Here is a 57,671-nt window from a genome sequence, read left to right as displayed (position 1 = left end):
GCTCCGCCAACCCCTCCTCGATGGTCTGCGCCAAGCCGACAGAGAAGGTTAGCATGCTTATAACAACTGCACTAAAAAGTTGCTTGAATTGCTTGTTCATCATAAATAAGGTTGAAAAAAAGAAAATTTAAAGTTCGATGGATTGACACCTTACAAAACAAATATATAAAAACTTTCGGAAACACGCCCGGTTTATTCTGTTTTCAAAATCATATCCCGATGATAAGGTACGCTGGGAACAAGGCCCATTTTCATGATGACAAGACCGCCGACGTCTCTTGCGATATAAGTCAGCAACCCGCCACCCAACCCCGGGTGCGCCTCGCGCGTAATAGCATACAATTCCCGTGCCAGGGGATAATTTCCATTTCCCAGATCTTCCTGAAACGGGTAATAATAGGTAGTCGCCGAATCCTTTCCGGCCTCTCTTCCCACCCCGATTACGTACAGCTTATCAGCCCGATCGCGGGCAGATTGCTCTTTTCCGTCGCTGATCCAGTTCATACCGATGAACCCGATAGCGCCGGGATTCTGCTTAACGTGCTCTATTACTTTTTGATGGGAACCCGCCACAGAAATCTTTAAAGTGTTGAAATCTGTGACTTTCAGAAGCCGGGAAAGATACAGCAGGTTGCTGGAGTTCGCATCGTCAAAAACAAGGCTGATCGGCCCGCTCCTTTTGGTAGCTCCGAGCTGCTCCCAGTTTTTAATCTCTCCTTTAAACACCCGGCCAAGCTCCTCCAGGGTCACCATTGTCCCTGCATTCTGATCGGAAGTAATCAAAGCGACCCCGTCAATAGCAATGTTATGGGTTTTAGGCGTGCTCGCCTGCTGCAGGAGCATTTCATTTTCGCGCTCGGTCAGCTTGCGGGTAACAAACACCATGCGCACACTATCCTGCAGGAGCGCCAGTATTGCTTTTTGCTCGGGCAGATACAGGTTCTCGAAATGGGTATTGGGGTAGATTCCTTCGTAGGCATGCGTAAGCGCATCTACGAGCGGCTGAAACGACTCGTCAGCGGCAATTCTGATACTACCCCTGGTGGGGTTGTCTTTTGTGTCGGTCGGTCCGCACCCTGCGAAAAGCAGAATACCAAGCAGCACAAACAGGGCTTTCAACTTGTTCATGATTCCGAAATATCTTTATAGATCTTCCAGGCACGCTGCGCTCTAAAACATCCGTAACCTACCAGGAGAACGCCCAATAGTATTCTTTCCCAGGTCCCTGCCTTTAAAAAGCCAAACGAAGAAGAGGAGGCCATCAAAAAGAGGCCTCCTCCTACATAAACGAGTGCCATAAAGCACGATACGATCATACTGACCTGCACGTGCAGCGGCGTCTTTCTTCTCATTATTCCAGCTGGAAGTTCACCGGAAGGGTGTATTTCACCCTAACAGCTCGCCCGGACTGTCTTCCCGGCTTCCATTTGGGCATGGTTTTTACAACCCGTTGTGCTTCTTCATCGCAACCGAAACCAACTCCTTTTACGACTTCCACGTCTGTAATACTACCGTCGGTATTTACTACAAACTGGAGAAACACCCTCCCCTGGATATTGGCACGTGAAGCGGCACCCGGGTACTTGATGTTCTTCTGAAGGAACTTGTACATCTCGGTTGTTCCACCCGGGAACTCCGGTTGCTGCTCAACCGCAGTAAACACCTTCTCCTCAACCGGCGCTGCTTCAATTACCTCTCCTTTACCGGGAGCGGCAATTGCCTCAGGAGCGATAATCAGCTCGGTCGCATTGGGGTCACCTTCCTGCGTTTGCGCCGCTGCTACCGCGACTTCCAGTTTTTCAACTGTCGGCGGGGGAGACTCCTGCGGAACTTCCTCATCTTTCTTCACCTCAGGTGGCAAGAACTTCACCGTCTCCACCTTAGGTTGCTCCACGGGCGGGGGCGGCGGGGGTGGCGGCTCATTCTCGTCAATGGGGGGCGGAGGTAAATCCATAAGATTCACATCGACCATCACTTCTTCCTTTTCTTCCTTACCAAGCCCCAATTTGTCGATCAATTTGGGAGCGAACATGGCCACAAGGAAAATCGATGCCCCAATGATAGTAGCCTTGGTCACTACGCCCCTATATCCCTTTCGGAGGGCATAGGCACCGTATGCCTTGTTGCGATTTGCAAACACTATATCATCTAGTGATGCACCGCGGCTTATTTCTGACATGATTTTTACGTGTTAAAATTTTATTATTTACACATCTCAAACGAAATACTAAGGTGTAATCTTGTCTCCGAGGAGCTTCTTCTCCGAGTCGGTCAGATTATCTACCATCGCATAACGTTTGGTTTTGGTAATAGCCATCTCATCTAAAACGTCAACAAGGTTTTTGTAGTTCGAAACCGGTGTAGGTTTTATAACCGCCACGAAAGGTTCCGATCCGTCTTCCTCCAACGGGAAGGCGGCATTAACTCTTTGTTTAGCTTTCAGAATCGCATCCCGAAGCTCCGAGCCATAGCCAACTTTAGCCAAAGCTTCCGGGGCTTTTTCATCATCGGCAGCTACACCATCAAGCACGTAAGCATCGTTGTTTTTTCCCATAAATATGGTCAATACCTTCGACGCTTTCAATGGCTCCGCCTGCTTTTGCTTCTCGTCTTTTTCCTTGTGGGGAACGTTTAGCGTCATTGAAGTGGGCTTGCTCATCGTGGTTGCCAACATAAAGAAGGTAATCAGGAGGAAACCCAAATCAACCATTGGAGTCATATCGACCCGGGTGGACATTTTCTTGCCGCGAACTTTGCCGCCTTTCCCATGTCCACCCCCACCGGAGGTGTCTATTTCTGCCATTTTCTCTTACTTATTTCAGATAAATAATTTCTAAATAACCTTCAATTATTTCTCCTCGGCAGGGGCAGCAGCATCTGCTTTAAATCCGGCAGGCGGCTCTTCAGACGAAGTGATCAAATTGAACTTGTTAATGTTCTGAGACTGAAGGTTCGCCAGTACGTCCTTGAAAACAGGGAACTTGGAAGCATTATCACCCTTCAGCGCAAGACGGAGTTCATGATCCGCCTTACGGGCAGCAAACACCCAGTCTGCGAGTTCACTCACACCAGTAGAGTCGACCGGGATACCGGGTTGCTCCACCTTATTCATTTGGTCTGCCTTCAGGGCAAGCCAACTCTTCAACTGCGCCACGGGGAAGCCAAAGCTAGGCTGAATGGAGAATTTGTACCTCTCCTCATCCGTAAATGACAATCCTTTGGCAGAAGCTATGTTATCGAGCATGGCCGCCCGGGTAGACATGGCATCTACTCCAAAAAATACCTTTCCGTTCGGGTCGATGCTGATGATCATTATCTTATCATCAGGAACCTTGATCTGGGAGACAGAAGAAGGCGTGGTGATTTCCGCAGCTTCGTTATTCTTGAATGTTGCCGTCATGATAAAGAACGTCAACAGCAAGAACGCCACGTCAGTCATCGCCGTCATATCGGTATGCGGGGCAGACTTCTTGGGCCTTACTTTTCCCATAGTCTAAAGATTTACGTTATAATGAAAACTCTTCCTTACTTGATTACGAATGGTAGGTAGCGAAGCTTTGTTGCAGGCTAAGACCGATTTCGTCAATAGTGTAAGTAAGGTCGTCCACACGGCTGTTCAGGTAAGCGTAGGAAACAGTAGCCAACGCAGCAGTACCGATACCGATAGCTGTGTTGATCAAAGCTTCAGAGATACCTGTTGCAAGTGCAGCAGAGTCAGGCTGTCCGGAAGTACCGAGGGCGGCGAAAGCGCGGATCATACCAAGTACCGTTCCAAGAAGGGCGAAAAGCGTCGAAGCAGAAGCCAGAGTCGCGATGATGGTCAGGTTTTTCTGAAGCATCGGCAGCTCGAGCGTAGTTGCTTCTTCGATCTCTTTCTGAAGCGCGGCCAGTTTCTGCTCTTTGTTCAGTGAAGAATCGTCAGCAAGTTGTCTGTATTTTACCAGACCTGTGCGGATTACGTTTCCAACAGAACCTTTTTGCTTGTCGCATTCTTTGATCGCTTCTTCGATCTGACCTTTGTCAAGCAAAGAACGGATTTTGCGAACAAAAGCATCAGAGTTACCTTTTCCGTTGGCTTTAGCCAATGTAAACAGACGCTCGATAGAGAAAACGATTACAGTCAGGAAACAGGTAATCAAAATTGGTACAACCGGCCCTCCGTGGTATACCATCCCATAATAGTTGCCCGGGAGAGGCTGTTTGGTGTTGTCTCCGCCTTCAAAGTTATCGGGAGCACCCAAAACAAACTGATAAAACAGGATTGCAATAATAAATAAAAGAGGTATTACCCAAGCTGGATTCAAACCACCTGAACCCTTACTTTCAGCAGGCTTTGCCTGCGCTGGAGAAGTCGCTTTTGTCGCCATTACTTAATAATTGATTAAATTTAATTAGAGTTTTTGTTGTAAAAAAATACAAAAGTTTGCGTTAGCTGAACAAGATAAAATTTTCTTTCGATTAGCGGGTTAACAGCCCCCAAAAGTATGGTTTTTAAGATTAAGAAAATGTAACATTTAGGTTATATTGTTGAAAATGCCAAAAAATCCAAATTTGTGAACGGAGCAACGCGGGAGAAAAGAAGAGTTCAATTTTTAAAAAAGTCAACAAAACCGTTTTTAATCAAATACTTAAAAAACTCTGGCGGCCACTCGAACTCCTTTTGAACATCCTGAAAAAATACAATCAAGGCCCATAAAAGTTACGAAAACCTGGTGAAAGATAGTGGGTTGAATCTGCAAAATCAAATTTTCCCGTTCAACATTCCTCCATCCTGCCCCTACTTTTCCAGCGCTCCCCTCTCGTTCGGTTAGGAAAAAGCCTTGTCCAAATCGAACTTACTCATCATTCTGACACTTATTATGTCTTTTGACTATTATTTCTACCCGCTCCGGTTAAAAAAATTCGATACAGCTCGGGCTGGCCACTCGCTCAGAGGTGGCTTTATAGGCCAACGCCCCGGTAACCGGGTCCACGGAATAGACGGTCAGATTGTGCTTTTCCTGGTTCCCGACAACGAGGAACCGCCCTGAGGGATCCAAATTAAAGTCTCTCGGAATAGCCACTCCTTCACGTACTTCCGCAACTTTCGTCAAACGACCGTCCGGGCCGATTTTAAACCCATGAATGGCATTGTAGCCCCGGTTGGAAACATACACAAACTTACCATTGGGATGAAGCCTGATCGCTGCGCTGGTGTTGCCCGGCGTACGGTAGTCTGCGGGCAATGTAGTATAGGTGTCAAGACCGGCCAGTACACCGTCTTTGCTGATAGACGCAGCGGTAAGCGTGGCGTCCAGTTCGTTGAGAATATACAGCCACTTGTTGTTCGGGTGCACTACCATATGACGCGGCCCGGCGCCGGCCTTCACAGAGAAATAGGGCTGTGCACTATTTGGCGCCACTTGACCGGCTTTAGCATCAATCGTGTAATTCATGATTTTATCGGTACCGAGATCGGAAACAAACACCGACCGGCCATCGCGGGAAACAACCGCGCAATGCGCATGGGGTTTCTCCTGCCGTTGACTGTTGGCGCCGCTTCCCTTGTACTGCTCGGTGTAAACCGCCGGCGACAAATTGAGTGACCTGTCGACCTGGTAAGCCGAAAAACTTCCGTCACTATAGTTGGCGAGGAAAGCCATTTTCCCGGAAGGCGTGACAGAGACATGACAAGGATTCTGACCGTTAGACGATTGTGAGCTGACGGGGGTCAAACTTCCGTTCGCAACCTTGTAGCTACTCACACGGTTATTGCCCGTTACCACAAAAACCCCCTTTTTGTCCGGAGAGAAAGCCAGGTAGCCCGGTACAGGGCCCGTTCTCGAAAACCCCCGGAACGTTACCTTCCCGGTGACAGGATCCAGAGCGGCAAAATGTATACCGGCAGTATCGGCGCGATCCGTACTCCCAACCAGGAATGTAATATCCTTTGGCTTTGAAGCAGATAACACTATGAAACCGCAAAGAACCAGAAGCAGCGCATTTTTCATCATATTTTATACCTGTTAGTTAGGGACCGGGATAGGAAGTATCCTGTCTTTCGACATATTATAAGGTAGCGTCTCTTTGAAATATACCCATTGTCCGCCTCTCCCCCCTGTCCCAGATTATACAAGGTAATACTTTCTTCTATCTTCCCCGCACACTTCCGAAATCGAGCCCTATGCAAAACGTAACCGTCGTCAGAGGCACGGCACGAAGTTTCGTCGCCAAATAAATTTTCGTTTCCCGGCAAGGACAATGGGTTGTCCTTGCCGCGGGCAGACAACTGGTATTGTGACACTTACAGAAAAAAAATCACCTGCATACCGCTGTCCGATTTCAACGGCAACCGACTCCATCGGTACGTTTATCCGCCGGACGAATTAAAAAAAATGGATCAAGGTTTGAATATCCGAAGACCGAATCGCATATTTGCACTCCAAACGGGGGATTAGCTCAGTTGGCTAGAGCGCTACAATGGCATTGTAGAGGCCATCGGTTCGAATCCGATATTCTCCACCAAACCGCTTCTACTGCATGTAGAGGCGGTTTTTGTTTTTTTGGGATTATGCGAAACTTCCCAGCCCGATTCAAGGTGAAACAGTATAAGTTACCGTGATACTGTAGGTATTGACCGGCAAAAGCACAGACAGTCCTTCCAATCTGTACTGGATCGGGATATCATTTACTGAGCCCAGGCTTAAACTGGCAGTCGCAAAAAAACCAAAGAAGTTCTGGTTGGCCGACGTGAGGGTAAGGTATTCATTTTTAGGTACTCCGTAATTGGTATAGTAGCCTAGTATATTCGGCAGGGGGACAAGGCCTATCAGGTATCCCAAGCCTTCTCCTGTCCTTCTCGCCCTTAGAATGAGCCCCGGAGGCAAAGCGGGGCCTGTAACCGTTTGCCGGACCTGTATATTAAAGCCTGTAAGTAATAACCCGAGAACTCCTCCCGTTCCGTTCACATTCAGCAGCGTTTGGTTAGAAGCACTTTCCACAAAAGAACTTACGTAATCTGATCCTGCCTCTACCGGCTTCTGGGAGTTAAAATTGGGAACAGACCAGTTTCCCGTTACCGTAATTTTCTGAGCGTAAATGACGGTGACAGGCAGTAAGAGACAGAGTAATAAAACACCTCTTCTCATTTCAGTTATCTGTTAAAGTGTACACCACCGTAAAAGTGCCGGACCCTGACCGCAGCTGGCTGTAATTCTGAAGGGTCGCCGAATAATTCAACTGAAAACCGTTATTTACACCATTGCCCGTATAAGCTCCGCCTATATTATTGATCACGGTTTGGGCCGAGCTATTTAAGGTAATCGCTGATACGGGAGTTCCCCTGGCGCTACCGCCGCCGCCGCTTCCGGATGGACCCGTCACCAGCAGATTAATGGAAATACCGGCCGGAATGCTTCCGGACACCTGCGCCGTAATCCGGCGGGTTTGGGAAGCCGCCACCGCAGAAGTCAGATTCAACCACAGAAAAGAATTGGTTGCCGGCAGGGCCACCGCATTCCCCGCTTCAGCGGGATTAGAGAACACCAAAGAAATATTTTTGGAAGAGGGGCTTTCCAGGTCTATTATCCCCACCAGGGGCAATGTAAAACCCACCGTAGCCGTACCCGTTGTCTGGGCCCGGACGCCATTCCATGCGATCATCCCGATAATTACCTGTATAAGAAACTTCATTCCTTGACCGAGATTTGAAAATTCTGGTTGGAAAAAAATATTTTCCTCTCCCTGGCTTTTATGACCAGGTTCACCTCCCTGATTTTATCAGGCTCAATGGTAATCACCTGATCCTCAGTTTCGGCCTCATAACCGGCATCCTGCGGTATTATCTTAAGATTCCAGTTTCCCGGAAGGATTTCCTTAAAGGAAAACACATTGCCGTCTTTCAGGTCCGTGAGGTAAGTGGCTCCTTCTCTATACAGTTTTATCAAAACCAGAGGTTTTCCGGGCTGCGCAGGATTTTCTTCCATAAACTTCACCTTGCCTTGCAGTCCGCCCGTTTTTGAAAACGGGATCTCAAGATAGGTTACCGAGTCTTTCCTGACCACTATTTCCATGGGAATCTTTACCGTGGGCACCACACCATCTACTACCTGCATACGCTGCAGCGTTAACAGGTACTTGTCTTCCGCCACGTTATTGAAGGAGAATTCGCCGGCCGGTCCCGTCAGATATTCTTTTCCCCCGAGTCGTATCAGCATCCCGTCTTTCCCGATGTCCGGATACAGCCCGGTCACTTTTCCTACCACCCGGCCCGTATTCTTTATCCTGGCTAGCGGAGCATTCAGCTTAAGGGTGTAGGTAAGTGAAAAGAACAGCGTATTCTGGTATCTCAGATCCGGGTTGGGGTGATAAATATTCCCTCCCTGGAGAGCAAGCTGGTGGTGCTTCAGGTTAAGTACCGAAGATATACTAAGGTAAGACCTGCTCTGATACAGTTCATCTGGAGCATAGCTGTTCCTGTACATCAAGCTGAGCTGAAAAATACGCTTTTGAACTATGCTGAGGTTTCCGCCCCAGAAAAAAAGATGCTCAAACCTGTCCTGGTTCGAAAAACGGCTGGTGTACTGGTATTCTGCGAACCCGCTCAGCCAGGCTTCACGCCAAAGCCGGAAAGACGGCTGCAAAATACCACTGGCATAGGTTCTTCGCCGCCGCAAGTCATTTCCCGCCAGGTTATTCCGGGTATATCCGTAACGCACCTGGTTCATTAACCGGAATTGCTGTCCCTCAAAATTATAGAAAAAGTTTCCCAGGTTCTCGTGGTAGTCATACGTAGGAGGCTTTTGCCTGTCTTTTCTGTCTCCTATGGTATAATTAAGAAAAAACCGGTTCCGGGAACCGGGCGAAAACGTAACGTAAGCTACATAAGTGTTGGTAAAGGGTGAAGTATTGTACACGCTAACATCAAGGCCGGGGTTGATCAGCGAGTAGTTATGCGTGACCCCGAGCCCCACCTTGGGATTAAAATAATACCCGACGTTGGTAACCAGCAGCCTGCTGTTCGTATAAAACCCGAAATAGTTCTCACCCGTATAAATCAGGTTATTGGAAACTGTAAGCTTCCGGTACCGGTAGTACAACCGGCTAAACACGCCCATATCGTATCGATTCAGCGTGTTGCCTACCGACCATTCTGCCTCCCAGCTGACCGTTTTGCTTTGAATCCTGGATGAAAGCCCGGCCATGCGGGTGGTCTGCCATTGATTTTTCACAAAAGCATTCTTGGAAAAGTAAGATGCTGCAATCTCTCCCTTTTTCAGAAACAGGCTCACTTCTCCCCCATAAGAGTCCTTCTGCATCGGAAAAAGCCGGGCCTTCTGGTAGAATACCCGGCCCCCGAAATTTTTCACCCTTCCCTGCAGGTATACTCCCCTGCCGTACCGGCCCAGCTCCATGAGATTATTGAATGAAAGATGGAAATCTCCCGCCGTAACAATGAAACGGTTTTTATAAGTGTAAGTCGCCGAATAGTGATCATAATTCCCTAGCACAGGAAAAGAGCGCTGATTGGGCCCCCGCAGGCTAAAATCGAGCATATGTTGTTTCTTGACATCCAGGCTCCCCTTTCCATTTACAAAATACTGGAATCCCGTATGGCTGATGTCTCCCATACGGTAATGAAGAAACGTTGCCCCGGCTTCTACCGGAAACCTCAGGTAACTGTCTGTCTTCTTCGGTTTCGTAGCATAAACAGGTATACTGATGTACTTCCGGTAGGGTTCGGCGTTTCCTGCCACGGTCACTGACAAACCCTGTGACAGCAGCCAATTGGTCTGATCGGTGTGAGGCACCTCCCGCTTCATTCTTACCACAGTGCTTTCGCCGGGCTGAAGGGAGGCGCTATCGGTTTCAACCTCGCCCCCGGTGCCTGAGAAATGCGGATTCTCCACCCGGTTACCCAGGTTATGCACAACAAATTCGCTAAAAAGGGTTTCACCTTCTTTTGCATACTCAGGTGGGGAAACCGTTAATATATCAATGCGGCTGATTGCCCGCACCGGTACATTCACCGTGCGGGAATCCTGTAGCTTCCCCCGCGTAAAAACCTCGAATTTCACCGGGTACAGGCCCGCCCGGCTATTACTTTTTGACGCGACAGAATAATAAAAATTCCTCCCGTCTCCGGAAGGAACCTGCATTTGAGAAAGCAAATGCCACTCTTCCGGTACCGTCAGACGGGCTGTAACTGAGTCTGCCGTCCGGCCGGTTTTAAAAACCATCGTCAGGTAGTCCCCGGGCATCAGGGTATCCGGAGCGGGCACATACGTAATCCCGACACTTTCCTGGGAAAACGAATGTACACCACAAAGTATTCCAAATATGGAAATCCATATTTTCAAGTGCCGCCGCAACTGATGATGATTTAAAAGCACAAGGTCTGAAAGAATACCTAAAGCTCAAGCGAAAGGTTAGAGCCGAACAGATCTGTTCCGTTGTCCGCGATGAGCACACCTGCAAATTTCCCGGCGGGTATCCCGTCCAGGTCAATTACAAAAGAGTTACAAAACGATGGATAGACTCTTCTACCGGTGCTCTCCAGCTTTTTCACTTTACCCCCCTGCTCGTCATAAAGCTCTAAAATTACTCTTACTACGGCCGTATATTTGCCGCTGTTTTTAAGGGTCACCGCTAATGATGGTTTATCTCCTTTTTTGACGTCTACGTTTTCAAAGGCTATGGCCGGGCTCTCAAAGCCGCCTACGTTGACTACCAGCTGAATAGCGTATCTCACTTTGGAATTCACGGAGACTCCCTGAATAGTTTCTTCTTTCACAGGCTCAGCTCCTTCCACCATCAGCACCTGCCAGTAGCTTCCGTTCGCAACTTCGTCCCGGGGTATTTTTACGGTATAGATCACCTCATACTCTTCCCCCGCTGACAGCGTCTTTTCGTCTACATTGGTGTTCAGCCAACGGCTTAAAGAATAGGCGCCCCCGCTGTCGTTCACATAGTCCAACGATTTGCCGCATTCGGCTACAAGGTCCTGCCGGTAGATCAATATCCGCGCAGGACCTTTCCCGTCGTTCTTCAGTCTTATCTTTCCCTGAAGTTCCGTTCCGCTGGCAGCATTATGAATATGGGTCAGCCCATTGAGTACCACGATGGCTGCCTGGGCAGAAAAGCCAGAGCAAATCAGCCAAGCCCACACCAATAGCAGACTTCTCATACCCTTAAGATTTTCGGGACTGCGCCAAATTAATTATCCGCCAGCGTATAAGCCACCGTAACTACATCAGGACTTCCGGCATTACTCCTTAGATTGGCGTAATTAGCATCAGCCGCCTCAAAAGCGTAGGTCAGCTGGTGGCCCTGCGACGCTCCGTCACCGGTATAGGCGCTACCTACCCCTGTAATAATAGACTGAGCCGAGCCGGTTAATGTTACCTGGGCCGTAGGAGTGCCCAAAGTACCTTGGCCCCCGGTAGCGGTCCCGGCTACAACCTTTATGGACACGCCAGGCGCGGTTCCCGAGGTGATGGATACCGTTACGGCCCGTGCTGTTGCCCCGCCGGCTTTCAAAATAGAAGAATAGTTCAGCCACAGGCTGGTATTGTTAGCCGGAGCCGCAAGCGGGTCCCCCGCCTCATCGCTGTGCGTAAAGGTGGCTGAAATGTTCTTTGAAGCATTGGGTTCAATGTCCAGCAAAGCCACCTCAGGAATGGTAATGGTGATCGTGTGGCTGTCTTCATTGGTATCGCTCTGAGCGTAGGCGACATTGCACAATAATAAAGACACTACAAATAGCTGTAGGAAGGAGGTAAAAATAGATTTCATGAGGGTTTTTGATAACGTTTTGAATTATTCGACAAAGTGCTACCTTTCCAGCAAAAAATCACCATATCAAAGCAAAATATTTTTTAAAAATTTATTCATCGTTCTGCTCCAAAATCGTTCCTTCCGGTCTCTCTACCCTATGCGGAAAAAATTGTGTAGTTGTCAGCTACCTATATTGTTGCCTCGAATTCCATTGAAGCACGTTTGGTGCTTTGATTTAAATAAACAACGCTTAGCTTTTGACCTGGTTGAGGATCAGACATCCGGCAGATTGTGTTAAAGGGGTTCGACGGGCTCACCCGCCGTCCGGATGGCAGCCTCCGGTAGGCAGCCTTCGACGAGCTCACCTGCCATCCGGTAGGCAGCCTTCGACGAGCTCAGGCGCCATCCGGACGGCACCATCCGGACGGCGCCACATCCGGACGGCGCCTGAGTCTGTCGAAGGCCGGTGCCTGAGCCTGTCGAAGGCCGGTGCCTGAGCCTGTCGAAGGCTGATCTTTGGACACCCATTCAATAGAAGCCATGCGTTCCATTATCAGCCATCTGTAACTTTGTTGTACAGAAGGGCACGAATGGGCTACTTTATTCGTGAACTCGTGGCAACAGACTGCCCTCCTCTCCGGGGGTAAGCTGATCATTAGCGGAAGCAGCGGCAAATAGTATCACAATTACGCAGGAAAATAGAAGGACCTACCCTTTATAAAATATAATTTTGCTTTACCGCTCATCTGCAAAATTTTCGCTCAAGAGGCCGGAAAACATCAGTAAAAACCCCAGCAGGAACCCCGCTAAAAGCCCATGAATCGATCTTTACCGACGTTTATAAGTTTGCCCGTACTGGTGATGGCCGCGGTTCTGGCATTTTCAAACCCGGTAAAGGCACAACTTTCTTACGGGATCCGCCGGGTAAAAAAACCGGTGACGATCGACGCCAACTGGGATAAAAAAGCATGGAAGAAGATACCGGAAGTAAAAATTGGCAACCCGATGGGAAAAGTACCTGCCTTCTCGCCGGTTACAACTGCCAAGGTAGCGTACGATGATCACCACCTTTACCTGATCTTTAAAGTCGAAGATAAATTTGTAAAGAGTACGGTTACCGAATACAACGGGAACGTTTCCGGCGACTCCTGCGTGGAGTTCTTTTTTGCCCCCGACGAAACGCAGCCCCTGCACTATTTCAACCTGGAGATAAATGCCGGCGGGACTCCGCTTATGTTTTTTGTAACCAAACCGTGGACCGAGTTTACCCCGCTCGACAATGAGAGTATCAGCCAGATACAGATCGCGCATTCCCAGCCTAAAGTGGTAGACCCCGAGGTAAAGGCTCCGACGACCTGGGTAATTGAATGCAAAATCCCGTATGAGATGCTGAAGAAGTTCTCGAATGTAACGATGCCCCGTAGCGGCGCCGAATGGCATGCCAACTTTTACAAAACCGGCAGCCGGACCAGCAACCCGCACTGGTTCACCTGGTCACCTGTTGACTTTCCTAAACCCAATTTTCATCTGCCCGAATTTTTCGGCACTTTAAAATTCAAATAACCATAAGGATGAGGCTCACGAAATTACGTACCCGAAAAGGTGTTGAGGCATCTGCCATTTTTGTAGGCGCTACCTTATTAATGATGAACAGCATATCCTGCTCGACAGGATCAGAAAAAAAAGCTATGTCAGAGGAAGCACTCTTTGTTGCAACGGTATTGACTGATACAAACAGTTTTACATCCGGCGCAGAAGGCCCCGCCGTAGATGACAAGGGGAATCTGTATGCCGTGAATTTCGCCACTTCCGGAACAATCGGAATGGTACAGGATTCCGGCAAAGCCGGCATATTTGTAACGCTTCCCGAAGGCAGCGTCGGCAACGGGATCAGGTTCAACAGCAAAAAGGAAATGCTGATCGCCGACTATCCCAAGCACAATATCCTGAAGGTAGACATGGGTACAAAGGAGATTTCGGTTTTTGCCCACGAACCGAAAATGAACCAACCCAACGACATTGCTATCGACGGCAAAGACCGTTTATACGCCAGCGACCCCAATTGGTCTGACAGCACCGGCAATATCTGGCGGATCGATCCCGACGGGAAGGTTACCTTGCTGGAGGCCGGCATGGGCACTACCAATGGAATCGAGGTAAGCCCGGGCAACGACCTGTTGTACGTCAACGAGTCGGTCCAGCGAAAAGTCTGGGTTTACGACCTTTCGCCCGAAGGCAACGTGAGCAATAAACGCCTTCTTATCGAATTTCCCGATTTCGGGATGGACGGCATGCGCTGCGACCAAAAAGGCAACCTGTATATTACCCGGCATGGAAAGGGTACCATTGCCATTGTGGCACCCGACGGCAAACTGATCAAAGAAGTGACGACCACCGGAAAAATGCCGAGCAACCTCGCTTTCGGCGGCCCGGACGGCAAAACCATTTATATAACGATACAGGACAGGGGAAATATTGAAAAGTTTCGCACAGACACCCCCGGCAGGGAGTGGAAGCAATTTCCCTGAGTCATCTCACCCCCATTCTGTTCCTAAATCTGTAACTATTTCTATTCCTAAATAACCCTTGAACTGGTCCCTGATATATCGCATTTTTTTGTATTTCGCGATCTGTCTGCTGTCTGTAACCGCTTACCTGGCGGTTACAGACGGGATCTCCTCCGCCGGCCCATTTTTTGTCAGCGGAATGATCTGCCTCTCCGTTTCCTTTCGGGGCATTCCTATTCTGAAAGGCCTGGCTTTCACCGTATTTATCCTGGGTATTACCATTACCGCGCTTTATTACCCGGGAGCGTTTCTCTCATGGAACGGGTTTGAGCTGGCGCAGCTGATCACGCCGCTTATCCAGCTGATTATGTTCGGCACAGGCTCTTCAATGGGCATAAAGGACTTTGTTGAGCTCTCCCGCTCTCCCAAATCGGTTGTAGTCGGGGTGGTTGCTCAGTACACCGTTATGCCGCTGCTCGGGTTTGCGCTTGCAAGGCTGATCGGGTTCGACGACGAAATTGCGGCCGGGCTGATCCTGCTCGGGTGTGCGCCCACGTCGGTCACCGCCAGCCTGTTCAGCTACCTGGCCAAAGCCAACGTGGCGCTTGCCATTACCGTTACTTCCATCACGACACTCCTCGCGCCGGTGCTTATTCCGCTGCTCATGAAATTGCTGGCAGGCGGGTATATCGAAATTGACGTACTGGGCATGATGTGGGGCATGATCAAAATCGTTCTTCTCCCCATCGCCGCCGGGCTGATCTTTAACAAGTTAACCAGCGGAAAGGCCAAATGGCTGCAGGAGGCGATGCCCTATGTATCCATGTTCGGAATCGCGCTGATCGTTGCTATTATCATAGCAGCCGGCCGCGAAAGTATTCTGAACATAGGCTTCCTGCTTTTACTGGGCGTATTTCTGCACAATGTGCTCGGCTATTTCTTTGGTTACTGGATGAGCCGCCTCTTCGGCCTGCAGGAACGTGATTGCCGGACAATCGCGATTGCTACCGGCATGCAAAATGCCGGAATGGTCTCGGGCATCGCCAAGGTCATGGGAAAAATTGCAACGGTCGGCCTGGCATCTGCCATTTGCGGACCGCTTATGGGCTTCACCGCCTCCGTTCTCGCCTCCTACTGGAGCAACCGCGGAGACGATATAAAAAGCCCGTAATTAGCCACTGCTTCGCAGCTATTTTATTGTGCCGCGTCAGGTTGCGAATTGCTTTCAGATTATGATCTTTGAAAACCGTCCGGTAGCACTTCCGTTGTTATACAAATATTATTTATATAAAATTGCCATGAGAGGCGGGTATCGGTTCGCTGTTGAAATGAAAGGCCGGTACCAGGCAGCTTATGGCTCAAATCTTGTTATTCTTATGAAATCATTTTTCAGGTATTTCTCTCTGTTTGTTTTTGCGGCTTTGCTGCTCCCCGCTTCTTCCTTTGCCCAAAAGGCAACCAATGCCGAGAAACGTATCCAGGAGCTGGGTATTCAGCTGAAACCCCCGGGAAAACCCATTGCCAACTTTGTAACGGCGGTTACGGTAGGAAAACTGGTCTATCTCTCCGGCCACGGGCCTGTGCAGGAAAACGGCGAGTACATGAAAGGAAAGGTAGGGTCGGATCTTAATACGGAGCAGGCGAAAGAAGCTGCCCGGCTAACCGGTATTTCACTATTGGGCGCACTGAAGTCTCATATCGGCGACCTTAACAAAGTTAAACGACTCGTAAAAGTTTTGGGTATGGTCAATGCAATTCCAACTTTTGATCAGCATCCGATGGTAATTAATGGTTTTTCCGATCTTATGGTAGATGTCTTCGGAGAAAACGGGAAACATGCACGCTCGGCAGTTGGCGTGGGCTCCCTGCCGATGAATATCCCGGTTGAGATTGAGATGATCGTGGAGCTGAAATAATTTTTACGACACAATAGTATGATTTGTTCCGTTGTTGATACGCTTGAGTGCTTAAGGCAGGGTTTTCTCCGGAGGGGGAAAACCTTCCTTTTTACCGGTTTGTACCTCGGTTTGGCAGGAAGTCTTTTCGGCCAGGCTGCAAAAACCAACCTCCGTCCGGCCGCGGCAGGCAGGAAAGGGATGGTTGCCACTGCCCATCCGCTTGCTTCGCTGGCCGGCCAGAAAATACTGGCGGAGGGAGGAAACGCCATCGACGCCATAGTGGCTGCCGCTGCGTCTCTCAACGCCGTTGAGCCCTTTATGTCGGGTACCGGCGGTGTGGGTTACATGCTCTACTACTCGGCGAAGGACAAAAAAACGCGTTCGCTCGTATTCGGCGGCTGGGCCCCAAAAAACTTCGATCCGGGCAAAGTTAAAGATATCGTCAAGTTTGATGACGGAGCAGGCCACGGCAGCAGAATGGAGGGGATAGGTCCCCGCACTGTTGCGGTACCGGGCAATCTTGCGGGGTGGGATCGGGCTATAAAGGATTTCGGTACCATGCCCCTTTCAAAAGTGCTGGAAAGCGCTATTCAATACCTGGAAGAGGGGGTACCGGTTACCGAATATGACCAGGCCATGTGGGCGGGAATCGTTCAGCGCGTTGCTCCGCACCCGCATGCAGCGGCTATTTTTCTGAAACCCGACAAGTCTCCCTATAAAATCGGTGATATTTTTACGAACAAACCGCTGGCCCAGACCATGCGGCGTATCGCGCAGGAAGGGGCGGATGTCTTTTATAAAGGCGCTATTGCGCGCGAAATAGCGGAGTCTTTCCAAAAAGACGGCGGCTTTATTACCCTGGAAGATCTCGCAGCGGTACCCGGAAGGCTGAAATGGGCCGAGCCCATTTCGATTGACTACCATGGCTACAAGGTATACAACAATCCTCCTCCCGGAATGGGCCTGCAGCAGATGCAAACCCTGAAAATCATGGAGGGCTTTGATGTACAAAAGATGGGACATAACAGTGTTGAATATCTCGCTCACCTTTTCGAAGCCGTTAATCTCAGCCGCATTGACAGCGACAAGTACATTGGCGACCCGGATTTTGTGGAGGTGCCGGTGAAAAGGCTCCTGTCCGAGGAACACATCAAAGGCCAGCGCCAGAAGGTAGCGGAGCGGGTAAAAGAACGCCTCGCCAACCGCAAAAAACATTCGTCTTTCATTCCCCTGGCCCCTTTGCAGGAAACCGGGGACCAGTACCGGTACGCCACAACAAGTTTGTCGGCTGTTGACCAGTGGGGAAATGCCGTAGTAATTACCCAAACGCTGGGTGGCGGGTTCGGCTCCGGCTACGTAGCCGGGAATACCGGTGTTGCATTTAACAATGCGCTTGAGTGGATGACCATCGACCCCAAGGCGGCCAACGGCTTCCGCCCGGGGAAAGGCGTCTCCTGGTGTATTGGTGGCATGATGCAGTTCCACAAGGACGGGAAACCCCACCTGGTAGTCGGCTCGCCCGGCAGTTTCGGTATATTGCAATCCGTGCCCCAGGTTGCCATGAACGTCATTGACTTCGGGATGAACATCCAGGATGCCATCAGCGCCCCGCGCTTCCGCTGGAAGGACGAAATGGGAAGCGTACCGGCAAAAGAAATAATTATTGAGACCCGGATTCCGAAAGAGACGCTGCAGTCGCTTCGCGAAATGGGGTACCAGCTTGACACGAGCCTCGGCGACTGGAGTATGACAGTCGGCGGCGCTCAAGGGGTCTGGATCGACTACAAAACGGGCTGGATTACCGGCGGCGCCGACCCAAGACGAAACGGGTACGCAATCGGATGGTAGGTTTGAGGTGTGAGGTGTGAGGTTTAAGCCCCTCACACCTCACACCTCAAACCCCACCCCTCAAAACCAACATCAAATACCTAACTCTTAACTAGCAATGCATTCAAAAAGTCCGCGGCGGGAATTCTTAAAGCAATCCGCCGGTATCACTGCCGGCATGGGCCTTTGGCCGCTGGCATCATTAGCCGGCACTCCAGGTACGGCGCCCCAGGAACCTTCGGCTCCTAAAAAAGCCGCCGGCAAGAAAAAAATTGCGTTTCTTGCCAACATTTACCGCAACAGCGCACATGCCGATGTGATTGGCACCAAGCTGTTTGCCGGCATCCCTACCGATACAGGCATGGTAGAACCCGAAGTAGAAATTGTCTCGGTCTGGATCGACCAGATCGGAGCAGATGACACTGGGGTTCGCATTGCAAAAATGAACAACGCACCGATTTACCCCACGATTGCAGAAGCCCTTACACTCGGCGGCGATAAGCTGGCGGTCGACGGCGTCATCTACATCGGGGAGCACGGGCAATATCCCAACAACCGGTTCGGGATGAAAATGTATCCCCGGATGAATTACCTGGAACAGATTTTCCGGGTGTTTGATGCCTCCAACCGCTCGGTCCCGGTTTTTTCCGACAAACATCTGTCGTATAGCTGGCTGGACAGCAAATGGATTTACGATCGCGCCAAGGAACTGAACGTGCCCATGATGGCGGGGTCATCACTCCCCTATTGCTGGCGCGACCCGCTGCTGGTTCACCCGATCGGTTCTAAAATAAAGGAAGCCGTGGCCATCGGGTACGCTTCACTGGACGCTTATGGCTTCCACGTTCTCGAAATACTGCAATGTATGGTGGAACGACGAAAAGGCGGTGAAACCGGCGTAGCGAGCGTTCAGGGAATAGCGGGCGCAGAAGTATGGAAAGCAATGGACAGCGGGAAAATATCAAAAACCCTCGTAGAAGCAGCCTGCAATAAGATCAAAGGGAAAGCCGGCGGCAACATGCGGGACCTGGTGAAGGACCCCAGGGCGCTGGTAATCCGCTACAACGACGGTACCAAGGGAGCCATCGTGATGCTGGACGAATATGTGAACGAAGGCTGGGCCTACGCCGCCAACGTCAACGGCAAGACGGAAGCCACTGAATTTGTGCTTGACCATAGCATGAGTTATTCACATTTTAGCTACCTTACGCTTAATATTCAGCGGTTTATGGTAACCGGTAAGCCGCAGGGACCGGTTGAGCGGACGCTCCTGACGAGCGGCATGATCGACATGGGCATCAGGTCTGTGCTGGACCATCATAAAGAGATTAAAACCCCCTTTATGAATGTCCGTTACAACGTAGAGGGGATCGAGCCTATTTTGCCCCCGAACCCGCGCCCTACCGGTCAGAGTACAGGTCCATGGCCGCCGGAGGGCTACGAGTTTATAATTCCGGAACGCTTCAAGAAAAAATAACCCAACCTTTGCCAAACACCTCAGTCCCATGAAAAGGAGAGATATTCTTAAAGGAGTAGTGGCCTTACCGGCCATAGGCGGAGTCAATATTGCCGGTACCGCTCCGGTTGTCCCGCCGAGGGATTATTTCCAGGAACTAGGTCTCCGGACCTTTATCAACGCGGCGGGGAACTACACGACCATGACCGCATCACTCATGCCGCCGGAAGTAATGTCGGCCATTCAAAGTGCTTCGCAGCGGTACGCCATGCTGGATGACGTGCAGGACAAAGTGGGCCAGAAAATCGCTGAACTGTGTAAGGCAGAAGCCGCAATGGTGACGGCCGGATGCTGGTCGGCCCTGGTTTTGGGTATGGCCGGTGTTCTCACCGGCACAGACGGCAAAAAAGTAGCTGCACTTCCCTTCCCCGAGCAAGCGGGCATGAAGTCGGAAGTAATCCTTCAGAAAACCCATGCAAACGGCTATCACCTTGCGCTTGCCAATGCCGGTATCAGGTTTGTATTTGTAGAAACTGTTGAGGAGGTAGAAAAAGCCATTTCCAATAAAACGGCAATGCTTTGGTTTCTCAACCGGGAAGGGCCTGCCGGGAAAATCGGCGATAAAGAATGGGTACAGCTGGGCAAGAAGCACGGGATTCCCACCATGATCGATATAGCCGCCGATGTTCCGCCCGTGGAGAACCTCTGGAAATTTAACGAAATGGGCTTCGACCTCGTCTGTATTTCAGGCGGGAAGGCGCTACTCGGCCCCCAGAGCACCGGCATTCTCATGGGAAAAAAAGACCTGATTGCCGCTGCAAGACTGAGCGCGCCGCCCCGTTCGGGTATCGGCCGGGGGCAGAAGGTCAACAAAGAAGAAATGATCGGTCTGTATGCCGCTGTAGAACGCTACGTCAAGCGGGATCATGCGAAAGACTGGAAGACCTGGGAGAACAGCATTGCCCACATCAAACGCACGCTCGCTCCTTTGAAAGGCGTTCAAATGGAAGATATTCTCCCGCCAATTGCCAATCACACCCCTTCGCTGAAAATCGGCTGGGACCCTGCCGTCGTTAAAATTACCCGCGAGGAAATGGGAGAAAAGCTTCGAAACGGATCACCTTCTATCGAAACGATTGCCTGGGAAGATCCTAACAGCATCCGGATCACCGTCTTTATGCTCCAGGCAGGCCAGGAACAAATTGTGGCGAAGCGCATCCGGGAAGAGCTTGTGAGAGCTTCCTCTTAAACCAGTACCGATTAACTTTTTCCCTAGCCATGCTGAAGTACGCTTGCTTCCTCTTACTCTTATTTTTTGTCCAGCCTTCCATTGCCCAGCAGTATGATCTGGTCCTAAAAAACGGCCATGTCATTGACCCTAAAAACAGGATCAATGAAAAAATGGATATTGCCATCGCAAAAGGGCGCATTGCCGCGGTCCGCAAGGGGATCCCCGCCTCGGAAAGCAAGGCGGTGGTAGACGTAACCGGGCTGCTGGTGACGCCGGGATTGATTGACATGCACGCGCACGTTTTCGCCGGAACGGTTTCGGACGGAGACCTCAGCTACGGCTTCGGGTCGCTTCCGGCAGACGGGTTCACTTTCCGTGTGGGGGTTACCACCGTGGTGGATGCCGGCAGTTCGGGCGCAAAGGATTTTCACGTCTTTAAAGCCAATATTGCCGATCGCTCAAGAACCCGCGTACTGGCCTTCCTGAATGTGGGCTACGAGGGCATGAAGGGCAGTGAATATTCTGAATATCAACAGGATGCCAAGTACATGGACCCGAAAATGGCGGCAGATACCGCCAAAAAATACAAGGACCACATTGTAGGGGTAAAAGTGGCCCATTACCACCAACCCACCTTCCTGGCCGTCGAACGCGCCGTGGAAGCCGGTGTCCTGAGCCGGCTCCCCGTTATGGTGGACTTCGGCGGGTGTAAGCCGCGATTGCCTCTCAAGACCCTCTTGTTGGATAAAATGCGCCCCGGTGATATTTTCACCCATGTCTATGGCGAATTACTTGATACAAAAGAGTCAATTGTGGACACCGCCAGAAAAGCGCTTAAACCCTTCGTTCTTGAAGGCCGCAAAAGAGGTATTATCTATGACGTAGGGCATGGCGGCGGAAGCTTCAGGTATTCTCAGGCCATCCCGGCTACCAAAGCCGGCCTGTTCCCGGATGTAATCAGTACCGATCTCCATACCGGCAGCATGAACGCGGGCATGAAGGACCAATTGAACGTGATGTCGAAGTTTATGGCGCTCGGGATGCCGCTGAAAGACGTTATTAAAGCCAGTACCTGGCGCCCGGCGGAAGTCATCAACCACCTGGAACTGGGGCACTTGTCTGAAGGAGCTGTTGCAGATATTGCAGTATTAAGAGTAGAAAAAGGAAAATTCGGTTTTTTTGATGTTGCGCGTGATAAACAAATCGGAAATCAGAAGCTAACCTGTGAGCTGACTTTGAAAGACGGTGCAGTGGTTTATGATCTCAACGCGATTTCAATTCCTTGAACATTAAAGTCAAAACCGACCTATTAGCCCCGCTTACCTTTCCATGCCCAGCTCCGCTACCCTTCTCCGCGCGATTACCGCAATTGCAGTTTCCATACTGCTTTACTCCTGCTTTTTTTCCAAAGATTCACTACCGAAAGGCGACCCTGACAATGGCGGGTTAGTACTGCCCGACGGCTTCGAGGCCGTGGTGGTGGTAGACAGCGTCGGGAAGGGGCGCCACCTGGCGGTCAATTCAAACGGCGACATTTACATGAGAATGCGAAATGTTTCCCCGGAGGGTGGCAACCTGGCTTTACGGGACACCAATCATGACGGAAAAGCAGATATCATTCAATTGTTCGGCCACTTCGACGACCGCATCAACTATGGTACGGCCATGCGTATCCACAATGGCTATATCTACTATTCAACGTCCTCTACCGTTTACCGGACCAGGCTGGAAGAAGGAAAGCTGGTCCCTTCGGGCGAGCCCGAGGTAATCGTATTTGACAGTATCGTAGGGAACGGCGGCCGCGTGGAGCACTGCGCCAAGCCCATTACCTTTGATGATGAAGGGCATATATACGTGCCCTTTGGTGCGCCGGGAGATGTATGCCAGGAGGAAAACCGGAAGCCCGGCGGAAAAGGCAAAATGCCTTGTGACGAGCTCGAATGGCATGGCGGCGTGTGGCGCTTTGACGCCAACAAACCCAATCAAACCCAGCGGGACGGCGAAAAATATGCGACCGGTATCAGGAGCATCGTAGCGATGGACTGGAACCATTCCGACAAGAACCTTTTTGCCCTGCAGCATGGCCGCGATAACCTTTCGCGGGTCTGGCCGGAGTTGTACTCCGCCTGGCAAAGCGCATTGCTCCCGTCGGAAGAGTTTTTTAAAGTCACCAAAGGTTTTGACGGTGGCTGGCCCTACTATTATTACGATCAGCTTCAAGGCAAAAAAGTTCAGAGCCCGGAATACGGCGGTGACGGAAAAAAAACAAATGGCGCCGAAAAAGTAGGGCAGCCTCTTATCGGTTTCCCCGGCCACGTGGCCCCTAATGATCTCCATTTCTATCTCGGCGATCAGTTCCCGGATCATTATAAAAACGGCGCTTTCATAGCCCTTCACGGCTCTACAATTCGCGCTCCGTATCCGCAAGCCGGCTACATGATTGCCTTTGTCCCCTTTAAAGACGGGCTTCCCAGCGGCCCCTGGGAGGTATTTGCCGATGGTTTTGCACAGGTCGATACCATTGTCAACACCAGCGACGCCCACGCCAGGCCAGTGGGTCTGGCAATGGGACCGGACGGCTCGCTGTATATCTCCGACAGTGTCCGCGGGAAAATATGGCGGATTATGTACAAAGGCAGCAAGAGCGGCTTCGGAGAAGCACAGCTTGCTAAAATGGAAGCGAGGAAACAAAGGACCAACATCAAAAATCCGGACGAAAAAGAAGATAACCTTCAGAAAGGCGCTATAGCCGCCGGTGAGCAACTGTACAATACCTATTGTTCCACCTGCCACCTCGCCGACGGCAATGGTGATGGCAACCGGTACCCACCGCTGACGGCTTCAGAGACCGTTGCCGGTCACCCCAAAAAATTGATTGAAGTCGTCTTAAAAGGTTTCTCAGGGCCAATTACGGTAAAAGGAAAACCGTTTAATGGTGTAATGCCACCCCATGACTTTCTCACGGACGACCAGCTGGCCCAGATTCTGACTTATATCCGCATGGGCTTCAAAAACAATTCGTCACCTATATCGGCAGAACATATTAAGAGGGTGAGGGGGGAGAAGTGAGGTGTGAGGTATGAGGGGTGAGGGGTGAGGGGTAGGAAATCAGAGATCGGATGTCGGAAATCGGCACAATTGCGCGGGGCGCTTTTCTTTGATGAAAAGGCAATGTGTGATTGTGCCGATTGTTTATGCGTTTTGATCACTAAATAATTTTGTTTTGAAGTCAAATAGTTATATTTGACTAGAATTTGGCGTTATCATAAGACCGTTTAACTGATCGCTGAAAAAATTGAAGACACCGACCTGCACAGAACTAAGAATTGAACTTCAACCAAACACGAACACATGAACCTTACAGACTACAAGACTAATATCCATCTTCAGAAAAAACCATGCTAATCTTTCCCGGGTTAGTGATCTTTATTTTTTACCCGGAATAAGCCGGCAAAAAAAGCGCTCACTGATTTACGGGTTTCAGCTGTCGGCTATTTGAGAAAGCAGCCAACGGCAGGGTGATTCTTTTCACCAACAACTCTAAGCGATACGATGAACCCGGAGTGAAGGGTCCATTCTTTCGATATTTCCCTATTCCCGAAACCTTCCTGAAAACGCTGCGGAAGCTGCGGTCCCATGGCAAACCCGTTTGAGGCTTGCCGAAGGGGTCATTGGCAGTCCGTGCCGGTTATTGACTAAGAAAATATATTAACCTAAATAAACTATCCATGAATGAACATCTACAGAGAGACTCCGCCGTGTGTTTCTCACAGCTGAAAAGGCTCGCGGTCGTCATTGGCTTGTCGGTCGTTGTTTTGCCGCATGTTTCCGTTGCGGCTTTCGGCAAGAAGGCAACGGAAATACAAAACAACCGTTTTACGGCAAAGACCATTACCGGAACGATCAAAAGTGAAACCGGCGAAAGCTTACCGGGAGCGAGTGTTCTTGTAAAAGGGACAACGACCGGTACCGCCGCCGATCCGGACGGCAAATTCACCGTCAGCGCCCAGGAGGGCGACATCCTGGTAATTTCGTTTATCGGCTTCATCACACAGGAGGTAAAAATAGGCGCGGCAAGCCAGATAGATGTGGTTTTGGTCGCCGACAACACCGCAATGGAAGAAATAGTGGTGATTGGTTACGGAACGGTCAGGAAGAAGGACCTGACCGGTTCCGTCGCGTCTTTACAGCCCAAGGACTTCAACAAGGGGGTGATTACCGCGCCCGATCAGTTGATACAGGGACGGACTCCCGGCGTAATGGTCATCAATAATACCGGGCAGCCGGGCGGTGCGACAACAGTCAGGATAAGGGGAAATTCATCCATCAGGGCCGGGAATAACCCCCTTTTTGTACTGGATGGAATTCCCCTTTCGGGTACATCGGCGCGGCCGGGCGGCAGCAGTGGTTTCGGCACAGACGCCGGCAACCCGCTGACCTACCTGAACCCGAATGATATTGCCAGTATGGACATACTCAAAGATGCTTCCGCAACCGCAATTTACGGTTCCAGAGGCGCCAATGGCGTAGTCATTATCACTACAAAACGGGGCTCTACCGGCGCGCCGACAATCAGTTTCAATGCTTCCACCGGGTTTTCAACCATTTTGAAGCGCCCCGAAGTGTTGTCTACGGGAGAATTCAGAGAAGCCCTCAATTTCTACACTCCGAATGATGCGGCGGCCTCCGATTTCAAAAGTGATGTGAATGCGTTGGACGAAATATTGCGCGCCGCCCCTGTCCAGAATTACTCAATGGCCGTAACCGGCGGCACAGACGTCGGTAAGTACCGGATTTCAGCCGGCTACATGGACCAGCAGGGTATTATCAAAACCACGGGACTTAGAAAGTACACCGCCAGTCTGAACAGTAATTTCTCGTTCCTGGAAAGCAAAAAGCTGGGCCTTGATTTCAACATCCTGTTCACCCAGACCGATGAAAAAATTGCTCCGGTCAACGTCTTCGCCGGTGCGGAAGGCAACGTGATTTCCCAGGCACTCGCCTGGAACCCGACACGGCCGCTAAAGGAAGCAGACGGCAGTTATACCTATATTAACCCAATTACCCGCAACCCGCTTGCCAGTCTGGATGCATTCAAAGACCGGGCCAACGTAAACACCCTGGTAGCGAGCATCGCCCCGTCGTTCAAAATCACGAAAGACCTGGAGTACAAGCTTACCTACTCCGTAACCCGGCAGATGGGGAACAGAAGAGGCCGCCTGATCGGTGGAATCCTCGATACCGGCACGTCTAAAAACGGCATGGCGTTCCAGGCGGACAACCAGGAAACCAACCAGCAATTAACGCACACGCTATCGTTCAATAAGGCCCTCAGCGACGAGCTTAGCCTGAATGCAGTGGCGGGATATGAATTCCTCAGCTATGACAGCTTTTGGAACGTTTCCTCCGGAAGCGGCTTCACCGATGTCGGCATCGATTTCTACGACTACCTGGGCTATTCCATCGCCAACAACCGGGGCGCCAACTCCTACCGGGCGCCAACCAATCAACTGCAGTCACTCTTTTTAAGGGCAGGGCTTAACTACAAAGACAAGTTCCTTTTCACCGGAACCATTCGCCGCGACGGCTCGACCAAATTTGGTATCAACAACAAGTACGCCAATTTCCCCTCTGTCGCACTGGCATGGAACGTGAGCAATGAAGAATTCCTTAAAAACAATTCGGTGCTGTCAAGCCTGAAAGCACGCGTCGGCTGGGGAAAAACGGGGAACCGAGAATTCCCTTCCGGAGCATCCAAAGACCGCTATATTTTCGGTACGCAAAGCATTACCCAGGCCAACTACGGGAACCCTGACTTGAAATGGGAAAGCTCGTCTACCCTCAACGCCGGTATTGATTTCGCACTTTTCAACTACAAAATAACCGGCTCACTGGAATACTTCAATAAGAAAACCACCGATGCCCTTTTTGAGCGGACCATTGCGCAACCGGCACCCAGCGGTAGAATCTGGGTCAACCTGGATGGTCAGATTGTCAACAAAGGCTGGGAGCTTTCGCTGTTCGGCGCGATTATTGAGAAGCAGAACTTCACATGGAATGTCGGTGTAAACGGAACCTACGTACAGAATAGTGTTTCGGGCTTACCCGGTTTTTATGAAACTGCCGCACTCAGAGGCCAGGGCTTTTCGGGCGTGTTAGGACAAAGAATGATCAGCGGGCAGCCCCTGAACGTATGGTACCTCGCCCGATTCGACGGTATTGACCCGTCTACAGGAACCAGCAGGTACGTAGGAGCCGACGGTACCAGCGCGACTACAGTAGACCCGGCCCAAAACAAGTTCTACGTGGGTAGTCCAAACCCGAAATACCTGCTGGGAATTTCAACCGACCTGACCTACAAAAAGCTGACCGCGAATATCAATATGAACGGAACCTTCGGCCATTACCTGTTCAACAATTCTTATGCCACCGTATTGGGGATCAACAATCTTCCCAGCAGGAACATGGCGAAAGTCTTCTTCAATAAAGAGACAAAAGAGTCACTGTCGAATTCGGCGGCTCCGTCCACCCGGTATCTTGAAAAAGGCGATTACCTGAAAATGGGCAATGCGACCGTCAGCTACAATTTCGGCGGGATTGGCAAGACACTGAAAGGCCTTAATGTGTCGCTCACCGCGCAGAACCTTTTTGTCATAACGAAGTACAATGGTTTTGATCCGGAAGTAAATACCGACGGCGGCGCTGACGGCATTCCCTCCCTCGGAATCGAGTACCTCCCCTACCCATCGGCACGCACCTTCCTGCTGGGTGTGAACTTTTCACTTTAGCATTCAAGCGACTATCATTATGAAATAGCCATGAGCTTTGAGGTATTAGCTACAAGCGGCGCACAAACGGCTGATGAATGGAATAGCTCCCCCCCTCACAGCTCACAGCTCAAACCTTTTTATACAGATGAAAACATATAAAAAAATCGGCCTGATCGCTCTGTGGAGCGGGCTTCTTTTCTCCTGCACCGACCTGACCGAAACGCTTAACAGCGAGTTGGAAGAGAGCGTGACCGGCAATATTGACCCCGGCCAGCTCCTGATAGGCGCCTACAATTCCCTGAACAACCCGTACCAGCAGGACAACCGCTGGTGCCTGCAGGAAATATCTACTGATTGCGCCATAGCGCCTACCCGCGGTGGTGACTGGGATGACAACGGAACGCACCGCGCCATTCACCTGCATACCTGGAATGCGGACAACAGTTACATGAGAAATACATTTGGCGGTCTGGCAACAGCTGTTTACCAGTCGTCGAACGTATTGCGTTACAGCCCGTCCAAACAGCAGGAAGCGGAGGCCCGTTTCATCCGGGCCTTGGCGATGTTCGACATGCTCGATCTCTGGGGCGTGGTGCCGTTCCGTGACAACCTTGACGATTTCCGCGAAACGCCCCGGACAATGAAGGCAGAGGAAGCTATCGGGTTCATCATCTCCGAGCTCAACGGGATTATGGCGGACCTGCCTGCCGGCGGCCCGGCTTATGTTGCCAACAAAAATGCTGCCCGGACGCTGCTCATGAAAGTCTATCTCAACAAGGGGGCATTTCTGCAGCGGGCCAACCCCACCTTCGATGCCGCAGACATGGCGCAGGTCATTACGCTGGCCGACCAGATAACCGGCTATACCCTGGCCGCTCCGGGAAAATACTTTGACAACTTTGCACCGGACAATGACGTGAAATCAACGGAGAACATTTTCACGCTGTACAACAAGGAAGGCGAACGGGGCGGCGGTGTGGACAGGGCATTTTTTACCATTGCACATTACAACATGACACCGGGCGGCTGGAATGGATGGGCAACGCTGGGGGATCTCTACGACCGTTTCGCCAAAGGCGACGAGCGGCTTGGGATCTATTACGAATACCCGGCCGACACGACCTCCAACCGGAAAAAAAGCTACAAAATTCAGAATGTCGGTTTTCTCGCAGGTCAACAGACCAGTTGGGTTACCAACAAACCCCTAATGGCAAGGAATCCGGCTACCCAACCGCTGAACTTCTCGAAAGAAATCACGATTCGGACCAGTGGAGCGACCCTTGAAACGGCCGGCATCCGCGTGTTGAAATACCCGTTCGATTATGCTTCTCTAGGCCAGAAAAACAATGACTGGGTGGTATTCCGCTATGCTGACGTGCTCCTCATGAAAGCGGAAGCACAAATGAGAAGTTCTGCCGGCGGCACCAGCGCGGCAGCGCTTGACATCGTAAACTCCATCCGGAAAAACAGGGGTGCAACATCGCTGTCGGCACTCACCCTGGACATTCTCCTGGACGAAAGAAGCCGGGAACTCTACTGGGAAGGCTGGAGAAGGCAGGACATGATCCGTTTTAACAAATTCCTGGCGCCGAGATTGCAGAAACCTTACCAGTCGGACCCCAAATATTTGCTCTACCCGATCCCGAGCCAGCAGCTTTCGGTGAATTCTAATTTGAATCAGAATGAGGGGTATTGAGGGAGGTGTGAGGTGTGAGGTATGAGGGGTGAGGGGGAGGGATTGGATGTGGCCACTGGATTCAGGCCTCACGGTCAACTTGTTCGGTTGTTTTACATGCCCCGGAGAGGGCCGCCGTATATACCAGATACGGCGGCTTTTTTTACGGGTATTCAAATTCAACTCAGAAACCTCGGCAACGTTCCCGAATAAAAATATCGCAACAGAGTAAAAAATCATAGGACAAATGCAAAACCGAACAATATATTTGCAGTAACCTGATTACAAAAACAACTTTCAACTAAAATGACAAAAACATGTCAAACATTCCCAAAAAACACAAAAATGCAAAATTCGAAAAAGAGCGGAAACCCGATCGGAATTGCAAAAATTCCGTTTTTCGGGGCGCGTCTCTTCTGAGTTTTGTCCTATTTTTTATGGTACATTCACTGTGGGCGCAAAGCCAGCAGGTTTCCGGCAAGGTAACCGACGGCAATGGCACACCGCTCCCAGGGGTAAACGTGATCGTGAAAGGAACCACCACGGGAACCTCCACGGACACCGACGGAGCGTATGAGGTAAACGCGCCGTCCGGGACCGCCACACTGACCTTTTCTTTTATCGGATTTTCTTCCCAGGATGTAGCGATAGGCGGAAGAAGTAAAATCGATGTGATTATGAAGGAAGACGTAACCGCACTTTCCGAGGTCATTGTAACCGCACTCGGGATAGAGCGGGAAGCAAAAACCCTTACGTATTCTGCACAACAACTATCCGGTAGTCAACTAAATGAAATCCGAGATGCCAACTTCGTCAATACACTTTCCGGAAAAGTGGCAGGTATGGTGGTCACTCAGGGCTCTTCCGGCCCCGGCTCACCCACGCGTGTTACTTTACGAGGAAACCGATCGATCGCAGGAAGCAATAATGCTCTTTTTGTGGTAGATGGTGTACCGATTGACAATACCGTAAGGGGACAGGTAGGGTCGGACTTCGGAGGATACAACCGGAGTGACGGCGCTGCCAACATTAACCCGGATGATATTGAGTCAATGACCGTGTTGAAAGGTGCGGCAGCAGCAGCACTTTATGGAAGCAGGGCCGCGAACGGGGTTATTATGATTACCACTAAAAAGGGGAGTTCCGGAAAAATATCGACCAGCATCAATTCAGGTGTAGTTATGGAGTCGCCATTCATTCTTCCTGCCTTTCAAAATGAGTACGGCCAGGGCTCAGGCGGTGTTTCGTCGGAAAACGGGCAGAGTAGCTGGGGCGGAAAGACGACTACCTTCCCGAATAATATCCGCGATTTCTACCGGAATGCCATCTCAACCAACAATTCGATCAACTTTTCCGGTGGTTCGGAAAACATAAGGGCATATCTTTCCTATACTCATAATAGTAACCAGGGGATCATTCCTAACAACAAGCTACAGCGCCATACCGTCAATCTGAGAATTAACGCAAATGTAACCAAGCGGCTTTCTGTAGATGGGAAGATAACTTACGTGAATCAGGACCTTAAGAACCGGCCGTACTCCGGGGAGAATAACGGGGTCGTTATGAATCTTCTGAAAACACCCCGAAATGTTGACCTCAATATGTACAAACGCTTCGAGGATAACGATGGATTTCCTACTTACTGGACCTCATCCGGTATTTACATGAATCCGTACTGGACCCTGAATCGTACTTTTGACTATGAAACCCGGAACCGCGCCACCATTCTGGGGTCCGCCAAATACAAGATAACTGACTGGCTTGATGTTCAAGGGCGAGTAAGTTTCGACACATTTGACGATCTCATGGAGCGCGGGTTTTCAAACCGGACCGTCGTTCACGTAACAGCTGCCGGTGGAACCTACCAGAATTATGTTGCTTCAACGCTCGAGAGAAACATGGACTTGATTATTTCAGGCAATAACAATCTCGGGAAAGACTTTGCTCTGACTTACAATTTGGGAGCCGGCCAGACGTATAACAAATACCAGGAAACCGGCGGCCTGGCCACGGGACTCTCGGTTACTAACAAATTCGACCTCAACTTTGCTTCGAACCTTACCCGTATCTCAGCCTTCTCGGAAAAGGAGTTGCAATATGTCTTCGGAACAGCTTCACTTTCATTCCGCGATTATCTTACAATTGACGGTTCTGTGCGAAACGACTGGTCGTCAACGCTACCTGCGCCGCACTCTTATCTTTACTCTTCCTTTGGCGCAAACTTAGTCCTCTCCGACGCGGTTCAGCTTCCTTCCTGGGTAAGCTTTGCCAAATTCCGCGGTTCCTTTGCGCAAGTAGGTAACGATACAAGCCCCTATTCACTGGTCCCTTATTACATATATAACCCGGGAGGTGTTGGCGGCTACATTACGAGAAATACACAATTACCCAACGCCAACCTGAAGCCGGAGATTTCGTCATCTACTGAATTCGGTGTTGATCTGAGGTTCTTCAAGGGACGCCTGGGAATTGACGCTACCTACTATAACAGCAATACTGTTAACCAAATCCTGCCGCTGGAACTTCCGACAGGCACCGGGTTTTCCAGCCAGCTAATCAACGCCGGCAAAATCCGCAACCGCGGTGTTGAAGTAATGCTGACCGCTGAACCATTAAAAAATCAGCCTTTTACCTGGACAACAAGCATCAATTTTGCACGCAACGTAAACAAAATTGTAGAATTGCATCCAAACATTAAGAAGGCCTGGATTGCAACCGTTGTACGCACGGCCGGAGTAGCTGCGCACGAAGGCGGCGCTTATGGTGACCTTTACGGCTACTCCTGGGAAAAAAATCAAAACGGACAATACATTGTAAACGACACTACCGGGCTTCCGATCCGCGGTCCCATTGAATATCTGGGCAATTTCAACCCAAAATTCACTCTGGGCTGGAACAACTCATTCGGCTATAAAAATTTCGTCTTGAGTTTCCTGATTGATGGACGTGTAGGAGGCACAATGGTATCCGGATCTGAGGCAAACCTAGCCTACGATGGAAACTCGGATTACACACTTAGCCATCGCGAAGGAGGATGGTTGCTCCCTGCCGTCGGCAAAGACGAAGGAAAGCCCAACGACGTTACTATAAACTCGCAGCAGTTCTGGCAAACTGTGTCACAGGGACGCTATTCATGGGGAGAATTTTTTACCTATAACACTACCAACTTCAGATTGCGTGAACTCTCAATAGGTTATAGCTTCCCCCTTAACGACCGGAAGTTTTTCACCCAGGCAAAACTCTCGTTCACTGCCCGAAATCTCTTCTTCCTGTACAGAGGATATGCAAAAATGGACATCCCGGGACTTAAAAAACGCAAAATGAATTTCGATCCCGATGTAAACTTGGGCGCCGGCAACTTCCAGGGAATTGATTATGGAAACCTGCCAACTACACGTACAGTAGGATTGAACCTTCAATTGAGCTTTTGATTAACCTGAATTTTAAATTCCAGAGAAATGACTATATTAGATAAGAACCCCTATAAAAAAGTGCTCGGAATTGCCTCCTTGTCGCTTTCTATATGGCTGGCCGCAGGTTGTACGGGAGATTTTGAGGAAATGAACACCAGCAAAACCCAGATTATCAACCTGGGCCCCGATGAATATCCCAATATGTTCGCGCAGGCGCTTTCTCAAGGCTCCTACCACCCGTCCTATCAGACAGCCACCAATCTGTTTGCTGATTTATGGTGTCAGTACTATGCTACTACGACTCCCAACTTTCAATCTGACCGCTATCATACGAACATGGGCTGGATTGGCTCACACTGGAATCCAATTTACACCCAGGTGGTCCCGCAGTTGAAGACTATTTTCGAAAATTTCGATGCCAATTCACCGGAATATGCGCTTGCAAGCATCTGGTGGGTATTCTCTTTCCACCGGGTCACGGATTACTACGGCCCTATTCCCTATTTTGATGCCGGGATTGTTGCTAATTCAGTTAAGTACGACTCGCAGGAGGCGGTGTATGATGACTTTTTTAAGCGACTTGATGCTGCCGTGGCTATTTTAAAAACAAAGGAAAGTGATGCAAGTGTTAAACCTTTCGGCGAATCGGATATTATCTATAAGGGAACCATCTCAAAATGGATAAAATTTGCCAATACCCTGAGACTCCGCCTGGCACTTCGAATATCCCACGTCGATAAGGCCAGGGCTAAAACCGAAGCGGAAGCTGCAGTTGCTTCTGGAGTTTTTCTAAGCTCGGCAGACGATGCTATGATGGTTCGGACAGCGGTGACCAGTGCCGACGGAAACGGAATTTCGCGGATTGCCGGGTGGCAGGAGTTTCGCATGAGCGCCACAATGGAGTCCATTTTGAAAGGCTACAACGACCCCAGAATGACAGTTTTCTTTCAACCTGCATTTGCTACAAAAACTTATGAAGGTCTTAGAAACGGGTTAGATCCGGACCAGTTGGTTGCCCAACTCAACACAAACGATTACAACTCGAACGTAGGCTCACGGTGGATCCGCAATACCGGAAGCGGAAGCGGCTGGGAAAACCTTCTCGCGGTTAATGCCGACATTATGCATGCAGCTGAAGCTTACTTTTTAAGAGCGGAAGGCGCCTTAAACGGCTGGAACATGGGGGGCAAAGCACAGGATCTGTATGAAGAAGGAATCCGGCAATCAATGGCAACCTGGGGCTTTTCAGGAGCAGCCGTCGAAACCTACATTGTCGGTACGACTCCGCCCGTGGCGCCGGGAGATTCGCAAAAATCCCCCGCAGTAAGCGACATCCCGGTTAAATGGGCCGCTACAGAAGCCAAACAAAGGGAACAAATCGGTACCCAAAAATGGCTGGCGGTGTTTCCGGATGGTGCTGAGGGCTGGGCAGAATTCCGGAGAACACGTTTCCCGAAATTATACCACGTAATCAATTCTGTGAACGTTGATATTCCGACTACCCAGTTTATACGGCGTTTCCCGTTCACAGATGCCGAGAAGGCGACTAACAAAGCTGCTGTTGACGCAGCAGTCCAACTCCTTGGTCCGGGGGGTGACAAAGCCAGTACCCCCCTCTGGTGGGATAAGAATTAAAAACCCATTTTAAAAATAGCTTATAGAAGGCCCCGTATAAAAGTACGGGGCTCTTTTTTTGCAACGCAAAGTAGCAATAAATTCAAAGCCGGCATCGTCGAGTATTGCATTCAGTCCCAGGTTCCAGGACCATTAGTTATAAGCCCTGGGACCGATTCAAACAAACCACAATAGTACTAACCACCCCTTTTAAACGGACCAAACTAGATTACAGGCTGGATCGCCACGGGCTGAAGGCAAAAGGACTGCCACTTCATATGTGACTAATAACACTATCCATCCCATAAGAAAGCAAGCAGATCACCGACAAGGCGGCAAGATCGAGCCGATAAGAGATTGATTTTCCCCCCGCATTTCACAAAACATGATATTCGTACACAATTGTTCATGAAAATTCACAGGAACAGCAAAAACTGTAGGCATTGACTCGTAGTCCCAACTGAAATGCTACTCATCAAAAACACAAATAATAAAAGATTTAGTCGAACACAGAACGAGATTAAGCGTACATTCAACAGACTTCATCGAAAAAAATATAGACATACGCAATACTTCAATATCTTTGAAAAAATCTCAAAACTATCAAAATGTATCTAACCAATTCGTTTGGACCACTCCACTATTCTCTCAAAATAACTTACTCTCAATTGTTAACATTTGAAAGAACATCGTTTATATCGTCCGTTTCTTACCCGTAAACTAGCTTCGTAAGACTATGAATATCATGAATAGAAATTCCTTTCGTATACCAATTGAATACAAGCATTAAGACCGAGTCATAAACATGCACTTTCGGAGGCCCATCACCTATGACTGTTTCAGCAGCTCAAATAGTATAACTCGCAAAAAAAAAAGCTATACAGTCTCCTCATTGAAGAATTAATTCTGCACATTATATACGTTGATTTTAAACTTTACAAAAAACTCCAACTATTATGAAAACCCTTATCACACTTGTAATCGTTTTGATGCTTACGTCGCAGTTTGCGTTTTCCCAACTCGATATTCAATGCAATTTACCGGGTTGTGGAACTCCCGCCTTGCCAAATCAGTCCGTTCACAGCTACACAGCGGTAAACTCGAGTTTCGAGGGATGTACCACAACCGAACTAACCAAGTTAACAGCATGTAGATTCAAATGGGAGGTTACTAATGGAAAAATAACAAATAACAGTAGCACAACCTTCGAAGCCGACCACGCTCAAGGAATCGGTGTTAAATGGGATAACATAAATGCTCAAGGGAAGGTTAAAGTCACTGTCAAAAATAGCGCTATCTGTAGTGAATGTCCAAGTGGTAGCAAAGAAATAACTTTAGATATTAAATATTTAGGAACTCCTGGCCCTATAGAGATTAATTCAGTTGTATACACAAGCCCAAAGGAACTAACCTGTAACACATCCCCCTTGACGATCTCGGTCTCCCCAGCAGCAAATGCAACTTCATATGATTGGTCATGGCCAAGTGGCTGGAGCGGCCCCTCGTCTTCAACGACCCCTTCAGTCACGGTTACGCCCAATGGGACATCCAGTGGTAATATACAGGTAGCCGCGAAAAGAAGCGATGTCTCCGGTCTCACAACAACTCGATCACTTAGCATTACCCGCGGGCCTAAAGCTAATATCACCAGTTTAAGCTCAAGCTATATTGAAATCTGTAACCCATCCCAAACAGTAGCTCTAACGGCTTATGGCACAAATGCAGATGGCTTTAAATGGACTTCATCCTATGCCCTCATAAACGGCAGCTCTTATGTCAGTACCCCAAGTCCGGTTACAATAAGCACAACCACATCAGGCACCATATTCGTTAAAGCATATAACGCCTGTGGAGATAGCGAAAGTGAGAAAACGGTGGTTGTTAAATATGGACTGCCAGTAATTACATACGCTGCTGTTAATGGCAACGGAACTGTAACCTATCCACATTATGTGCCAAACCCGCTAAACCGATTAGAAGTTCGATCAGATGCATATAATCCTACCTATTCATGGAGCATGGTAGGAGGAAGTGCGTTTTATCTGACTCCACTCACAGGGACAATGTCCAATATCTGTGATGTTGGATACATACCAACTTTCGTGAGAGTCGAAGCAAAAGCAACTAATTCTTGCGGGTATGGAAACTATATATACTGGCTAGAGCCTAACGGAAGTATGCTAAGTGCATCTCCGAACCCCGCTACAGACGATATAAATCTAGAGTTCTCTGGAACACCCACTTCAATAAATCTATTTAGTGAAAATTCAGCCCTCGCTGCTATCTCACTCGATCAAAAGCAAATCGACAGGAAAAAGGCCATCGCCAATGGAAAAACAAAAATTGCTATCGATGTGAGAAAATTACCAAGAGGTATATACTATTTGCATGTAGAAAGCAAATCAAAAGACACCAAAAAAATGAGAATCCTATTAAATTAATAAAGAAATCAAAAAATACTGGCAAATATCTTTGAGCCCGTAAAACTACTTATCCTTCTTCTTACTTAATTCACTCGAAAATAGGTAAGAAGAAGGATTACAATCAAATAAACAACAACTTGCCCCAAATTGTCACCTTTACTCGCCAAGAAGGTCATTGTAAATATATAGTTAAAGTGAACTATTATTGATGAAACTTTTGACATACACTCCGATAGCGACAACGGTGAAATAAATTCACTATCAAGAAGTTCAAAACGAGTTTTGCAACCGGCTGGCAATAAGGACTCTACCAATGATTGGGAAAAGAAATCAAAACGCGAATAAAACATATCCGCGCGAGATATGTACCCCCCAATCTAGAAGAGTGCGGCTGAAGCCCTGATACCCAGTCTATGACCTTACGGATCCTAGCAATAAAACCGGCAGCACTTTACAGTGCTAAGACAACTAAAATTGGATCGGTTCGCAAAAAGATGATCCGACAAACAGGGATTGCACGCAAACCACTCGGAACACTTGCAGCAAAACTTGGCACCTAACCAGCCTCCCATGCTTGGATCTAATACTGAAGTAAAAAAGGACCGAATGCAAACCCTATTGGATTATGCCGATCTACAGTCCACACCAATAAAAGTCATCAACCTTAAAATATGTGCGCCCAAAACGATATAAGAGGCAATTTTCAGTAGGGGTAGAGTCCTGTTGGACGTCGTTACTTGCATCACGCTCATCTAAGAGCCGGAGCGGCTCCTGTTGACAACAAATAGACCCAAAGTATCTGCCTTTCATCAACAATTATCATTGAGACGCGCAGACCGTTACGGATAATTACAAAGAACGTTACATTTCTCATACGGCTCCCAAACAACCATCTAATCACTAGATAGTTAGCCCCAATCTCCTACTTTTTAACGGGCAAGCCTCAAAGTACATTGAATTATTCAAAATGACAAAAAAGGGACCACAGTTCCTGAGGTCTGGCTTTTGGATATTGGCAAGAAAAAGTCTCTTGCTCCAATTAATTTCTTGTTAAATTTGACAATACTAATATTTATTATAAAATTGCTACCCTATGTGGTTCCAGTCCAATAATTAAGCAACCCTAGAGTTTCTGAGATCAGCATAAGAAGCCAGGCGATAATTCGCTCGTGTTAACTAACACTTTAATTAACTTATTCCCTTCAACTAAATCAACAATTTGAAACAAGCACAACACTATCGTATTCCATAAACCTACATCTGTTACAAATTTCTCAAACAAATTGAACCGGAAAAAGAAAACTCTCAATTTCGTTTGAACAATCAATGGCTATAACCTCTTACGATACTAAACTATGATGAATACAATTATTACACTCAACGAAGAAAATAGAAAATTAAAGCTCGATCTTTTAAAACAACAAATTCCCCCTCACTTTGTTTTCAACTCACTGAATAATATTTATTCAATGGTTCAGAAAATAGATAAAGATGTCGCTTCATATGTTATGAAATTTTCAGAACTAATTCGTTACTCAATTTATGAATCAATCAACGAAAAAGTATCACTAAAAAAAGAAATAAATTTCCTAAGTAATTATATTGGCTTAGAACGCGTCAGGCATAACCCAAGGCGGGTTCGAATAGAATTCATACAAATTGGAGAAGTAAGCAATATAGGAATTCCACCACTAATGTTACTCGAACTGGTTGAAAATGCATTTAAGCATGGTATCAATAAGTCTCACGAAATGTCTTCTATTTTCGTTAAAATAAAAGTAAAGAGCAAGCGATTAATATTAATAGTACTAAACAGCACACCTATACAAAATATTTTATTAAAAGGAAACATTATAGGCGGAATTGGTTTAAAAAATCTCAAAAATAGATTGGAGTTATTTTACTCCAAAAAGCACACCCTAACACTTCAAATAGGCGAAAATAGATATATATCAGTCTTAACCATTGATCTTGGCTGAATAGGTTGGCGACCAGATTTAAGTAGATTAATATTACACAACTGCTAAAGATCTGAGCTTGACAGAACATCATAGGTCTGTAACTACAAAATACACATTCTCATTTAATCACTTCCACGCGATTAACTACTTCTCCATTTTCTCCGACTACAAGAATAGAATTAGCTTCACTAATTCGGAGGGATAAATTTTGCTTTTTCCTAAAAGTAGTCATAAATATTTCTCAATATTTCTACAGTTTTATCGTGACTAATAAAATACTAACCTGCTTGATTGTTGACGACGAACCCTATGCCCTCTCGCTTTTAAGCGATTATATTGAGAAAGTTTTCGATATTAAATTAGTCGCATCATGCGAAAATTCCACAGATGCGCTTGCCATGATTAACAATTTGAAACCTGACGTCATCTTTCTAGACATAGAGATGCCTGATTTTAGTGGCCTTCAATTGATCAGATCTCTGCATAGAGAGACCCCTGCAATAGTATTAACTACCGCACATCTAGAATATGCGGTAGAAAGCTTCGACCTAAATGTAACTGATTTCCTGGCCAAACCTTACACTTTCGATCGATTCGTTCGCGCAGTCAACAGGGTGAAGGAAAAATTTCAGCCAAACCTATTTTCAAATGTACTTCTACCGGAAGAAGATTTCTTACTCGTTAGAATTGACAAAAAAATACTACGGGTGGAGCTAAATGATTTACAATCAATCACAGCGTTTGGAGACTACGTACAAATACAAAATACAGATCGAAGGCTAACTATTCATATCACCCTAACAGAAATGGAAGAACGTCTGTCAACAAAGGGCTTTATAAGGATAAGCAGATCTGTATTGATTGCAGTCCGCGCAATTGCCTCTCTTGAGGGGAATCAACTTAAGCTTATCAATAATAACTCTTATAACATCGGAAATAAATATCGCGACAATCTACTAAATGCTTTAAGTGGAAAAATTGTATAATTTCACCGATAGTTGTACACGATACCCTAAGAAAATAAGAACATCTTGTCGACAAACATTGTTTGAAAACCACTTAGTACCTAATTTTTAACGCCTAACAAGCACAATCAGAGGCCGCAATGCTCAGTCTAAAATACTCTATTTAAACCGGACCGCTAACTTGGCACCGACCAGCCTATTTAACTGATTACTAGAAAGTACTGCAAAAACCTCACAAACGGGCATGATAGCCCAAGTAGGTCTTGAAAGCCATCAAAAGTTACCAATAACACTCAAGAGCCGGCTCCAAACACAAAGCCCATCTGCAATGTAGGGAACCTGGACTCCCAAATGTCTCATCTTCTTCCCCGAGGGTTCGTCATAAAATAGCGACGGCACCCCTCACCCCTCAAACCTCACTCCCCAAACCTCCCCCCCCCGAAAAGATAGTATTATAAACCCAAACAATAGTAGGAGTTTACATATGCCCAATCGGCCTAACTTTGTCGTTACTTCGCTCTAAACAATAAATTCTATTTATATCATGCAGACCATTACCCACCCCGACCGCGAATCAACATTTGCAACCGGCGCTTATTCAGACGGCGTCATTGCCAACGGCTTCCTGTTCGTCAGCGGCCAGGCTTCGGTTGATTTCAAAACCTCGGCTTTTATCCTGGGCACCATAGAAGAAGAAACCGCGCGGACACTTGACAACATCAAAGCCATAGTAGAAGCCGCAGGCGGCTCCCTGGCCAATGCCGTAAAGTGTACTGCCCACCTTTCCGATATTGCAGACTTTGACCGTTACAACAAAGTGTACGCCAGTTATTTCCCTACCCATAAGCCTGCCCGCACCACCGTGCAATCGGTACTCGCGGAAGGCATAAAAGTGGAAATCGACTGTATTGTAAAACTCTGATCCGCAACTTTCTTGAAAGCAAGCAAGACTTCCGTCGGTATCGTCGGGCTGGGCCTGATGGGAAGAAGCATCGTGGTCAATATGCTAGCGGCGGGACATCCCGTGAAGGCTATTGCACCCACGCCGCAGGACGTTGAAAAAGCAGAAGAGCGTATTTCCCAAACCCTTCGTCATTGCGACGGTCTCGGGCTTGTAGCAGTTCCGCTCGAAAAAGCCCTCGGCAATCTCCTTATCACGGAAGATTACCAGGCGTTGAGCGACTGCGCGCTGGTCATTGAATGTGTAATTGAAAAAATTCCAGTCAAACAGTCGGTACTCGGCAAAATAGATGCCGTGGTCAGCCCCGACACCATTATCGGAACCAACACTTCGGCCATTCCCATCAGTACACTCCAGGAAATGGTCTCGCACCCCGAACGTTTTGTCGGCATTCACTGGGCAGAGCCCGCCTATCTTACCCGTTTCCTGGAGATTATCTGCGGCGAGAAAACGACGCTGGCCAATGCCCGGAAAATTTCGGACATGGCAGTAGGCTGGCGGAAAGAACCTACTATTCTCCGAAAAGACATTCCCGGGTTTATCACCAACAGGCTGATGTATGCGGTCTTCAGGGAAGTATTTGCGCTTGTGGAAGCAGGGCATATCAGCCTCACCGATATCGACAAATGCTTTCGTTACGACGCCGGGTCATGGATGACGCTCATGGGGATCTTCCGGCGTTGGGACTATCTGGGGCTTGAAGATCTCGGGCAGATGAACCTCCTGTTTAAAAAGCTCTCCAACACCGAAAGTGTTCCGGAAACCATGGAAAAAATAGTAGAAAACGGTGGCAGGGGGATTTTGACAGGGAGCGGCTTATATCAATATTCTCCCGCCGAGGCCGACCAATGGGCAGACAGTTTTGCAGCTTTCAACGAAGACATCTATGACCTGGCCGCACAGTATCCTGCGATCACCGCCCTAAACCACGAAACCGATGCCCACCAATAAGTCCAACTACTACGCCCTCGGGATTATCGCCATCCTTTTTTTCGTCTTCGGTTTCATCACCTGGGTAAACGGCGTACTGATCCCCTATTTCCAGATTTGCCTGGAACTGACCAATTTCCAGTCGCTTTGGGTAGCGTTCGCCTCTTATATTGCTTATTTCGTAATGGCCATCCCGTCGGCCTACATCCTTAAAACAACGGGTTACAAAAAGGGAATGGTGATCGGCCTCATCGTCATGGCCCTCGGCACAGCCGTATTCCTGCCCGCTGCCTATACCCGCACCTACGGGCTCTTCCTCACAGGGCTTTTCATTACCGGGACCGGCCTGGCCCTGCTCCAAACCGCGGCCAATCCCTATGTGGCCATTATCGGCCCCATAGAAAGTACCGCCCAGCGTGTGGGGATCATGGGAGTAGCCAACAAAACCGCCGGGATTCTGAGCCAGCAGATTCTCGGAACCATATTCCTGCTCAGCGCCGACAGCATTGTCGCTTCCGTAGCAAAAGCCAATGCAGTGGAACGGGCCGCCATTCTCGACGAATATGTGCTTAAAGTAGTCAACCCTTATCTCGTCATTACGGTCATCCTGCTTTTGCTTGCCGTTCTGATCGGATTTTCCAGGCTTCCCGAAGTACAGGAGTCGGGGGCGCCCGAAACCTCCCCGAACCAGCAGAAGAAGACTTCAGTTTTCCAGTACCCCTACCTCGTTTTGGGGGTGCTTGCGCTCTTCATGGCCGGCGGATGTGAAGTGATTCCTATCGACTGTATTATTCTGTACAGCAAAGCTATGGGTATCCCCTTGCAGGAAGCCCGCCATTTCACCGAATATACCCTATACGCCATGTTGGGCGGGTATATCACGAGCACCATTGTGATTCCGAAGTATATCTCACAGCAAGCTGCGCTCAGGTATGTCTCTATTTTGGGCTTACTATTTTCGTTCGGCGCTTACAGCACAGAAGGTCTCACCTCCATCGGCTTCATGATCGCCATGGGCTTCGGAGCGGCACTGCTGTGGGGCACCATCTGGGGACTCGCGGTGAGAGAACTGGGGCGTTTTACCAAAATCGGTGCGGCTCTTTTGTTAATGTCCGTGGTCGGCGGTGGGCTTTTCCCCCTGATGTTCGGGCGCATGATTGACATCTACCCCGCCAACCCGCAGATGGCAGCCCTGGTACTGGTACCGTGTTACGCATTCCTGTTGTTTTACGCAATTAAAGGCTATCAAATCAAAAACTGGCGGCCCAATGAGTAAACCGCGGCTGCGAACAGTTTAATAGGTGTGAGAGGTGAGTTTTGAGGCGTGAGGGATTAGCTGCAGGCAGGCGTCAATGCTCACGTTTCAAACCCCTAAATAATTGAATCCCATTTCATTATAATCATCCGCTGCAAACGGATACCTGTTCTTATGCAAAACAACCGATATCAAAAATCAGCAGAGCTGCTGGCCCGAAGCAAAAAAGTACTTGCCGGCGGAGTAGCCTCGGAATTCAGAAAATACAACCACCCGCATGCCATTTTTTATTCGGGCGGAAAAGGAAGCAGGATTACCGATGTTGACGGCAACGAATACCTCGACTTCACGCTCAGCCAGGGCCCGCTCATCCTCGGGCATTCACACCCGCACGTACTGGAGTCGGTGCGGGCTTACTCCGAGGAAGGCCAGCTATATGCCGGACAGCATATCCGTGAAATCGAGCTGGCGGAAAAACTAAACAAGCATATCCCCTCAGCGGAATTGATGCGCTTCTGCCTCGACGGTTCGGAAGCCGTACAAACCGCCTTCCGGATTGCCCGTGCCAAAACCGGCAAATCAAAATTCCTCCGGTTTGAAGGACATTATCACGGCTGGCTCGACAACGTGGCCTGGGGCATTTCCACGCCGTCCGAGGAGGCATTGGGTTCCCGCGAAGCGCCGCAGGTCTTCCCCTGGTCTCAGGGAATATCGGCCGGCACACGCGATGAATTTGTCATTTTACCCTGGAATGACCTCGAACTGGTCAGGCAAACAGTAGCCCAACACCACCATGAGCTGGCGGCTATTATCACCGAGCCGATCATGTGCAACAACGGTTGTATCGTACCGAACGAAGGCTTCCTCCAGGGGCTTCGGGATATTTGCACCGAATACGGCATCGCACTGATATTTGACGAAGTTATTACCGGCTTCAGGATGCATCTTGGCGGCGCCCAGACTTATTTTGGCATCACCCCCGACCTGGCCATCTTCGCCAAGGCGTTTGCCAGCGGTTATCCCATCAGCGCCATCGTCGGGAAAAAGGACTGGATGCACCTGGTTGAAGAAGCCAAAGTGATCCACGCCGGAACCATGAATTCCGGGAACCCCACCGTTGCTGCCGCTTTTGCCACCATAGAAGTGCTGGAGCAGGATCAGCCCCATGAAAGGATGTTCCGTCTCGGGAAAAAAATCATGGCCGGATTCGAAAAAATAGCTGCGGAAACCGGACAAAACCTGATCGTCCAGGGGCCCGGCCCGATGTTTAATATTGCCTTTGCCGATGCGCCTGCCAATGACTATCGCGGTACGCTGCGCTATGACAAAGCCAAGTTGGGCCGTTTTGTAGCCGCTTTACATGACGCCGGCGTTCGCATCATAGGCCGGGGACTGTGCTACATCAGTGCCGCCCATACGGATGAAGACGCGGATGCTTTCCTGAAAGCAGCCGAAACAATATTAAGCCGCGGCCTATAAACGCAAAGCGGACCGCTACGAGCCGTGAGGCAGAGGCTCACTCCTTGCTCCTCACGGTTCAAATCCAGAACACATGAAACAACCAATTCTCCTGTCTGGCGAGGGAAAGCTTTTGTCCAGCACTGCGGCTTGCCTGTTGCGGGCCGGTCACGACGTTTACGTCATTTGCGACGGGGCTGAGCAGGCTCGGAATACAATCGTCCACCATCTTTCCAAAAGCGCCGACCTGCTTCCCGGAAACGTGAAAGCCGGCACGCTCTTTTTTGACGAAAGCATTGGTAGCAGAAAATTTTCGCTGGCGATTGTCATTACTGCGGATGACCTCAACCAAAAACGGGAAGTGGTACAACACGCAGACCAGCATCTTGAAAAAGACGGAATTCTGGCGGTCAACCTTTACGCTACAGAATTGCAGGAAGTAAGGCCTTCCGCTTCATCTCCGGCCCGCGTAATTGGCTTAAACTGGACTGAACCGGCTCACACTACGTTTTTCCTGGAGATTATAGCTGATTCCCAAACCGATCCTGCAGTCACTGACCGCCTTCTTGCGTTGGGCAAAGATTGGGGCAAAGACCCGCATATTGCCAGAAGCGGCTTTAGCGTCCGGGCCCGCCTGGAGGCCGCCCTCACCCGCGAAGCACTTTTCCTGGTAGCCAACGAATATGCCACTTTCGAAGACATAGACCGTAACTGCCGCAATGATGCCGGCTATTACCTGCCTTTCGTCGGCAATGGCCGGTACATGGACCTGATGGGCACGTCAGCCTACGGTGTAGTGATGAAAGACCTTAACCGCCATCTTTCGAAAGCAACGGAGCTCGATGAAAAGACCGCCTCACTCCTCTCCGACCAGAAACTGGGCATGGATGCCGGCGAAGGTTTCTTCAGCTATTCGGAAAAAGAAACCGCTTCCTGGAAAGAGAAAGCGGAATCTTTCAGCTATAAGATTCATGAGCTGATCAGCAAGTACCCGAGTGAGTGAGACTGGGGGTAATCGGAAATCAGAAATCGGAAATCAGAAATCAGTCCATCATCACCATCATCTCATCATCTCATCATCTGCTGCAAGCAGCTAAAACCTCACAACTCACCGCTCAAACCTCATGAAAAAACTAATCATTGATGGCCACCTGGATCTGTCGATGAATGCCATCGAATGGAACCGCGACCTGGTGCAGCCGCTTCACCTGATTCGTGCGCGTGAGGCCAATATGAAGGACCGTCCCGACCGGGGCAAAGGTACTGTCTGCCTGCCGGAATTACGCAAAGGAAGGATAGGGCTGGTGGTTGCCACGCAACTGGCGCGGGTTTCACCAAAGGGAAACCCTGCTCTTTCCGCCTGGAGCTCTCCGCAGCAGGCCTGGGCCATGACCCAGGCGCAACTGGCGTGGTACCGCGAGATGGAACGGCTGGGAGAAATGGTCGCGATCCGTAACCTGCCAGAACTGGAAGCCCACCTCGATCTCTGGAACAACGCTGAGATCCCGGATGATAGCAAACCCGTTGGCTATATTCTCAGCCTGGAGGGCGCCGACTCGCTGGTTGACATTGATTATCTCCACCGTGCGCATGAGTATGGGCTGCGCGCCATCGGCATGTCGCATTTCGGACCGGGAAGGTACGCCGGAGGAACCAAATCAACCGACGGAATTTCCGAAGCCGGCTTTCGGCTGCTCCGGGAAATTGAGCACCTTAACCTGATCCTGGACGTGACGCACCTGACGGACGAAGCATTTTCAGAGGCCGTCGCACATTTCAACGGTCCTATTTGGGCGAGTCATCATAATGTCCGGAAACTGGTTCCCAACCAGCGCCAGCTTAGCGACGACCAGATCCGGATACTGATCGAAAAAGGTGCGGTAATAGGCGGTATGCTCGATTGCTGGGCAATGGACATCCGTTTTATAGACGCCGTTTCCGATCCCTGGCAACTGGACATTAAACTGGAGAGGCTGATCGACCACTGGGACCATATCTGCCAGATAGCGGGGAACAGCCGGCACATCGCCATCGGCAGCGACCTGGATGGCATTTTTGGTACCGAGCAAAGCCCCTGGGACCTCGATTCAGTCGCCGATCTCCAGAAGTTTGAAGCCCTGCTCACCCAACGTGGCTATTTACCGGACGATATCGATAATATTTTTCATAAAAACTGGCTGCGCTTTTTGCGCAAAGCCTGGGGGTAGGTGTGAGGTGTGAGGTGTGAGGTATGAGGGATTAGCCATAAGCCGCACACAAGTACCGGCCTGCGCGGCCCGACCTGCGCGGCCCGGCCTACGCGGCCCGGCCGATTTCCGATTTCCAATTTCCGACTTCCAATTTCCGACATCTCTTACCCATATGACAACAGCGAATTTTCTGGCCGGAGCAGCTAAAGTAAATATCACTCCGCCTCTTGGAACAAGGATCAATGGCGATTTCATTACGCATTTTGCCAACTATATCCACGACGACCTGTTTGCACGTGCCCTGGTACTGCGTTCCGGTGAAACTACAGTCGCTTTCGTCGTGATTGACACCTGTATTATTCCAAAGGAATTTGCAGATCAGACGAGGAAGCTCATTGAGGCAGCCACCGGAATTCCGTTTCAGCAAATCCTGCTTTCCAGCACGCACACGCATGCTGCAGGCTCGCTCGCCGACGTCCACCTCGGCAGCATCGACGTGGACTACACTCGTGCCCTGCCCGACAAAATACTGGCCGCTGTCAAAAGCGCGCTCGAAGCCCTTCAGCCGGCTACTATTGGCCATGCCGCCACAAACGCCCCCGAACACGTGGTCTGCCGGCGTTATCGCCTGAAAGACGGCAAGGGTTACCCCAACCCGGTAACCGGCCTGCAGGATGTTGTTAAGACCAACCCGGCCGGGATGGAACAGTGGATCGATCAGCGCGTGGCCGTACCCGATACGGAGCTTTCGTTCCTGGCAGTACGCTCCCTCACCGGGGAATGGATTTCAATTCTGGCCAACTACTCCCTGCATTACGTAGGCGACTGGGCCAACGGAACCATTTCAGCCGACTATTTCGGCGTCTTCGCATCACACCTGGAAAAACACCTGGGCGGCGAAATGGTAGCCATGATGTCAAATGGCACCAGCGGCGATGTCAACATCTGGGATTTCCTGGAACCAGACCGCTACCCGACCGAATACTTCGCCAAAAGCAAAGTAATAGGTGAAGACCTGGCCAATAAGATACTGGCTGTGGTGAATACTGTGCAGTGGGAAGAAAACCCGGCGCTTTCCGCCGCTTACGAAGACGTCGCGCTCACCCTGGACCGGCCGACAGCCGACCAGTTACTTGCTGCTGAAAAGGTGGTTAGCAATACTGATTACGAGCAGATTGCACCCGATACACCTGAACAGATCCGGGCGCTTTATGCCCGGGAGCAGCTCCTGCTGAACCAGTTCCCGGAAACAATATCCTGCCCGGTACAGGCATTGAGAATAGGCAATATTGTAGTCGGGGCGCTTGGCGGAGAATTTTTCGCGGAAACCGGCCTGTGTCTCAAGGCGGAGTTTGAATCGGTTCGTTATTTCACCATTACGATGGCCAATGGCAACATCGGCTACGTACCGCCTGCAGACCAGATGGCGTTGGGAGGGTATGAAACCTGGCGCTGCCGGTATCGCAGCACCACCGATGTCAGCGAAAGTAAAGTAAGGGAAGCCCTTTCCCAAAAGATTTCGGGGCTTCTATGAGGCATAATGATGCATGGGCAACCTGGCGATGCCGTGATAGAGCTTGCGGTAGTCGCTGGGTGTCATGTTTTTCAGCTTCTTGAACTGCCGGTTAAAGTTTGCCAGGTTATTAAAGCCGCTTTCGAACGCAATTTCTACCACGTTCCGGTCACTTTCCGACAATAGCTTGCACGCGTGACCGATCCGGACGCTCGTGAGGTATTCTACGAAAGTACAGCGGAACTGCTCCCTGAAAAAGTTGCAGAACGCGGTAACCCCCATGTGGCTGTATTCGGCGACATCGGCAAGGGTAATGTCCTTGTCGAAATTCTGCATAATAAAATTGATCAGGTTTTTAAACCGGTTCGAGACGTCGCAGCTGAGGTTTGCTACGTAGCGCGGACTTGCCAGCAACTCCATTTCCTTCGTTTTTGCCAACAGGTTGAAAATCTGGAAGAGCGTGGACAAACGTTCCAACCCGCTCATTTCCGGCATTTGCTTCATCAGGGCGCTGACTTCCTTGCGGGTATTGCCATTGATCACCATTCCCCGGTCTGACAGTGCCAGGAACTTTTTAAAATCCTGCATCTCCGGGATGCTCATGAAATCTTTGCCGAGAAAGTCGTCGGTAAAATGAATCACGATCGCGTCGGCGGGGCGGTTGGCCTGCCTGTCGAGATACACTTTATCGTTCAGCCACAAGTGCGGGAGCTTTGATCCGAGAAATACAAGGTCTTCCGGGCCAAAGAACCCGATATTGTCGCCCACCATCCGTTTTCCGGTGCTCTGGGTGACCAGCACTACCTCATAATGCGCGTGATAATGCCACGGAGCAGGGAAGAAATCGCCTTTTTCCCGGAAAACGATAAAGGACTTGTCAAAGTCCTGAGGTAAGTGAAACTCGACTGGCTTCATGGCTGATTCTGTTCGCTTGCACGCCTGGTACTCTTCTCCTAAAATGAACGGTTAAGAAGCTCAGGCTATCCCTTCTCAAATATGAAAACTAATACATATCCTGCTAGTTAGGAAAAACAAAAAAAATCTCCAACAAACACAATTGTTTTTTCGCCGGGATTTTCGCCGGGGGCCGTGAGTGGAGGGATGAATAAAACCCTTAAGGTAGGATAATCCTAGTTAAGTCGGAGGCTGTAGAGATCTTCCAACCACTGACCGTTCGGAATTGGAGGATATCACTACCAGGCGGTCCGATAGCTTTAATTTGATGATACAGGCCTGATTCAATCGCCCTCGAGAATCGGTTTGCCAAGCGTCGAGCAGGCACCGGTGAACCCGTATGCTGTGTTACCGGAAGTAATGCGCCGGGGACCGGTCAATCTGGTAACCAATCGGACTCACAAATTTCTCGTGAACAGATTTGATGATCGGAAATAACCGGAGATTTCCTTTTCAACGATGGAGGTTTTGAGATGTATCAGGCCGGTTAGTCGACCGCAAAAAATATGCCTCAAAAAATTTCCATCTGGAGTTTTCAGGGTACGAGTGAAAATAGAAACAGGCCTGCGAATATTGAAAGTAATATTCGCCGATAGTCTTATTTAGTCATTTTTGAATGCCGTTTTTATTCTTCTTGTTTACTAATTTTCTATTTTCTTGTCTTTTTTTATTGTGAATCATTTTTTTTATTAAAACAAATAAATACATTTGGCCCAACTCTTTTCGACCAATACTAACTTGTCTGTTATGAATGTAACACGCTTCTCGCAAGAATACTCTGCAATTTCTGGTAATCAAATAATGTGGCAGTTGCTCCGAAAACCGGTCGCTTCCTGACATTCTGTCTTTATTACCTCCCCTTTCTGGATTGACTATATTTATACTATTCTATTATGAGAGTAAGGCAAAAGTACGCACTGTACTTTGTAATATTATTTGCGCAAGCCGGTTTTCAATTTGCCAGTGCACAAGTAAGTGGTAAAGTAGTAATTGGCGGACATAGCCACGCTTCATCTGTTTCTCTTTCGGGTGCAATAGTAAGCGCATACGGCAACAACGGATCCGAACCGGAAGCGCTGCTGGCTCAGGCCGTTTCAGATGAGAACGGACAATATTATCTGGATATTCCAGCAGGAAAAAGGGTCCGTGTTGTATTCAGTCACCAAGATTTTTCTTCATCTACGTATTCGGTACGTTATCTGCAAAGCCCGCGTTCAAACCTGGATTGGACTGCCACAACAGCTGAATCTGATACAGTGTATGCAGCGGCTCCGGTTTACATCCAGGGAAAAGGCAATGACAGTACTTATTCATTGGTAGCGGTGTCCTTAACCGGAAATGCAGCCTTGCCTGCCAAAAAACTGGCAACATCCGGGCTTACAGGAGCGCTTTGGGGCGTAGCATATGACAAAAGGGGCAGGCAGCTGTTTTCGTCTGCCTTTTCAAAGCGGCATGTAGGATACGGTATATTGGGTACCGGTGGCATTTACCGGACCGATTGGCAAAGCGGCAAAACATATCCTTACCTTGACTTACAAGCTCTTGGCATTCCTACCGGAGCCGACCGGCATGGGGGGCTGTCCGGGAATGAGCTATCCAAAAGTCGCGATTCGCTTCTGATAAACGATGTGGGCAGGATTAGCCTCGGCGGCATGGCCATCGGCGCTGACAACCGTCTTTACTTGATGAACCTTCACAACAAGACGCTCTACGGTATCAACATCCCGGCAGACACCAGCGCCCGCCCCACCGTCGCCGACATTGAGTCGTTCCCCGTACCCGTCGACGGTTGCAAAGGAGGTGATTGCAGGCCCTTTGCCGTAACTGCTTATCAAGGCCTCGTATATATAGGTACGGTATGCGATGCCGCAAAATCCGGAAAGCCCGCTGATCTCAAGGCTTTCGTGTATCAGCTTGATCCGAAAACACGTGAATTCAAACCTGTTTTCACATGCTCTCTGGACTATCCGCGCGGTGAGGCGATGGCAGGATTGGGCTCCTCGCAATGGAATGCCTGGACCGATGATTTCCGGAAAGCACTCAACAGTGATTTCCCTTCATTTGCACACCATCCCCAGCCGGTTTTGTCCTCTATTGCTTTCGATCAGGACGGGAGCATGATCCTGGGCATCATGGATCGGTTCGGGCACCTTTCAGGCGTAGGGCAGCCTGACCCGGAGGGGAAAATGGCCGTCAACGGGATTACCGCCGGCGATATCATCCGTGTTGCCCGACAAGACAAAAATTCCTTTTCAGGACGCCGCTTCAAGCTGGAAGCAGATGGCAGTACCGGAACATTTACCAGCAAGGGACGGGGAAATCTGCAAGGACCTGCGGGCGGGGAATTCTTTTTTCGCGACGGTTTTTATGAAGTACAGCCAGGAGGGGGCGAAAGAATCATACGGGAAGAAACTGCCAATGGGAGTGTCGCCGTTCTGCCCCGGACAGGCGAAATTCTTTCTTCGGCACATGAACCCGACACCACCTTCAATACCGCAGGGATCCGGGCCTTCTACCGCACCAACGGACAAAATGCACGCAGTTGGGATTTCTTCAGCAATGCGCAGCCCGGTACTTTCGGAAAAGCCAACGGTATAGGCGGGATCGAGGTGATTTCAGGCGAAGTGGGCAGCCCGATAAGTGGCAGGGTATGGCTGGACCTCAACCAGGATGGTATTCAGGATATCGAAGAGCCAGGACTGGGAGGCGTGCCGGTTGAACTATGGAAAAATGAAAGCAAATTGGCAGTAGCGAGGTCGGACCAGGATGGTCTGTACCAATTCAAAGACGATAATCTGCCGGCTGGTATAAAGACAGGGGCCCAATACCAGGTAAAGGTACCTACCGGAAGCCTGGGGATGAAAATCCCCACCAGGGCCAGGGCATGGTCGCCTGACGCCGGTAATGTCGCCGTACAACACGACGGAATTGCCGTAATCGACGCGAAAACGGAGAGATTTACTCCCGAAACGCCGCGGTCCTGGAATTTCGGACTGGCGCAAACACTCGAATGGGATACGCAGGCCGGCAATAAAGTACAGCAGCTATTCGCCTATCCCAACCCGGCCAGTGACTGGGTTAATATCAAGTTAAGATCCGAAGGGTCTGCCGTTGAGGTCAAAGTGATCGACACAAACGGCAGGCAATTATTTCAAAGGCAAATTCCCTCAGCCTCCGAACAGCTTTCCACGTCATTTGATGTAAGCAAATGGCCGTCAGGAAGCTATATCCTGATCGCAACCTGGGTCGAAAATAAAGAAACCCGGTCTGTGATTTTACAAAAAAATTGAGCGCAATAATCGGGTCACATCAAGCCACACATTTTGGCTAACCGTCTCTGCACATACAGACAGTTTAACACTTTCGATCAGGCGCTGAACTATAAGACACGAAATTACATGCAAATTGTTTATGCAAACATTTTTTAAAATACCCGATCTGTTAGCTACTCTTCGGAGATTAATGCCCGTTTTTCTTTTGAGTATAGCAACTTTGGCTAAAGCACAATTCCCAGCTCCGCCTAAATCACTCCAAAGTCCCGGCGCAGCTTCTTTGGGTAGATTCGGAGAAGTTCCAGTGTCTCTTTTTACTGGGAAACCTGATATCTCCTTTGATCTTCTAAAGCTCGAAAGTGGGAAATTTTCTTATCCTATTACCCTGAATTACGATGCTACTGGAGTCAAACCCGATCAGCATCCAGGCCCGCTCGGACTCAATTTTTCTCTTTCAGCAGGGGGAGCCGTGCAGCGGATCATCAGGGGAGCCGGTCCGGATGACGTGGATGATTTTTTTGTGACGGGCTACGACCATTCCTTGATTCGGCTATTACTCAATGGTGCTGATTGGAATACCACAGCGACAATGAAAAATGTGGCACTGCAGCCAAAGGTGGATTCTGAAGCGGATGAATATATTTTTCAGGCACCTGGCCTATCTGGAAAATTTTATCTTACACCGGAAGGAACTTTTACCGTTTTATGCGACCGCCCCGTAACAGTTACCTATAATGGAGGTTCTCAAGTATATCCCCCATTCCCAATGGCTAATTTTGGCAGCAATTGGGCGACACATGAACCCTGGAAATATCGGGGGCACGCTCCGGGCTTTATAATTACTGACGAACTTGGTAACAAATATTATTTCGGGGATAATACTGACTATGTAGAGTATAGCATCAATTTTTTTGATCAAGGAATGGACACCTGGACATGCACGGCATGGAACCTCAAACGGATCGTCACCTCTGAAGGGCGAGAGATACTGTACACGTATGTCCGCGGCAACCCCGTAGGCCAACTCAGCTTTTCTGTATATAATAAGCAGTACAGCCTTCAGGGCAATATCTTTCAGGATTATAGCTGCAGTAAATTTTATACACCTTTTCTTACTCCCCCCATCAATGGGCAACTAATCTCCCCCTTATACTTGTCCCGCATTAAAAGCGATAACTTTGAGATTGCTTTTGATTGGTCCGAAACCGTTGAGTTGAAGTATGACGAAGGTTTGGTGTTAGAATACCTGAGGCGCCCCGGCACAGGTGGCCCTGTAGTACCTGAAGACAGGTACGCGAAGCTCCAGAATCAATTTATAACTCGAAATGACTATAAGGCCCTTACTTGGCTGGTGTTGCCTCACCCTCTCCCCGCCACTTTCCCCACCCTGGATCCTGATCTCGATATACCGCTTTCAGCAGTTTTAGATAATATGAAGTGGTGGAAGCTCGACAGTATAACAGTAAAGACATCTGACGGACAGAAACGCACGAAAGGATTGGTATTTGAGTACAATAATTCACCAACCCAGCGTTTGATGTTGCTAAAAGTGCAGGAGAAAAACTCCAATGGCGTTGAAAGATTACCCGGATACCAGTTCTCTTACACTCCTCAAACTACTCCTCTCCCTCCCTACTTAAAATCACACACTGATCATTGGGGCTTTAACAATAACAAAATAATCAACCGGACGACTGATTTTTCTAACTTCGCCACTTATGGGGACACATACAGGGCCCCTACCAACGACAGCACAATTTACCTGAGTGGGGTTTTAAAAAAGGTCATTTACCCCACCGGCGGTTACTCAGAGTATACTTTCGAGCCGCATTCGTATGCGGCTGAAGTGAAGCAAAGTCGGTGGGCCGGCCTTGAGTCTTATTCTGCCAGCAAAGTAGCCGGCGGCCTGCGGATCAGGCAAATTAAGAGTTACGACCCCAATTCGTCCGCACCTCCGGTTGTGAAAACGTTTTATTATGTCAAGGGCTTCAATGCAACGACAGGAAACGTATCCGGACTGTCAAGCGGTGTACTGGGAGGACGGGCTCAGTACTATTGGGCGATTTATAAACCGCTGATCGTAAATAATCTCGATTTTTCTCAACGCGTGTTTTCCACGCAATCAGTCCTGCCTGCTTCCGAAAACAGCATGGGTTCTCATCTGGGCTACTCCGAAGTGATAGAAAGGGATTCACAGGGTGGTTGGACCCACCATAAGTTTACCAATTTTGACAATGGGTTCCTTGATCTGAAACCGGATGGGCATTTAACTTTGGATACAACCGTGTACACTCGCTACAACAGCCGGGCACTTATGAGGGGAAAGCCAACTGAAATCAGCACTTACCGGCTGGGAGGGCACCCGGTTTCCAAAACAGTCTACACCCATAGTCAGGTTGGCACATCGGTTGCCCGTGCGATGAATGTTTCTTTGAAAAGGTGGTGCGAAATGGGCGATGAATACTACGAGGGATCTGCATATTCGATTTACACTTATAATTACCTTCCAACAGAGATCAAAGAGTATTTGTATGATGCCGCAGACGCATCCCGGTATCAGCTGACGACCAATACCATCAGATACAAATCGAACGGCCAGGTTTTAGAAAAACTTACCACCGACAGCCGGACCAGCCCCAACAAAGTAACTATTTCCGGGCAGGGAGATTTCTTTGATCGTGAGCGATCGGTTTCCTACAAGTATCCCAATGATTTTACCGACCCCGTAAGTCAGGGTATGACAGCCAGCAACATGATTGGCTATCCGCTTGAAGTGGAAACGAAAATCAAATCGGTCCAAAACAATGTAAGGAATAGCTCACCAGTTGAATTTAAAAAATACACCTATCAATTGACCGGCGGCCGGTATCTTCCGCTAAAAATCGAAAGCAAACTTCTGTCTGCGCCCAATTTGACCGTAGACAGCGAGTTCCTTAGCTATGACAGCCGGGGGAACCTAAAGACCTACCGCGACAGGTCAAAAGTTCTTAAGACCTATGATTATTACGGGATCAGTGATGTTGGTAAAACCGACCTGATCAAATCAGTTACTTTAGGCGAGGCACCCAATACGCATACGACCAGTTATGATTACTTTCCCCTCGTCGGCCTCAAGTCGGTCACCGAGCCCTCCGGCAAGCAGACCTGGTACAACTACGATGGTTTCGGCCGGTTGCTCGACATCCGTGAAAACGCTTCAAACGGTAATCTGATCAAAAGTTTTTCTTATCACTATGCAAATGGTATTTCAACCGGAACGTCTGTTAACACTTCTGCAAGTTTTATACAAGCCGTCGAACCTGAATTAATTCCACCGAGCTGCACCACGCCGCCGGCACCTGTCATCACTAAAAGCGGCTCTACGGTTTGCGTCGCTACCGATGAAACTGTGACTCTCAGCTGTACGGCCTGCTCTGCCGGCACCATTACCTGGTACCGCGACAATACGCAGGTGGGTACCGGGGCCTCTCATAACGCCACCCAGGCGGGGAGCTACACGGCCCGGTGCGTGGTAACCGCAGGGACTTGCCAAAGTGCGGCTTCTACGGCAATTGTCGTAGAAGAAACGACAGGCTGCGGAGTGACTCCCGCTTGTGCAGTCAACAAGGTACGACTCGTTTTCCGGCTACCGGGCGAGAGTGTAATGGAACGGCTGGTGGGCGCCAAAATCCAGGGGTCTAACAACAATTCCACCTGGACCGATCTTTATACCATCAACGTCAACGGGACCGGCAGCTGGCAGGAATTTACTTTCGCTAACACTACCGTTTACAGTTATGTGCGGTTTGCAGCCGGTCCAACCGGATGGGGCGAGCTCAGCGAGATCGAGTTTTACTCCGGCACCACCAAATTGAGCGGTACCACTTTTGGAGTGGGCAATTACCAGAACGCATACGACGGTGATGTCAATACCCGTTGGGAGACCGGCCAGTCAGGCACGACCATAGGGGCCTCCAACTATACAGGCATACAGCCCAATTGCGTGACCTGCACTACGCCTTCGACGCCTACCATCACCAAAGAAGGCTCTACGGTTTGCGCCGCTTCCAACCAAACGGTTACGCTCAACTGTACGGCCTGTTCGGCGGGAACCATTACTTGGTACCGCGACAATACACAGGTAGGTACAGGCGCTTCCCATATTACTAACCAGGCGGGTAGCTATACTGCCCGGTGCGTAGTAACCGCGGGAACTTGTCAAAGCGCCGCCTCTTCGGCGATCGTCGTGGTCCAGACAACAGGGTGCGGTCTCAATCCTGTTTCGCTTACCCTCTCGCTCTGGAAAGCCGGCACAGCAGGTGTCCGCACGAAAGTAAAAGACATTGTGGACGGAGAGACCATCCAGATCAGCTCTTTGAGCGGCAGTCAGATGAACTATTTCATTGACATTGCCAATGGTACCATCAGCAATACGCCCGGAGGGAACAACTACAATAAAGTGCTGCTGCGCTTGAACGGACCGGGCTATGACCAGGAGGGCTGGGGACCGGAAGACATCACCGGGGCCGGCACACCGCCTTATGGTCTTTTTGGCAGAGACGGCGGCGGAGCCCCTACAGCCGGCAACTATACGCTGACCGGAAAAGTTTACCAGGGGACCACGCTGCTTTCCGAAAAAACAGTGAACTTTACCCTGGCTTCCACCACGCCATGCGCGTTTACCCCCACCGTAACGGCATCTACCACCACCCCGGCCGCCGGGAGCACCTTTACACTGACAGCAGCGTGTACAGGCGCAGACTGCAGCGGGGTAACCTACACCTGGAGCGGGACCAATGTCAGCGGTACCGGAAGTTCTAAAACCATTACCGCACCGGCGGCTGGCAGCTATACTTACACCGTTACGGCTTCCAAGTCAGGTTGCACCAGTAAAACCGCTACGGTCAGCATAACCGTTCCTCAAAACAACTGCAGCTTTACAGAAGGACAGTACATAACCACTTTTCAGAGCGAGCAGGTTTACGCGCACTTCTGCGGGTCAACCCTGTATGCCACTACCAGCCAGGGCAGCGGCGGGATATTCAAGCCCCGTCACTGGCTGGAAGCGGTAGGGTACCCACAGGCCAGTTGTTTTGCGGCCGAGGAGTGTCAGAACGCTTGTGATTTTACCCCCTCGGCATCAGCCTCCACTACCACTCCTGTTACCGGCACTTCATTTACCCTGAACGCAGGGTGCAGCGGTACGGGCTGTAGCGATGTGACCTATACCTGGAGCGGAACCAACGCCAGTGGCACTGGCAGTTCTAAAACCATTACTGCGCCGGCTCCGGGCACCTATACTTACACCGTTACGGCTTCCAAGTCAGGTTGTACCAGTAAAACCGCTACGGTTTCGGTAAATGTACAGCCGGTTTCACCGATTTCACTTACCCTCTCGCTCTGGAAGGCTGGCACGGCAGGTGTTCGCACGAAAGTAAAAGACATCGTGAACGGAGAGACCATCCAGATCAGCACTTTAGGCGGCAGTCAGATGAACTTTTTCATAGACATTGCCAACGGTACCATCAGCAATACGCCCGGAGGGAACAACTACAATAAGGTACAGTTTGTGCTAAACGGGCCGGGCTATACCAACCAGGGCTGGGGACCGGAAGACATCACCGGGGCCGGCACACCGCCTTATGGTCTTTTTGGCAGAGACGGCG

At 49.5% G+C, this 57,671-nt stretch carries 40 protein-coding genes and 1 tRNA gene (1 of these 41 running past the window's edge); 26 read left to right on the top strand and 15 right to left on the bottom strand.

Going from position 1 to position 57,671, the window contains the following annotated elements:
• The 8 genes from ABD852_RS04150 to ABD852_RS04115 form a co-directional block, all read right to left on the bottom strand.
• Window positions 1–55 carry the start of a tetratricopeptide repeat protein gene (locus tag ABD852_RS04150; protein WP_345026758.1) on the bottom strand. Its footprint begins 1,613 nt before the window's first position, so only the first 55 of its 1,668 coding nucleotides appear in the window; it begins with the start codon at window positions 53–55; its stop codon lies beyond the left edge, outside the window.
• A 137-nt stretch (window positions 56–192) separates the two neighbouring features.
• Entirely contained in the window at window positions 193–1,128 is a 936-nt protein-coding gene (locus ABD852_RS04145; protein WP_345026757.1) for a PstS family phosphate ABC transporter substrate-binding protein, read from the bottom strand.
• Window positions 1,125–1,352, bottom strand: coding sequence for a hypothetical protein (locus ABD852_RS04140; RefSeq protein ID WP_345026756.1), 228 nt, complete (start codon window positions 1,350–1,352; stop codon window positions 1,125–1,127). The genes ABD852_RS04145 and ABD852_RS04140 overlap by 4 nt, the downstream gene beginning before the upstream one ends.
• Complete coding sequence (locus ABD852_RS04135) at window positions 1,352–2,179, bottom strand: energy transducer TonB (protein WP_345026755.1); 828 nt, start codon at window positions 2,177–2,179, stop codon at window positions 1,352–1,354. The genes ABD852_RS04140 and ABD852_RS04135 overlap by 1 nt, the downstream gene beginning before the upstream one ends.
• A gap of 48 nt (window positions 2,180–2,227) precedes the next feature.
• A complete protein-coding gene (locus ABD852_RS04130; protein WP_345026754.1) occupies window positions 2,228–2,803 on the bottom strand; it encodes an ExbD/TolR family protein in 576 nt (191 codons plus the stop codon).
• Between the two features lie 45 nt (window positions 2,804–2,848).
• On the bottom strand, window positions 2,849–3,490 hold the full coding sequence (locus tag ABD852_RS04125) for an ExbD/TolR family protein (RefSeq protein WP_345026753.1): 642 nt from the start codon (window positions 3,488–3,490) through the stop codon (window positions 2,849–2,851).
• 43 nt (window positions 3,491–3,533) lie between these two features.
• Window positions 3,534–4,367 carry a MotA/TolQ/ExbB proton channel family protein gene (locus ABD852_RS04120; RefSeq protein WP_345026752.1) on the bottom strand — a complete coding sequence of 278 codons (834 nt, stop codon included), beginning with the start codon at window positions 4,365–4,367 and terminating at the stop codon, window positions 3,534–3,536.
• Window positions 4,368–4,892: 525 nt separating this feature from the next.
• Window positions 4,893–5,993 (bottom strand): lactonase family protein, encoded by a 1,101-nt coding sequence (locus tag ABD852_RS04115; RefSeq protein WP_345026751.1) that lies wholly within the window; start codon window positions 5,991–5,993, stop codon window positions 4,893–4,895.
• Between the two features lie 434 nt (window positions 5,994–6,427).
• Here ABD852_RS04115 and ABD852_RS04110 point away from each other — a divergent pair.
• A tRNA-Ala gene (locus ABD852_RS04110) sits at window positions 6,428–6,504 on the top strand.
• 68 nt (window positions 6,505–6,572) lie between these two features.
• On the opposite strand, the gene ABD852_RS04105 is transcribed toward ABD852_RS04110, so the two are convergent.
• The 6 genes from ABD852_RS04105 to ABD852_RS04080 form a co-directional block, all read right to left on the bottom strand.
• Window positions 6,573–7,127, bottom strand: a complete 555-nt coding sequence (locus ABD852_RS04105; protein WP_345026750.1) for a hypothetical protein — start codon at window positions 7,125–7,127, stop codon at window positions 6,573–6,575.
• 1 nt (window position 7,128) lies between these two features.
• On the bottom strand, window positions 7,129–7,671 hold the full coding sequence (locus ABD852_RS04100; RefSeq protein ID WP_345026749.1) for a hypothetical protein: 543 nt from the start codon (window positions 7,669–7,671) through the stop codon (window positions 7,129–7,131).
• Window positions 7,668–10,337: a hypothetical protein gene (locus tag ABD852_RS04095; RefSeq protein ID WP_345026748.1), complete on the bottom strand. Its 2,670-nt coding sequence runs from the start codon at window positions 10,335–10,337 to the stop codon at window positions 7,668–7,670. Before ABD852_RS04095 ends, ABD852_RS04100 begins: the two co-directional genes overlap by 4 nt.
• 50 nt (window positions 10,338–10,387) lie before the next feature.
• Entirely contained in the window at window positions 10,388–11,164 is a 777-nt protein-coding gene (locus ABD852_RS04090; protein ID WP_345026747.1) for a COG1470 family protein, read from the bottom strand.
• A gap of 29 nt (window positions 11,165–11,193) precedes the next feature.
• Window positions 11,194–11,772 carry a hypothetical protein gene (locus tag ABD852_RS04085; protein ID WP_345026746.1) on the bottom strand — a complete coding sequence of 193 codons (579 nt, stop codon included), beginning with the start codon at window positions 11,770–11,772 and terminating at the stop codon, window positions 11,194–11,196.
• Window positions 11,773–12,048: 276 nt separating this feature from the next.
• Window positions 12,049–12,282, bottom strand: coding sequence for a hypothetical protein (locus ABD852_RS04080; RefSeq protein ID WP_345026745.1), 234 nt, complete (start codon window positions 12,280–12,282; stop codon window positions 12,049–12,051).
• A gap of 288 nt (window positions 12,283–12,570) precedes the next feature.
• Here ABD852_RS04080 and ABD852_RS04075 point away from each other — a divergent pair, with 288 nt between their 5' ends.
• The 23 genes from ABD852_RS04075 (at window position 12,571) to ABD852_RS03965 (ending at window position 47,821) form a co-directional block, all read left to right on the top strand.
• The gene (locus tag ABD852_RS04075; RefSeq protein WP_345026744.1) at window positions 12,571–13,317 is read left to right on the top strand and encodes a carbohydrate-binding family 9-like protein; all 747 of its coding nucleotides are present in this window, start codon (window positions 12,571–12,573) and stop codon (window positions 13,315–13,317) included.
• 8 nt (window positions 13,318–13,325) lie between these two features.
• A complete protein-coding gene (locus ABD852_RS04070; protein WP_345026743.1) occupies window positions 13,326–14,282 on the top strand; it encodes an SMP-30/gluconolactonase/LRE family protein in 957 nt (318 codons plus the stop codon).
• Between the two features lie 88 nt (window positions 14,283–14,370).
• A complete protein-coding gene (locus ABD852_RS04065; RefSeq protein WP_345026742.1) occupies window positions 14,371–15,432 on the top strand; it encodes a bile acid:sodium symporter family protein in 1,062 nt (353 codons plus the stop codon).
• 205 nt (window positions 15,433–15,637) lie between these two features.
• Window positions 15,638–16,177, top strand: a complete 540-nt coding sequence (locus tag ABD852_RS04060) for a RidA family protein (RefSeq protein WP_345026741.1) — start codon at window positions 15,638–15,640, stop codon at window positions 16,175–16,177.
• Window positions 16,178–16,195: 18 nt separating this feature from the next.
• The gene (gene ggt / locus ABD852_RS04055) at window positions 16,196–18,007 is read left to right on the top strand and encodes a gamma-glutamyltransferase (protein ID WP_345026740.1); all 1,812 of its coding nucleotides are present in this window, start codon (window positions 16,196–16,198) and stop codon (window positions 18,005–18,007) included.
• A gap of 97 nt (window positions 18,008–18,104) precedes the next feature.
• On the top strand, window positions 18,105–19,463 hold the full coding sequence (locus ABD852_RS04050) for a hypothetical protein (protein WP_345026739.1): 1,359 nt from the start codon (window positions 18,105–18,107) through the stop codon (window positions 19,461–19,463).
• 28 nt (window positions 19,464–19,491) lie between these two features.
• Entirely contained in the window at window positions 19,492–20,691 is a 1,200-nt protein-coding gene (locus tag ABD852_RS04045; RefSeq protein ID WP_345026738.1) for an aminotransferase class V-fold PLP-dependent enzyme, read from the top strand.
• A gap of 29 nt (window positions 20,692–20,720) precedes the next feature.
• Window positions 20,721–21,959 carry an amidohydrolase/deacetylase family metallohydrolase gene (locus ABD852_RS04040; RefSeq protein ID WP_345026737.1) on the top strand — a complete coding sequence of 413 codons (1,239 nt, stop codon included), beginning with the start codon at window positions 20,721–20,723 and terminating at the stop codon, window positions 21,957–21,959.
• A gap of 43 nt (window positions 21,960–22,002) precedes the next feature.
• The gene (locus ABD852_RS04035) at window positions 22,003–23,742 is read left to right on the top strand and encodes a PQQ-dependent sugar dehydrogenase (RefSeq protein WP_345026736.1); all 1,740 of its coding nucleotides are present in this window, start codon (window positions 22,003–22,005) and stop codon (window positions 23,740–23,742) included.
• A gap of 659 nt (window positions 23,743–24,401) precedes the next feature.
• A complete protein-coding gene (locus ABD852_RS04030) occupies window positions 24,402–27,461 on the top strand; it encodes a SusC/RagA family TonB-linked outer membrane protein (protein ID WP_345026735.1) in 3,060 nt (1,019 codons plus the stop codon).
• 127 nt (window positions 27,462–27,588) lie between these two features.
• Window positions 27,589–29,139, top strand: a complete 1,551-nt coding sequence (locus tag ABD852_RS04025) for a RagB/SusD family nutrient uptake outer membrane protein (RefSeq protein ID WP_345026734.1) — start codon at window positions 27,589–27,591, stop codon at window positions 29,137–29,139.
• Window positions 29,140–29,555: 416 nt separating this feature from the next.
• Complete coding sequence (locus tag ABD852_RS04020; RefSeq protein WP_345026733.1) at window positions 29,556–32,549, top strand: SusC/RagA family TonB-linked outer membrane protein; 2,994 nt, start codon at window positions 29,556–29,558, stop codon at window positions 32,547–32,549.
• 27 nt (window positions 32,550–32,576) lie between these two features.
• On the top strand, window positions 32,577–34,166 hold the full coding sequence (locus tag ABD852_RS04015; protein WP_345026732.1) for a SusD/RagB family nutrient-binding outer membrane lipoprotein: 1,590 nt from the start codon (window positions 32,577–32,579) through the stop codon (window positions 34,164–34,166).
• Window positions 34,167–35,101: 935 nt separating this feature from the next.
• Window positions 35,102–36,586, top strand: coding sequence for a T9SS type A sorting domain-containing protein (locus ABD852_RS04010; RefSeq protein WP_345026731.1), 1,485 nt, complete (start codon window positions 35,102–35,104; stop codon window positions 36,584–36,586).
• A 1,337-nt stretch (window positions 36,587–37,923) separates the two neighbouring features.
• Window positions 37,924–38,547 (top strand): sensor histidine kinase, encoded by a 624-nt coding sequence (locus ABD852_RS04005; protein WP_345026730.1) that lies wholly within the window; start codon window positions 37,924–37,926, stop codon window positions 38,545–38,547.
• A 269-nt stretch (window positions 38,548–38,816) separates the two neighbouring features.
• Window positions 38,817–39,515: a LytR/AlgR family response regulator transcription factor gene (locus tag ABD852_RS04000; RefSeq protein ID WP_345026729.1), complete on the top strand. Its 699-nt coding sequence runs from the start codon at window positions 38,817–38,819 to the stop codon at window positions 39,513–39,515.
• A gap of 523 nt (window positions 39,516–40,038) precedes the next feature.
• A complete protein-coding gene (locus ABD852_RS03995; RefSeq protein ID WP_345026728.1) occupies window positions 40,039–40,416 on the top strand; it encodes a RidA family protein in 378 nt (125 codons plus the stop codon).
• 12 nt (window positions 40,417–40,428) lie between these two features.
• Window positions 40,429–41,406, top strand: coding sequence for a 3-hydroxyacyl-CoA dehydrogenase family protein (locus ABD852_RS03990; RefSeq protein ID WP_345026727.1), 978 nt, complete (start codon window positions 40,429–40,431; stop codon window positions 41,404–41,406).
• Window positions 41,393–42,661, top strand: coding sequence for a glucose/galactose MFS transporter (gene gluP / locus ABD852_RS03985; protein WP_345026726.1), 1,269 nt, complete (start codon window positions 41,393–41,395; stop codon window positions 42,659–42,661). The genes ABD852_RS03990 and gluP overlap by 14 nt, the downstream gene beginning before the upstream one ends.
• 153 nt (window positions 42,662–42,814) lie before the next feature.
• Entirely contained in the window at window positions 42,815–44,119 is a 1,305-nt protein-coding gene (locus ABD852_RS03980) for an aspartate aminotransferase family protein (protein ID WP_345026725.1), read from the top strand.
• Between the two features lie 73 nt (window positions 44,120–44,192).
• Complete coding sequence (locus tag ABD852_RS03975; protein ID WP_345026724.1) at window positions 44,193–45,101, top strand: 3-hydroxyacyl-CoA dehydrogenase NAD-binding domain-containing protein; 909 nt, start codon at window positions 44,193–44,195, stop codon at window positions 45,099–45,101.
• 121 nt (window positions 45,102–45,222) lie between these two features.
• The gene (locus ABD852_RS03970) at window positions 45,223–46,305 is read left to right on the top strand and encodes a dipeptidase (RefSeq protein ID WP_345026723.1); all 1,083 of its coding nucleotides are present in this window, start codon (window positions 45,223–45,225) and stop codon (window positions 46,303–46,305) included.
• Between the two features lie 154 nt (window positions 46,306–46,459).
• Window positions 46,460–47,821 (top strand): hypothetical protein, encoded by a 1,362-nt coding sequence (locus tag ABD852_RS03965; RefSeq protein WP_345026722.1) that lies wholly within the window; start codon window positions 46,460–46,462, stop codon window positions 47,819–47,821.
• On the opposite strand, the gene ABD852_RS03960 is transcribed toward ABD852_RS03965, so the two are convergent.
• Window positions 47,816–48,715, bottom strand: coding sequence for an AraC family transcriptional regulator (locus ABD852_RS03960; RefSeq protein ID WP_345026721.1), 900 nt, complete (start codon window positions 48,713–48,715; stop codon window positions 47,816–47,818). The two genes, ABD852_RS03965 and ABD852_RS03960, sit on opposite strands and share 6 nt — an antisense overlap.
• Window positions 48,716–49,647: 932 nt before the next feature.
• On the opposite strand from ABD852_RS03960, the gene ABD852_RS03955 reads away from it, so the two are divergent.
• Both ABD852_RS03955 and ABD852_RS03950 read left to right on the top strand, forming a co-directional pair.
• The gene (locus ABD852_RS03955; RefSeq protein WP_345026720.1) at window positions 49,648–52,044 is read left to right on the top strand and encodes an SdrD B-like domain-containing protein; all 2,397 of its coding nucleotides are present in this window, start codon (window positions 49,648–49,650) and stop codon (window positions 52,042–52,044) included.
• Between the two features lie 1,135 nt (window positions 52,045–53,179).
• Window positions 53,180–57,671 (top strand): galactose-binding domain-containing protein (locus ABD852_RS03950; RefSeq protein WP_345026719.1); only part of this gene is annotated, 4,492 nt, incomplete at its 3' end.

The sequence above is a fragment of the Ravibacter arvi genome (genome assembly GCF_039540405.1).
GTDB classification, from domain to species: Bacteria; Bacteroidota; Bacteroidia; order Cytophagales; family Spirosomataceae; genus Ravibacter; species Ravibacter arvi.
Note: the sequence above shows the minus strand (reverse complement) of the source record. Positions and strands in the feature narration are given on the sequence as shown.

What these genes read in the sequence shown, in the direction of transcription:
- ABD852_RS04145 (WP_345026757.1), bottom strand. Translation starts at nt 1,128, where the DNA reads ATGAACAAGTTGAAAGCCCTGTTTGTGCTGCTTGGTATTCTGCTTTTC.
- ABD852_RS04140 (WP_345026756.1), bottom strand. Translation starts at nt 1,352, where the DNA reads ATGAGAAGAAAGACGCCGCTGCACGTGCAGGTCAGTATGATCGTATCG.
- ABD852_RS04135 (WP_345026755.1), bottom strand. Translation starts at nt 2,179, where the DNA reads ATGTCAGAAATAAGCCGCGGTGCATCACTAGATGATATAGTGTTTGCA.
- ABD852_RS04130 (WP_345026754.1), bottom strand. Translation starts at nt 2,803, where the DNA reads ATGGCAGAAATAGACACCTCCGGTGGGGGTGGACATGGGAAAGGCGGC.
- ABD852_RS04125 (WP_345026753.1), bottom strand. Translation starts at nt 3,490, where the DNA reads ATGGGAAAAGTAAGGCCCAAGAAGTCTGCCCCGCATACCGATATGACG.
- ABD852_RS04120 (WP_345026752.1), bottom strand. Translation starts at nt 4,367, where the DNA reads ATGGCGACAAAAGCGACTTCTCCAGCGCAGGCAAAGCCTGCTGAAAGT.
- ABD852_RS04115 (WP_345026751.1), bottom strand. Translation starts at nt 5,993, where the DNA reads ATGATGAAAAATGCGCTGCTTCTGGTTCTTTGCGGTTTCATAGTGTTA.
- ABD852_RS04105 (WP_345026750.1), bottom strand. Translation starts at nt 7,127, where the DNA reads ATGAGAAGAGGTGTTTTATTACTCTGTCTCTTACTGCCTGTCACCGTC.
- ABD852_RS04100 (WP_345026749.1), bottom strand. Translation starts at nt 7,671, where the DNA reads ATGAAGTTTCTTATACAGGTAATTATCGGGATGATCGCATGGAATGGC.
- ABD852_RS04090 (WP_345026747.1), bottom strand. Translation starts at nt 11,164, where the DNA reads ATGAGAAGTCTGCTATTGGTGTGGGCTTGGCTGATTTGCTCTGGCTTT.
- ABD852_RS04085 (WP_345026746.1), bottom strand. Translation starts at nt 11,772, where the DNA reads ATGAAATCTATTTTTACCTCCTTCCTACAGCTATTTGTAGTGTCTTTA.
- ABD852_RS04080 (WP_345026745.1), bottom strand. Translation starts at nt 12,282, where the DNA reads ATGGGTGTCCAAAGATCAGCCTTCGACAGGCTCAGGCACCGGCCTTCG.
- ABD852_RS04075 (WP_345026744.1), top strand. Translation starts at nt 12,571, where the DNA reads ATGAATCGATCTTTACCGACGTTTATAAGTTTGCCCGTACTGGTGATG.
- ABD852_RS04070 (WP_345026743.1), top strand. Translation starts at nt 13,326, where the DNA reads ATGAGGCTCACGAAATTACGTACCCGAAAAGGTGTTGAGGCATCTGCC.
- ABD852_RS04060 (WP_345026741.1), top strand. Translation starts at nt 15,638, where the DNA reads ATGAAATCATTTTTCAGGTATTTCTCTCTGTTTGTTTTTGCGGCTTTG.
- ggt (WP_345026740.1), top strand. Translation starts at nt 16,196, where the DNA reads ATGATTTGTTCCGTTGTTGATACGCTTGAGTGCTTAAGGCAGGGTTTT.
- ABD852_RS04050 (WP_345026739.1), top strand. Translation starts at nt 18,105, where the DNA reads ATGCATTCAAAAAGTCCGCGGCGGGAATTCTTAAAGCAATCCGCCGGT.
- ABD852_RS04045 (WP_345026738.1), top strand. Translation starts at nt 19,492, where the DNA reads ATGAAAAGGAGAGATATTCTTAAAGGAGTAGTGGCCTTACCGGCCATA.
- ABD852_RS04040 (WP_345026737.1), top strand. Translation starts at nt 20,721, where the DNA reads ATGCTGAAGTACGCTTGCTTCCTCTTACTCTTATTTTTTGTCCAGCCT.
- ABD852_RS04035 (WP_345026736.1), top strand. Translation starts at nt 22,003, where the DNA reads ATGCCCAGCTCCGCTACCCTTCTCCGCGCGATTACCGCAATTGCAGTT.
- ABD852_RS04030 (WP_345026735.1), top strand. Translation starts at nt 24,402, where the DNA reads ATGAATGAACATCTACAGAGAGACTCCGCCGTGTGTTTCTCACAGCTG.
- ABD852_RS04025 (WP_345026734.1), top strand. Translation starts at nt 27,589, where the DNA reads ATGAAAACATATAAAAAAATCGGCCTGATCGCTCTGTGGAGCGGGCTT.
- ABD852_RS04020 (WP_345026733.1), top strand. Translation starts at nt 29,556, where the DNA reads ATGGTACATTCACTGTGGGCGCAAAGCCAGCAGGTTTCCGGCAAGGTA.
- ABD852_RS04015 (WP_345026732.1), top strand. Translation starts at nt 32,577, where the DNA reads ATGACTATATTAGATAAGAACCCCTATAAAAAAGTGCTCGGAATTGCC.
- ABD852_RS04010 (WP_345026731.1), top strand. Translation starts at nt 35,102, where the DNA reads ATGAAAACCCTTATCACACTTGTAATCGTTTTGATGCTTACGTCGCAG.
- ABD852_RS04005 (WP_345026730.1), top strand. Translation starts at nt 37,924, where the DNA reads ATGATGAATACAATTATTACACTCAACGAAGAAAATAGAAAATTAAAG.
- ABD852_RS03995 (WP_345026728.1), top strand. Translation starts at nt 40,039, where the DNA reads ATGCAGACCATTACCCACCCCGACCGCGAATCAACATTTGCAACCGGC.
- gluP (WP_345026726.1), top strand. Translation starts at nt 41,393, where the DNA reads ATGCCCACCAATAAGTCCAACTACTACGCCCTCGGGATTATCGCCATC.
- ABD852_RS03980 (WP_345026725.1), top strand. Translation starts at nt 42,815, where the DNA reads ATGCAAAACAACCGATATCAAAAATCAGCAGAGCTGCTGGCCCGAAGC.
- ABD852_RS03975 (WP_345026724.1), top strand. Translation starts at nt 44,193, where the DNA reads ATGAAACAACCAATTCTCCTGTCTGGCGAGGGAAAGCTTTTGTCCAGC.
- ABD852_RS03970 (WP_345026723.1), top strand. Translation starts at nt 45,223, where the DNA reads ATGAAAAAACTAATCATTGATGGCCACCTGGATCTGTCGATGAATGCC.
- ABD852_RS03965 (WP_345026722.1), top strand. Translation starts at nt 46,460, where the DNA reads ATGACAACAGCGAATTTTCTGGCCGGAGCAGCTAAAGTAAATATCACT.
- ABD852_RS03960 (WP_345026721.1), bottom strand. Translation starts at nt 48,715, where the DNA reads ATGAAGCCAGTCGAGTTTCACTTACCTCAGGACTTTGACAAGTCCTTT.
- ABD852_RS03955 (WP_345026720.1), top strand. Translation starts at nt 49,648, where the DNA reads ATGAGAGTAAGGCAAAAGTACGCACTGTACTTTGTAATATTATTTGCG.